This window comes from uncultured Chloroflexus sp. (assembly GCF_937951745.1).
Lineage (GTDB): Bacteria > Chloroflexota > Chloroflexia > Chloroflexales > Chloroflexaceae > Chloroflexus.
Genome location: NZ_CALFBQ010000014.1, coordinates 1 through 55,073 on the forward strand (window position 1 = coordinate 1; position 55,073 = coordinate 55,073).

Consider the following 55,073-nt stretch of genomic DNA (forward strand, 5'->3'; position numbering starts at 1 on the left):
GGAGATGGTGATGCCGGGCGATAACGTGGTGATGACGATTGAGCTGATCGTGCCGGTGGCCATCGAAGAGGGCCTCCGCTTCGCAATCCGCGAGGGTGGTCGCACCGTTGGCGCCGGCGTCGTGACCAAGATCCTTGATTAGCAGAATGTGAACCGGAAACGGGGCGTGGTTCTCCCACGTCCCCGTCGATTGGAGAAAAAAGATGGCTAAGCAAAAGGTTCGTATTCGCCTCAAGGCGTATGATCACAAGATCCTTGACCAATCTGCGCGCCAGATCGTCGAGGCAGCCGAGCGTACCGGCGCACTAGTCGCCGGCCCAGTTCCGCTGCCAACCAAGATCGAGCGTTACAGCGTGATCCGGTCAGGGTTCATCGACAAAGACTCGCAGGAGCAGTTTGAGATTCGCACCCACAAACGATTAATCGATGTGCTCGATCCGAGCCAGCAAACGATTAATGCTCTGATGAAGCTCAATCTGCCGGCTGGTGTCGATATTGAGATTAAGCTGTAGAAGAAAAGCAGGCGTTGCGTACCGCTGACGACGGCTTCGTTCTTGGTCAACGGCGGTGACGCGCGCCGGAAAGGCAGCCGCTGCGCGAATGACGCATGCTGCGGAGGTACACTATGATCCACGGATTGTTAGGTCGCAAAATCGGGATGATGCAGTACTTCACTGAGAAGGGCATGGCTATTCCGGTAACGGTGATCTCGGCCGGCCCCTGCATCGTCACCCAGATCCGCACGCCGGAGCGTGATGGCTATAGTGCGGTGCAGCTTGGCTACGAAGAGGTCGAGCCGCGCAAGCTGACTAAGCCGCAGCAGGGCCATCTCAAGGCAGCAGGTGGTGCAATGCTGCGCTACCTGCGCGAATTTAGTGCTGATGACCCATTAGCCCACAAGCCCGGCGAGGTGGTAACGGTTGAACTGTTTAAGCCCGGCCAGAAGGTCGATATTGCCGGCAACTCGAAGGGACGCGGCTTTGCCGGCGTCGTCAAGCGGCACGGCTTCCGCGGCGGCCCCAAGACTCACGGCCAAAGTGACCGCCACCGCGCTCCCGGTTCAATCGGCGCCGGTACCACACCCGGTCGCGTGTGGAAGGGCCAACGCATGGCTGGTCGCATGGGTGGTAAGCGAGTCACGATCCAGAATCTGGAAGTGGTCGAAGTGCTACCCGAACAGAATCTGCTACTGGTGAAGGGCTCCGTTCCCGGCGCCCGCAATGGCCTGCTTCAGATCCGCAAAGCGGTGAAGGGCTAGAGGGGTAAAACGATGCAGGCAACACTCTACAATCAGGCCGGCGAACAGGTAGGCGCCATTGAGGTGAGCGATTATATCTTCGGCATCGAGCCGAATGTGCCGGTGATGCATCAATATGTGGTGATGCAGAACGCGAACGCCCGCCTCGGTACGCACAATACGCGCGGTCGCGGCGAGGTTAAGGGTTCGACCCGCAAGCTCTATCGTCAGAAGGGCACTGGTCGCGCCCGCCAAGGTTCGATCCGCGCGCCGCATCACAAGGGCGGCGGTATCGCTCACGGCCCCCATCCGCGCTCGTATCGCGTCTCGATGCCGCGCAAGATGCGCCGGCTTGGCGTGCGCTCAGCATTGTCGGCTAAGTTTGCCGCCGGCCAGATCCGGTTTGTGGATGCGCTGAGCTTCGAGCAGCCGCGCACCAAGGATTTCATCGCCTTCCTCAAGGCGCACGGCCTCGCCGATACGAAGACGCTGGTCGTGATCGACAGCAAGAGCCCGGCGAATGAGAATCTGCGGCGCTCGGCCAATAATCTGCCGCAGGTGAAGACGCTGCTGGCCCACTACCTCAATGTGCGCGATCTGTTGGTCTATGACCACATCGTCATGCCCAAAGCGGCGGTTGAGGTGGTCGAGAGTTATCTCGGCGAACGCACGCGCGTGGCGGCGCCGGCGCAGGAGGATTAAACCATGCTGACGCCGTATGATATTCTGATCCGCCCGCTGATCACCGAGAAGAATACCAGCTTGATGGAACTCAACAAGTATACGTTTGAGGTCCATCGCGAGGCGACCAAGCCTCAGATCAAGCGCGCGGTTGAGACCATCTTTAATGTGACGGTCACCAAGGTGCATACGATCAATGTGCGCGGGAAGCGCCGCCGGCGCGGTCAATCGGTTGGTTATACCCGCGATTGGAAGAAGGCGATTGTGACGCTGGCCGAAGGTGATCGGATCGAGATCTTCGGCGCATAACGTCGCTGCTGAACAGAAAGCAGTGACCGGTGCCGGTTCGCACTGATGAGCCGGCGCTGCCAGAGGGAGACAACGTATGGGAGTTCGCATTTACAAGCCAACCTCGGCCGGTCGCCGCAATATGTCGGTTTCGACCTTCGAGGAGATTACCAAGAAGCGGCCAGAGCCGGGCTTGATCGAGCCATTGCGCAAGAAGGCCGGCCGCAATAATCAGGGCCGCATTACCGTGCGCCATCGCGGCGGCGGTCATAAGCGGTTTTATCGCATTATCGACTTTAAGCGGAATAAGTTCGGCATTCCGGCCAAGGTGCAGGCGATTGAGTACGATCCCAACCGCAGCGCCCGGATTGCCCTATTGGCCTACGCTGATGGTGAGAAGCGCTACATTATTGCGCCGCTCGGCCTTAAGGTTGGCGATACGGTGATGAGTGGCCCTGATGCCGAAATTCGCGTTGGTAACGCCCTACCTATCAGCGCTATTCCGCTCGGTACCCAGATCCACAATATCGAGCTGGAGATTGGGCGCGGTGGCGTGTTGGTGCGCTCGGCTGGTACAGCCGCCCAGTTGATGGCCAAAGAGGGTGATTACGCCACTGTCCGTATGCCCTCTGGTGAGATGCGCATGATCCACGTGCGGTGTATGGCCACCATTGGGCAAGTGGGCAATGTCGATCATCAGAACATTCGGATTGGCAAGGCCGGACGCTCGCGCTGGCTCGGCCGCCGGCCACGCGTGCGTGGAGCGGCGATGAACCCCCGCGACCATCCTCACGGCGGTGGCGAGGGTCGCGCTCCGCGTGGCATGAGCACGCCGAAGACAAAGTGGGGCAAGCCGGCTCGTGGCGTCAAGACCCGCCACAATCCGCGCTTCGATCGCTTTATTGTCCGCCGGCGCAAGTAAGGTTGCTCTGCCGGGTGGTAACCGTAGCCGCCCGGCACCCTATGAGGAGGAACTATGTCCCGCTCGTCGAAGAAGGGGCCATACGTCGATATTCGATTGCTCGATAAGATTGAGGCGATGAATAAGGCCAATGAGAAGCGGGTGATCCGCACATGGTCGCGCGACTCGACCATCTTCCCGCAGATGATTGGCCACACTATCGCCGTCCATGATGGCCGCCGCCACGTGCCCGTCTACATTACTGAAAACATGGTCGGGCACAAGCTGGGTGAGTTTGCACCGACTCGCTTTTTCCGCGGCCACGGCGGCAAGAAGGCCGATAAGCGCGGGAAAGTCAAGTAGCTCCCGCTTAAGTCCGATGGCATCAGACCAGAAACGTGGTAGAATAGCACGCTTGTGGAGATGCGTCGGGTAGCGATACGAGAAGAGCAATGGAAGCAAAAGCTGTGACCCGCTATGTGCGAATCTCGCCGCTGAAGGTTCGCCTCGTGATGGATGTTGTGCGCGGCATGCCGGTTGACCGTGCATTGGCCACGTTGCGCTATATGCCGCAAAAGGCGGCTCGCGAGGTGGCCCGCACCCTCAAGTCGGCAATCGCGAACGCCGAGCACAACTTTGAGATGGATCGCGAAGAGCTGTACATTAAGACCATTTACGCCGATCAAGGCCCGGTCTTGAAACGGTTTATGCCGCGGGCGCGCGGTATGGCGAATCGCATCCGCAAACCAACCACCCATATCACGGTGGTGGTGGCCGATAAGTCGGAGTACTAGTAGAGGGAGGCTCGCTTGGGGCGCAAAGTACATCCGATCGGCTTCCGGCTCGGGTATATCAAGGACTGGCAATCGAAGTGGTTCGCCAATGGCGAAGAGTACACTCGCCAGCTTCATGAAGATATCGAGCTGCGCAAGCTGATCAGCAAGGAATTGCAGAGCGCAGGCGTGTCGCGGATCGAGATCGAACGCTCAGCCAATAAGATCGAGATTTCGGTCTATACGGCCAAGCCCGGGATCGTGATCGGCAAACGCGGCACGAATGTCGATACGCTGAAGAGCACGCTAGAGCGCAAAACGGGCAAGAAGATAAAGCTGAATATCAAAGAGATTAATCAGCCCGAACTTGATGCCCAGTTGGTAGCCGAGAGCATCGGCGAGCAGATTACCAAGCGTGTCAGTTACAAACGCGCAATGAAGCAGGCCGTCCAGCGCGCTATGCGGCTGGGGGCGCAAGGTGTCAAGGTGCGCTGCTCGGGCCGTCTGGGCGGCGCCGAAATGTCGCGCGTCCACGAAGAAGCTGAGGGCCGCGTACCACGCCATACGCTTCGCGCTGATATCGATTATGCGCAGGTGCATGCCCACACGACCTACGGCCGCATCGGCGTGAAGGTCTGGATCTATAAGGGAGAGGTCTTCCCGAACCAGACCACGAAGGCGCAGGTCGAACAGCCGGCGGCGCCCGCACCCGAACGGCGTGAACGCCAGCCGAGGAGGAATAGCAATGCTTCTGCCTAAGCGCACGAAGTACCGCAAAATGCAAAAAGGGCGCAGCCCCGGCCTTTCGTACCGCGGCAATAATGTCGTGTTTGGCGAGTATGGCCTGATGGCGCTCGAACCGAGCTGGATCTCCAGTCGTCAGATTGAGGCTGCCCGCCGTGCCATCACCAATTATGTGAAGCGTGGCGGTAAGGTTTGGATCCGGATTTTTCCGGATAAACCCGTTACTCGCAAGCCCGCTGAGACTCGTATGGGTGGCGGTAAGGGTTCGGTTGACCACTGGGTGGCGGTAGTTAAGCCCGGCCGGATTATGTTCGAGTTGGGCGGAGTTCGTGAAGAGGTCGCCCACGAGGCCTTGCGCCGCGCAGCGCAAAAGCTGCCGGTAAAGTGCAAGGTCATCGACCGCGAAGAGCAGGGCACGATGGCTACGGCTGAGGAGGTGAGCAGTGAAAACGAATGAGCTGCGCGCCCTCGATGATGCCCAACTGCGCGCGAAGCTGGCTGAGTATAAGGTTGAGCTGTTTAATCTGCGCTTCCAAAAGGCGACCGGCAGCTTGACTAATACCGCTCGGCCGCGTCAGGTTAAGAAGGAGATTGCGCGCATCCTGACCATCCTGCGCGAGCGCGAGTTAGCGCAGGCTGAGCTCGGCTAACGGATTATGGAGCAGATCATGATGACCGCAGAACAGAAGCGCAAAACGACAAAGCTTGGCCGCGTCGTCAGTGATAAAATGGACAAGACGGTAGTAGTGGCGGTGGATTATCTCAAGCCCCATCCGCTCTACCGCAAGATTATTCGGCGGACGAAGAAGTTTCACGCCCACGATGAGGAGAACAACTGCAAAGTGGGTGATGTCGTGCGGATCGAAGAGACTCGCCCGCTGAGCCGCACGAAGCGCTGGCGGGTAGTCGAAATCGTCAAGCGTGGCGAGGAGGAGTAGCCATGATCCAGCCTCAAACACGGCTAAAGGTCGCCGATAATACCGGGGCCAAAGAGATCATGTGCATCCGGGTCCTCGGTGGTTCGCGGGTGCGCTATGGCCGGGTCGGTGACATCATTGTCGCATCGGTAAAGGTGGCTACGCCCGGCGGTCAGGTCAAAAAGGGTGATGTGGTCAAAGCGGTGATTATCCGCACGGCCAAAGAGTATGGCCGGCCCGACGGTTCACACATCCGCTTTGATGATAACGCGGCGGTGCTGATTGGGAAAGAGAATAACCCGCGTGGCACCCGTATCTTTGGCCCGGTGGCCCGTGAGTTGCGCGAGAAGCAGTTTATGCGGATCGTGTCGCTCGCCCCGGAGGTGCTGTGATGCATGTGAAGACTGGTGATGAAGTATTGGTGATCGCCGGCAAAGATAAGGGGCGCCGCGGCAAGATTAAGCGTGCGCTGCCGGCAGTCAACCGGGTGGTGGTGGAAGGGCTAAATATCGTTAAGCGCCACCAGAAGCCGCGCGGCCCCGGTCGCGCCGGCGGGATTATCGAGATGGAAGCGCCACTGCACGCTTCAAATGTGATGCTGATCTGCCCGAGCTGCGGGCGGGCCTCACGCACCGGCAAGCGATTCCTTGAAGAGACCGATCATAAAGGCCGTCCGCGCAAGGTGCGCTATTGCAAGGCCTGTGACGCCATTATCGATAAGTAGTCTATTTCAGGGCCGGCGCAGCTTAAGACTGACGCCAAGCCCCTGGAGAAAGAGCTATGACCGTTCGATTGCGTGAAAAGTATCAGAACGAGGTCGTCCCGGCATTGATGGAGGAGTTTAAGTTCAAGTCCATCATGCAGGTGCCGCGCCTTGTCAAAATTGTGGTTAATGTTGGCGTCGGCGAGGCGGTGCAGAATGCCAAGGCGATCGAGGCCGCCATGAATGATCTGGCGACGATCACTGGCCAAAAGCCAGTGGTAACGCGGGCCAAGAAGTCGGTGGCGTCGTTTAAGCTGCGCGCCGGGATGCCGATCGGCGCGATGGTAACGCTGCGCGGCGATCGGATGTACGATTTTCTCGACCGGCTCTGCTCGCTGGCGCTGCCGCGCATCCGCGACTTTCGCGGTGTGAGCCGCAGTTCGTTCGATGGCCGCGGCAACTATAGCCTTGGTCTGCGCGAGCAGATCGTCTTCCCAGACATCGACTACGACAAGATCGATAAGATTCGTGGATTAGAGGTGGCGATTGTCACCAGCGCGCCGAATGATGAGCAAGCCTATTCGCTGCTCAAGCGGCTCGGTATGCCATTTCGTGATTAGTTTGAACTAAGAGCGCGCAGTGCGCTGACTGGTTCAACGCTTTGAGGAGGTATTCCGTTGGCTAAGAAGTCGTTGATCGTGAAGGCTCAGCGGCCACCGAAGTTTCGGGTGCGCGCCTATAATCGCTGCAAGATCTGCGGCCGGTCGCGAGCCTACATTCGCAAGTTCGGGATGTGCCGTATCTGCTTCCGCGAGCATGCGTTGAAGGGCCTCATTCCGGGCGTCGTCAAGTCGAGCTGGTGAGTGCTGTGCGGCAATCAGAAACGTTATTGACGCCCGACTTGTGAGGAGGCATACCGTGAGTGTGAATGATCCTATCGGCGATATGCTGACACGCATCCGCAATGCGTGCATGGCCCGCCATACAACGGTGACGATGCCGGCATCGAAGATGAAGATTGCGATTGCCGACATTTTGAAGCGAGAAGGTTTTATTCGGGATTACACGGTGATCGATGATGGCAAGCCGTACAAGACCATCTCGATTACACTGAAGTATATGTCCGACCGCCGGCCAGCGATTACCGGTCTGCGCCGGGTGAGTAAGCCGGGGCTGCGCATCTATACCAAGCGCGATGACATTCCGCGGGTGCGCGGCGGCCTCGGGCTGAGCATTCTCTCAACGCCGAAGGGTGTGCTCGCTGACCACGAGGCTTGGCGCGAGCGCGTCGGTGGCGAAGTGCTCTGCTACGTTTGGTAACGCGCACGGAGGAGTATCATGTCGCGAATTGGCAAACGACCGATTACCGTGCCGAAGGGCGTTCAGGTTACCATCGGCGAGCAGAACCTCGTGACGGTGAAAGGCCCGAAAGGTACCCTGACCCAACAGTTGCACCCCGATATGCTGATTAAGCAAGAGGGGGATGTGATTACCGTCCAACGCCCTTCGGACGGGAAGTTGCACCGGGCGCTGCATGGCCTGACGCGTACCCTGCTCAATAATATGATTATAGGGGTGACGCAGGGCTGGCAGCGGGCGTTAGAAATCAATGGCGTCGGCTACCGTGCCCAGCTTGAGGGCAAGACGCTGGTGCTCAACCTAGGCTTTTCCCATCAGGTGCGCCTCGATCCGCCGCCAAACATTAGCTATATCGTCGGTGAGCGCAAGTCGGCCAACGACCCGCTGGCGCTGACGGTGGTCGGGATCGATAAGCAACAGGTGGGTGAAGAGGCAGCGCGCATTCGCAGCCTGCGCCCGCCGGAGCCGTATAAAGGCAAGGGCATCAAGTACGTCGAAGAGAAGATCCGCCGCAAGGCTGGCAAGGCTGGCAAGGCGAAGTAGTTCGCTGAAAACGCGGCTAGCGGCAGACGCGGTAGCGATAGGATAGACAATATTGATGAGCGATGCTTGCCCCCGTCTGAGGCATCTCGCCCCGCTCTATCCAGTCGGAGAAGGGCGGATGCAGGGGCTACAACGCAACTGTTCTATCGTCATTGAATCAAGCGAGCGACGGGGGATAGAATCTCCGTTGCGGCAGTATTGAGGATAGTATGGGAAAACGAACACCACGTGAACTCCGGCTTCGCCGGCACAATCGCATCCGCAAGCGCGTGTCGGGCACGCCAGAACGGCCGCGGCTGAATGTGTTCCGCAGCCATGCCCACATCTACGCGCAGGTGATTGATGATACCGTCGGCCATACGCTGGTTGCCGCTTCCACCATAGAAAAGGGCTGGAACGGCAATCCGGAAATGACCAAGACGCAGGAAGCGGCGCTGGTCGGCAAGTTGATTGCCGAACGAGCGTTGCAGGCCGGGATTACGAAGGTGGTCTTCGATCGCGGCGGCTATAAGTATCACGGACGGGTGAAAGCGCTGGCCGAAGCGGCCCGCGAAGCTGGTCTGAACTTCTAGTTGCCCAAGGGCAGCGTAGCGGAGGAACTGTGAAACGAGAACGTATCAACCCCGACACGCTGGAGCTCGAGGAGCGAGTCGTCCAGATCAACCGCGTGTCAAAGGTCGTGAAGGGCGGCCGCCGCTTCAGCTTCAGCACGGTCGTTGTGGTCGGTGATGGCAAAGGCCACGTTGGCATTGGCATGGGTAAAGCGGCAGAAGTGCCGGATGCGATTCGCAAGGGGGCCGAAGCAGCCAAGCGTAATCTGATCCGCGTACCGCTGGTGCATTCGACCGTCCCCCATGAGGTCGTGACGAAGTATGCTGCCACTAAGGTGATGCTTCGCCCGGCAGCCCCCGGTACCGGCGTCATCGCCGGTCGCGGCGTGCGCCCGGTAGTTGAGGCGGCTGGTATTAAAGACCTGCTTTCGAAGGTCTATGGCAGCAATAACCCGGTGAATGTTGTGAAGGCAACATTCAAGGCGCTGAGCGAAATGACCTCGCTACCAGAGATGGCACGCCGGCGCGACATGACGACGCAAGAGCTGATGGAACGCCGGACGCGGCGCGAAACGGAGGCGGCGTGATGGGTAAGCTGCGCGTAACGTATGTCAAGAGCGCAATTGGCTATGCGCGCGACCAGAAAGAGACGCTGGCCGCGCTGGGCTTGCGCCGCTTGAATCAGAGTGTGCTCAAACCCGATAATCCATCGGTGCGCGGGATGCTGTTTAAGATTCAGCACCTCGTGAAGGTGGAAGAGGTTGAGGACGAGGTGCAGGCATGAAACTTCACGATTTGCGCCCCGCCGAGGGTTCGCGCCGCAAGAGCAAGCGCATCGGTCGCGGCCACGGCTCGGGCAAAGGTAAGACCGGCGGTAAGGGTATGATGGGCCAGAAGGCTCGTAGTGGGCCCGGTCCTTACCGCACATTTGAGGGCGGCCAGAACCGGCTGGTGAAGCGCATGCCATTCAAGCGCGGCTTCACTAACAAGTTCCGCGTTGAGTATGAAGTGGTGAATATTGGCAGCCTTGCTGATTGGCCGGTTGAGCTGGAAGTGACGCCGGAGTCGCTATTGCATCGCCGGCTGGTGCGCCGCAAGAAGATGCCGATCAAGATTCTCGGTGACGGCGAATTGAGCCAGCCGTTGGTGATCAAGGCGCATAAATTTTCGGCCAGCGCCCGCCAGAAGATCGAGGCTGCCGGCGGAAAGGCGATCGATCTGACGTGGGTCATCGAGCGCCCCTCACGCTCGCGCGGGCCCAATCCGAGCATGCGCAAAGCTCTCCAATCGTAATCGGTCAGCGCGGCGAGAACCTTGTCGTTCTCGCCGCCCACAGGAAGCATCACCATGCTGCAGGCTGTACTTCGCGCTATTCAGTTGCCTGATCTCCGGCGCCGCATCCTCTTTACAATTGGGATGCTGTTTCTGTTTCGCCTGATCGCGCATATTCCGGTGCCCAACATCAACCCGGTAACGCTCGAGCAGTTACGGCAGGCGCTGGCAACCAACCAACTAGCCCAGTTGCTCAATCTGTTTGCCGGCGGCGCGCTAGAAAACTTTTCCGTGGCGGCAATGGGAGTGTACCCGTATATCACCGCCCAAATTATCATGCAGTTGCTGCAACCGCTAATTCCCGCGCTGCAAGAATTGCAGAAAGAGGGCGAACAGGGCCGCCTGCGCCTCAACCGCTACCAGTTGTGGCTGACCATTCCGCTAGCGTACCTGCAAGCCTACGGCCAAACGCTGACCCTTGAGCGCACGATTAACCCGAACAATGATCCGATTCAGTCATTGTTCCGGACCCCGTTTGATTTAGGGGCGAATTTCTTGCCGACGTTCACCGTGCTTACCACGATGGTCGCCGGCACGATGTTGCTGATTTGGCTCGGTGAACAGATCAACGAACGTGGGATCGGCAACGGTATTTCGATTATCATCTTCGGCGGCATTGTTTCGCGATTGCCCGGCTTGATCATTCAGGGCTTCCAGATCAGCCAAGCCGGTGATTTCAGCACTATTCTTGGCCTGATCGGCTTTATTGCCATTGCCCTGCTGACGATCGTCGGTATTGTGTTGATCCAAGAAGGCCAGCGCCGTATTCGGGTGCAATATGCGCGGCGGGTGCGCGGGAACAAAGTCTATGGCGGCCAGAGCAGCTTCATTCCGCTGAAGGTGAATTCGGCCGGCATGATCCCGTTGATCTTCGCGCAAAGCATTATTATCTTCCCCGGCATCGTCGCGTCGTGGTTCTACCGGCCCGGCGCTGAAGGGATCGGGAATGCGATCGCTGGCTTCTTCTACAACACGTTCAATCCAACCGGGCAAGGTGGCGGGATCGTCTACATGACGCTCCTCTTCTTATTGACGGTTGGGTTTACCTATTTCTACACAGTGGTAATCTTCGCCCAGCAAGATCTCGCCGAGAACTTGCAGCGCAATGGTGGGTTCATCCCCGGCATTCGCCCCGGCAAGAAGACGGAGGAGTATCTGATGAAGGTACTTAACCGGATCACCCTCGCCGGCGCGCTCTTCCTTGGCTTGATCGCAGTGTTGCCCTTCCTTACCCAGTCAATTACTGGTGTGCAAATTGGGCTAGGTAGCACTGCGCTGCTGATTGTGGTCGGTGTGGCAGTCGATACCATGCGCCAGCTTGAGGCGCAGTTGATTATGCGCGACTACGAGGGTTTTTTGACCCGGTAGGCGTTGCACACGAACGGCAAAAAGTGTAGTACAATACAAGTCGTTGCTCGCCGGCATGCCGGTTGGGCAGCGTCTTTGTGAGACAGGCAGACGGTCATACCGTGCAGCGTCCTGTACGGTTCTGAAAATGAGCGAGCGCCGAGTCATGACCAACGTTATCTTGTTAGGACCGCCGGGGGCCGGCAAAGGCACACAGGCAAAAACCCTCGCTGATCGGACTGGTTTGACCCATGTCGCCAGCGGCGATCTCTTTCGCGCCGCGTTGCGTGAAGGAACCGAATTGGGCATGCTGGCAAAGTCCTATATGGATCGCGGTGAATTGGTACCAGATGAGGTTGTGATTCGGATGATTCTCGAGCGCATCCGGCAGCCGGATTGCGCCTCCGGTGTCATCTTCGACGGTTTCCCGCGGACCCAAGATCAAGCGCGGGCGCTCGAAGAAGCGCTCGTGGGTGACGGTGCTCGCATCGACGCCGTGCTCTTTTTGGCCGTGCCACAAGACGTGCTGCTGCGCCGAATTGCCGGTCGGCAGACGTGCCGCACTTGCGGCGCCATCTTCAACATCTATTATTTTCCGTCGCACCGACCGGGTATCTGCGACGCCTGCGGCGGCAAACTCTATCAACGGAGCGATGATTCGATCGAGACGGCGCAGCACCGGCTGGATGTCTACTTCGCCCAAACAATGCCGCTGATTGAGTATTATCAGCGACAGGGCATCCTGCATGAGATCGATGGTCAACGTGAGATCGCGCTCGTGACAGAGGCAATGCTGAAAGCGCTGAGCCCGTATCTGGCGCCGGCGCAGCCGTAGGTTAGGAGGGATATGTCGAAGAAGAAGGACGTGATCGAGATGGAGGGCACGATCACCGAGCCATTGCCCAATGCAATGTTCCGGGTGCAGCTCGATAACGGGCATGAAGTGCTCGCTCACATCTCGGGCAAGATGCGGATGAATTACATCCGGATCTTGAAGGGTGACCGGGTGCTGGTCGAGCTGTCGCCGTATGACCTGACCCGGGGACGCATTACGTATCGCTATAAGTAGGGGGCGCGACGCAGCACGGCGGCGTCCGCCGCCGCAAGGAGGCTGAAATGAAAGTGCGAGCGTCGGTAAAGCCGCGCTGCGAGTATTGCAAGGTGATTAAGCGCAAGGGCGTGATCCGGGTGATCTGCTCACGCACACCGAAGCATAAACAGCGGCAAGGATAACGGTAGGCAATATCCGCCCGCTCTGACGGGCCGAGAAGACGCTCCGCCAGCCGCATTCGGTTGGCGGAACCTATCAGTAGCGAAGAGGACAGGCATGGCACGTATCGCCGGGGTTGATATTCCCCGCAACAAAAAGATCGAGATTGCGATCACCTACATCTATGGGATCGGACGCTCGAATGGCATGGACATTCTGCGCAAGGCGAATGTAAATCCCGAGCGCCGAGTACGTGATCTAACCGAGGAAGAGGTTGGCCGGATTCGCGAGATTGTCGATCGCGAGTATCGGGTCGAGGGTGATTTGCGCCGCGAGGTGCAGTTGAATATCAAGCGCCTGATGGATATTGGTTGTTACCGTGGGCTGCGCCACCGCCGCGGTATGCCGGTGCGTGGCCAGCGCACGCGCACCAATGCCCGCACTCGCCGCGGGCGGCGCGGTCAGGCGATCGGTATCAAGAAGAAGACCAAGAAGTAGTTGTAATAAGGAGTGAGGCATGCCCGCCAAGGGAAAAGCGACCACGACGACGGCACGCCAGCGTGGCAAGCGCCGCGAACGCAAGAATGTGCCGCGGGGTCAGGCGCATATTCAGAGCACGTTTAATAATACGATCGTGACGATTACCGATCCACAGGGCGCCGTGATATGTTGGGCAAGCGCCGGCCAGAGCGGTTTCAAAGGCTCGCGCAAGAGCACCCCCTACGCTGCGCAGGTGGCTGCCGAGAACGCCGCCCGTAAGGCGATGGAAAATGGCATGCGGTCGGTTGAGGTGTTTGTGAAGGGTCCCGGCGCTGGCCGCGAGGCCGCGATCCGGTCGTTGCAGGCCGCCGGTTTGCAGATCACGGCGATTACCGATGTGACGCCAATTCCGCACAACGGCTGCCGCCCGCCCAAGCGCCGCCGCGTGTAAGCGCAACCGTTCGGAGACGGGTAGCGAAAGGGTACTAGTTTTGTACTGTGAGACGACCGCAATTGGAACCGGAGGGCATCGTTCCCGGACGCCCACTGCGGTGGTGCGTGCAAGCAGCAGCACCGGCGCCCATCTCACAGGTGTGAAAAGCGGAACGCAGCGTTTCCCTGCGTTCGTGATATTGACAAAGGATAAGGAAGACTATGGCGCGATACACAGGCCCCGTCGGTAAGGTGAGCCGACGGCTGGGGATTGGAATCACCGAAAAAGGACAGCGCATTCTGAACAAGCGGTCGGATCCGCCGGGGCAGCACGGTGCTGCAGCCCGTCGCCGGCAGTTGTCCGACTATGGTATGCAGTTGCGCGAAAAGCAGAAAGCAAAGTTTCTGTATGGCGTCCTCGAGCGCCAGTTCCGCCGTCTATTCGAGCAGGCGTCGCGCCGCAGCGGCGTGACCGGTGAGTACCTGCTGAGCTTGCTCGAGCGCCGGCTCGATAATGTGGTGTACCGGCTTGGGTTTGCCACGACGCGCGCACAGGCTCGCCAATTGGTGAATCACGGGCATATCGTTGTTGATGGTCGCAAGACAAATATCCCGTCGTATACCGTGAAGGTTGGGCAAGTGATCGCGGTACGCCCACAGAGCCGCAGCCGCACTTATTTCAAGAATCTGGTCGATAGCGGCGTGCTGAACAAGCACCGCGCCCCCGAATGGCTCCGGCTGAATGCCGCCGACCTTTCGGGCACAGTGGTTTCGCTGCCACGCCGTGAAGATGCTGAGGCCGGGATCAACGAGCAGTTGATCGTCGAGTTCTATAGCCGGTAGTAGCTCCCGTCTGCGGGATGCAAACGAAGAAATGGGAGGCAGCCGTGCTCGATATCGCTCAACCAAAGATCGAGGTTGTTGAGACAACCGAGACCTTTGGGCGCTTTAAAATCGAGCCGCTCGATCCGGGCTATGGACACACGCTCGGTAACGCGCTGCGGCGCGTCCTGCTTACAGCCATTCCCGGATCGGCGATGACACATGTGCGCATTGCCGGTGTCTATCAGGAGAGCGATACCATCCCCGGTGTGACCGAGGATGTGGTCGAGATCATTTTGAACCTGAAAGGCATCCATCTGCGTGGCCGCCACGAAGGTACGGCAACCGCGACGATTCGGAAGCAGGGGCCGGGAATAGTGACGGCAGCCGATCTGGTCTTGCCAGAGGGGCTGGTGGTCGTCGATCCTGATCACTATATCTGCACCCTCGAACACGCGCAGGCGCAGTTTGAGTTGGTGGCGACGATTGAGCGCGGTCGCGGCTATCTGTCGGCTGATCAGCGCGGGATTCTCCCGCTGGGTGAGATTCCGATCGACGCGATCTTTACGCCGGTGCCACGGGTGAACTATGTGGTGGAAAACACCCGTATCGGCCAAGCTACGGACTTCGACCGCCTGATTCTTGAGGTGTGGACCAACGGCACCGTGCGACCGGTCGATGCGCTCGACTATGCGGCTCGGGTGTTGGTGCATTATAACACGACAATCGCGAATTTCAACCGGCTGGCCGCTGAACCGGAATCCCAGCCCGAAACGAATGGGTTGGAGATTCCAGCGAACGTCTATGACACGTCGATCGAGACGTTGGAACTTTCGACCCGCACGTATAACTGCCTGAAGCGGGCCGAAATCACCAAGATCGGTCAGGTGTTGCAGATGGATGAGAAGGCACTCTTGTCGGTGCGTAATCTCGGCCAGAAATCGATGGAAGAGATTCGCGATAAATTGATTGAACGGGGTTATATTCCGCGATTGCCTGCGAATGGGGCGTCGCGCTAAGAGGATACGACCATGCGACATCGACATGCCGGAAAGTTGCTGGGGCGGTCGTATGAGCACCGCAAGGCGCTTTACCGTAACCTTATGATCGCCCTAATTGAGCACAAGAAGATTAAGACGACGCTGGCCAAGGCGCGCGCGGTCCAGCCTGAAATTGAACACCTGCTCTCGATTGCGCGCGAGGACACGCCGCATGCGCGCCGGATGGCGCTCTCGAAGCTGGCCAGCAAGGACGCGATGCGCAAGCTGTTTACCTTTGCGCCGACCACTTACGGCGGGCGCAATGGTGGCTACACGCGGATCACTAAGCTCGGCCCGCGTCGCGGCGATGGGGCTGAAATGGCTTTGATCGAGTTGGTCTGATGCGGACGATTGCGCTGCTGCTAGCCTATGACGGCGCCGATTTCGCCGGCTCGCAGTGGCAAACCGACATTCGCACGGTGCAAGGCGCGCTCGAATCGGCATGGGAGGCGCTTACGCAGGAGCAACGCCGGATAGTGTTGGCTGGACGCACCGATGCCGGTGTTCACGCCTCTGGGCAGGTGGCGCATGTGCAGACGGCAACCCGCCATTCGCTCGCTACGATCTGGCGTGGCCTGAATGCGCATCTGCCAACCGATCTGACGGTACAGAATGTCGGTGAAGCGACTCGCGATTTTCACGCGCGCTTTAGCGCTCTTCAGCGTGAATATCGCTACCTGATCGAGTGTGCGCCGGCGCCATTGCCGCAACTCCGCCATCAGGCGCTGCATTACGCAGGGACGCTTGATGTATCGGCAATGACCGCAGCGCTCAGGCTACTGGAGGGAACGCATGATTTTGCCGCCTTCACGACGGCAACGCCAACCCAACGCTCGACTGTACGGACGATTCATTGGACCCGGATCGTCGAGCGGGAGTGGTTTGACCGGCGGTTATTAGCCATCGAGCTAGCGGCAAATGCATTCCTGCAACATATGGTGCGGATGATCGTCGGCACGCTCCTGCTCGTTGGGCGTGGGCGGATGAACGTCGATCAGTTTGGTGAGGTATTGGTCAGCCGAGATCGCCGGCTGGCCGGGCCAACCGCCCCAGCGCACGGGTTGACGCTCACGGCGGTACGCTATCCGCCCGGCCTTATTCGCTGGGCTGAACCATTGGAACGGCAAAATGGCACGACGAAGGTCCAACAGCCTTCGTCCTACGTACACGAGGAATAGGTGCGGTGAAGACCTATCATCAGAAACCGTCAGAAGTGCAGCGCGACTGGTACGTCATTGATGCGAGCGGGAAGGTGCTCGGCCGGTTGGCGACGCAGATCAGTACGCTGCTGCGCGGCAAGCACAAACCAACGTATACCCCGTCGATTGACGGCGGTGATTTCGTGATTGTGGTTAACGCCGAGAAGATCGTATTGACTGGGCGCAAACCGGATCAGAAGATCTACTATCGGCACACTGGGTATCCGGGTGGCATTAAGGCCACACCGTACAAGATGATGCTGGCCAAGCATCCGGATCGTATCTTGCGTCTTGCCGTCAAGCGGATGCTGCCGAAGAACCGGATGGGCCGCCGGTTACTGACCAAACTGCGCATCTACGCTGGGCCGAACCACCCACATGCTGCGCAGCAGCCCAAGCCTTACATCCCGCGCTAGCGCAGCGTGGACCGTTGTTATTGCAAACTCGCGCCCTCGCGCGTTGATCACGAGCACGCGCCATACCCGGCGCACAGGTGGTGAGGAGAAGGAATGGAAGCCAAGCGCTACTATCAGGGTACCGGCCGCCGCAAGACGGCGGTGGCGCGGGTACGCCTCTTCCCCGGCAGTGGGGATTTTATCGTCAACGGTAAGAAGCCGGAAGACTACTTCGGCAATCGCGATCTGTTCCAGCACAACTTGCGGCTGCCGCTGGTGTTGACCAATCATCTCAACACGTTTAACGTCTTGGTGAAGGTCAAGGGGGGCGGCGTATCCGGGCAGGTTGGTGCGGTACGTCACGGCATTGCTCGCGCGCTGCTCGATTACGATAGCGAGCTGCGCCCAACGCTGAAGCAGGCTGGCCTGCTGACCCGCGACCCGCGCGCGAAAGAGCGGAAGAAGGTCGGTCTCAAGCGCGCGCGCAAGGCGCCTCAGTACACCAAGCGCTAACGCAGACACAAGCAATGATCGCAGCGATGCAAGCAGGCAGACGGTCCGCAACTCGGCCGTCTGCTATGCATTATCATTCACCGAGCAGTTGGCATGCGCGTAATAACTGGAAAAGCGAAAGGGCATCGCCTGAAAGCGCCGAAAGGGCTTGGCACTCGGCCTATGCTGGATCGAGTCAAAGAGGCGCTTTTTTCCGTGCTGGAAGGGTACGGGTCGATTCGCGGCGCTGTACTTGACCTCTACGCCGGTACCGGATCGCTCGGGATTGAATGCTTGTCACGCGGAGCTGATAGCGCCGATTTTGTCGAGCGCAATGCGCACGTCTGCTCGATCATCGCCGAGAACCTGCGCCATACTCGTTTTGATCAGCAAGCGCGTATCCATCACATGCCAGTTGATCGCTTTTTGCACCGTCAGCGCGGCGTTGGACGCTATGATATAATCATTATGGACCCGCCGTATGCTGATCCAGCGATCGAGGCGACCATGCAGCTTGTCGCGAGCAGTGGCGTTGGCAAAGAGGGCAGTTTGCTAATCGTCGGGCATTCACCCCGTGTCGCGCTCGCCGATGCGTATCCCGGTCTGCACCGGATCAAGTTTCGCCGGCTGGGTGATTCCTGTTTTTCGATCTACGAACTCACGACCACCGCTACGCCGGAACAAGAAGGGTAAGCCATGCGCATCGCCATCTATCCCGGCAGTTTCGATCCGGTCACTTACGCTCACCTTGATATCGCCCGCCGCGCCGCGCGTATCTTCGACCGGGTCATCATGGCCGTTTTCGATCGACCACAAAAGCGGCTGCTGTTTTCAACCGAAGAGCGCTTGCAATTGTTGCGAGCGACGACTGCTGACCTCGCCAATGTCGAAGCGATGAGCTACCACATCCTCACGGTTGAATTCGCGCGTGAGGTTGGCGCATGCGCAATCGTGCGCGGCCTGCGCGCCGGGAGCGATTTTGAAGCTGAGTTCCAGATGGCGCAGGTCAACCAGACGATCGATCCCGAGATCGAAGTGGTGGTGCTAATGGCCGGGCGGCCATTTGCGCATATCAGCTCGACGGCTGTACGCGAAATGGCTAGCCTAGGGCGCGATCCAGTGGAATTTGCACCACCGGTGGTCGTAGCGGCCTTACGGGAAAAATTCGCGCAGAGGGGGTGATCGCCATCGAGCTGGATGATCTGATTGATGAATTGGAAGAGGTGATCGCTGCCGGGGTTCGCTTACCTCTCAGCGGCGGGCGCACGCTGATTGATGAAGGTCGCGTGCTCGAGATCATCGACCAGATGCGCACAGTCATTCCCGAAGAGATCCGGCGCGCCCGCCGGATTATCGCCGAGCAAGAGCAATTGCTCGCTGCTGCACAGGCCCGCGTGCAAGAGGTGCTAAGCGAACGCGGTCTGTTGGCGGCTGTTGAAGCGGAGCGCGCGCGCTTGCTGCAACAGGCCGAACAGGAAGCCGCTGAGGTACGAGCTGGCGCTGACGCCTACGCTCGGCAAGTATTGGAAGAACTCGATGAGCGGCTGAGCAAGTTGCTCACGAGCGTTCGGAACGGCTTGCATGCGCTGGATGAGCGCCAACCGGGCGCTTGACAACCCGCCACTCTCTCGCCTATAATTTGGCGCTTGTGGCGGGGCCAATGGCGCGCCACAGGTGAAAGTTATGACAGCTCTACGGTTTAATCTCGCGCAACTGCTGCGCGAAGAGATGGGAGCGCGACGCGATATCTCGTTTACCGAGCCGGCGCTGCGGCTCGATGATAATCTAACGTTGCGCAATATTAGCGGTCGCCTCCGTTTGACCCGCACGGCGGCTGGTGTGTACGCACAGGTGACTGCTCACGGCGTTATCACTCTCACATGCGTGCGCTCGCTTGAACAGTTCGATTATGAACTTGATCTCGACTTCAGCGACCAGTTTTACGCTGTAGTCGATGTGGTGAATGGGCACCGATTGCCCAAACCGGTGGAAGATGATCCGTTTATGCTCGATGAGCTGCACCACATCGATGTGGGTGAAGCGATTCGCAGCTATGCGCTGATCAGCTTGCCGATGAACCCGGTCGCGCCGGCTTACCGCGACCAACCGGTCAACTATACGGTTGAGTCGGAAGGCATTGAGGAAGACGACGCTCCAGTCGATGAACGCTTCGCTGCGCTGCGTGAATGGGCGGAGCGACAACGGAACCAAAACTGAGGAGTAACAAATCATGGGTGCAGTACCGAAGCGAAAAGTATCGCGCCACCGGCGCGGTAACCGGCGGAAACATCTGGCGTTGACACCGCCGGTAATGGTAACCTGCCCGCGCTGTGGCGAATTAATGCGGGCGCATCGCGCATGCCTGTCGTGCGGTTACTACAAGGGCCGGCAGGTCCTGAAAGTGAACGCTGAGTAATCAGTGAAGCTCGGATCGCGACACGTGTAGGGTCCACAGGCATGAAGGGGCTGCCTGCCGATCAGATCGGTTTGGCAGCCCTTTACTGTAGATAGAAAGGTTGTGAGGGTGAGCAGGGAACGTTACGCGGCAGTGATCGGCTGGGGTATGGCCGTCCCCTCTCGCGTGATCACGAATGATGAGCTGGCACAACGGATTGACACCTCTGATGAGTGGATCCGTACCCGTACCGGCATCCGTGAACGCCGGGTCGCTGGCCTCGGTGAGAGCACCTCAACCTTCGCAACCGCCGCCGGACGCGAGGCGCTGGCAATGGCGGGAGTCGATGCGACGACCATTGATACGGTGATTGTCGCTACCTGCACCCCTGATCGACCGTTCCCCGCGACCGCTTGCACGGTGCAGGCAAATTTGCGAATTCCGCGTGCAATTGCGTTTGATCTAGTAGCAGCCTGTAGTGGTTTCGTCTACGGACTGACCGTCGCCACAAGCCTGATTAAAAGTGGGGTCAGCCGCCGCCTCTTGCTGATCGGGGCCGATATCTTTACCCACTATATCAACTGGGATGACCGAAATACCTGCGTTTTGTTTGGCGATGGCGCTGGCGCAGTTGTGCTAGAAGCGACCGATCAGCCGTTTGGACTGATCGCTTCCAACCTGAGCGCCGATGGTAACCTCGAAGACCTCATGGCGGTCGATGCCGGCGGCACACGTATGCCGCTCACTGCTGAGCTGCTGGCTGAAGGCCGGCAATATGTCTATATGAATGGGCGTGAGATCTTTAAGCACGCCGTGCGTGAGATGAGCGATTCAGCGATGCAGGTGGTGCAAGCGGCTGGGTTAACGATCGACGATATCGCGCTAGTGATCCCGCACCAAGCCAATGTGCGGATCATTGATGCGGTCGCGCGCCGGCTCGAAATTCCACCTGAGCGGGTGATGATCAATCTCGACCGGTATGGCAACACGTCGGCGGCTTCCATTCCGATTGCCTTGTACGAAGCCGCCCAACAGGGCCGGATCGCATCTGGCGACTATGTCTTAGTTACCGCATTTGGCGGTGGTTTAACTTGGGGATCGGGAGTGGTACGCTGGGGCCGTCCGGCGCAGTAAGAGGTTCGCTGGGCCGCTCGTTACGGCCCATGAAGATATAGCGACCTAACACGGACGATGAGCGGTCACGCTGGCGCAATAGTCTAGGGGGGAGAGTAAAGCGCCGGCAGGGAAGGAGAAGGCGGTCAAACCATGAGCATTGCATGGGTCTTTCCGGGTCAGGGATCGCAGGTAGTTGGCATGGGGCGCGATTTGATCACTGCATCCGCAGCAGCGCGCCAAATTTTTGCCACTGCGGACGAGACGCTTGATTTCGGGTTGAGTGAATTGTGCTTTAGCGGGCCAGAAACCGACCTCACTGCCACAGAGAATGCGCAACCGGCGCTCCTCACCACCAGCATGGCCCTCTTAGCCGCGATGCGCGAACTATTGGGCGACCGGCTCGAACCACCGATTGCGGTCGCTGGTCACAGCCTTGGTGAATACTCAGCCTTGGTTGCAGGCGGTTCATTGGATTTCATCACGGCGTTGCGCCTCGTGCGTCGCCGGGGCGAATTGATGGCCGCCGCTCACGATGGCAGCATGGCAGCCGTCATCGGGCTTGATACCGGCATCCTTGAACAGATCTGTCAAGAAGTGAGCACAGCACTTCAACACCACAATCAATTGCACGGCACCGTTGTCATCGCTAATTACAATGCCCCTGATCAACTCGTGATCAGCGGCAGTGTAGTGGCAGTGGAACATGCCAGCCTACTCGCCAAAAGTCGCGGCGCTAAACGTGTGATTCCGCTCAAAGTCAGCGCAGCCTTCCATTCCCCCTTGATGGTCGAAGCCGCCGAAGGTATGGCGCAGGCGATTGCCAGCGCGACCGTACACGATCTAGAAATTCCGCTGATTGCCAATGTCACTGCTAAACCGCTCCGCGATGCCGATGATGTGCGGCGCGAAATGGTCGCGCAAGTGGTAGCGCCGGTGCGTTGGATTGCGTCAGTACAGCACATGGTAGCGATGGGGGTCGAAACCTTCGTCGAGATCGGACCGGGAAGAGTATTGACCGGGTTGATTCGCCGGATTGCGCCAGCAGCGCGCTTGATCAACATTGCCACCTTCGAGGATGTACGGGCATTGACGGCAATGCAACCGGTATAGAGAATGCTATGGAATTGCAGGGGCAGGTCGCCATTATTACCGGTGGCGCGCGTGGAATCGGGCGCGCCACGACCATTGAGCTGGCTGCTGCCGGGGCGCGTGTATTGATCAACTATCAACGCAGCGCCTCGGCGGCTGAAGCCTTGGCGGCTGAAATGATCGCAAAGGGCAGTGATGCGTTTGCTTTTCAGGCGAACGTTACCGATGAGCAGGCAGTCGAGCGAATGGTACACGCGGCGCTGGAACGCTGGGGCCGGATCGATGTGCTAGTGAATAATGCCGGCATCACTGCCGATGCACCACTGGCTCGCCTACGGCCAGAGCAATGGCAACAGGTAATTGAAACCGACCTGACCTCAGTGTTTCTCTGTTGCCGCGCTGTCGTACCAATCATGCGCGCCGCTGGCTATGGCCGAATCGTATCAGTCAGTTCGCTGGCGGCACTGGCTGGCAATGTCGGCCAGACGAATTATGCCGCCGCCAAAGCCGGTATTATCGGTTTGAGCCGCTCGCTCGCTCGTGAAGTCGCTCGTGATGGCATTACCGTCAATGTCGTCGCTCCCGGTTATATCGAAACCGATATGGTGGAAACCGTGCCGGAAGCATTACGGGCATGGGCGCTGCAAGCGATCGCGTTGGGACGGTTTGGCCGACCTGAAGAGGTCGCCGCCGCTATCCGGTTTCTCGTCTCTCCACGCGCTTCGTACATTACCGGCCATGTCTTGACCATTGACGGAGGTTGGGTGATGCCGTAGGGTTGTTGTTGCGCGGCAATGACAGTACCACGGAACGGGATAGAAGCAACAATGATCGACTTCACCGGACAAGTAGCAATCGTTACCGGCGGGTCAGGAGGGATCGGGCAAGCGATTGTGCGCGGCCTCGCCCGGTATGGCGCTCGGGTGTTGGTAGGGTACCATCACGACGAGGCTGCTGCTGCCAGCATTGTCGCCGTGGCCCAATCGTTTGGCAGCGAAGCCGCAGCACTAGCAATCGATGTCCGCGAAGTTGACAGTGGGCCTGCGTTGGTGAATGCAGCCCTCGAGCGGTGGGGCCAACTTGACATCTTGATCAATAGCGCGGGAATTGCCGATTATGGCCCGCTGAGCGAGATGAGCAGCGAGCGCTGGCGACAAACGATCCAAACCAACCTGAGTGGGGTCTATCACACCTGCCGCGCAGTCCTACGCCCGATGATGCAACAGCGCTACGGACGGATCATCAATCTGGCTGCACTGTACGGATCCTCTGGCTTTCCCGGTCAAGCCGACTTTGCCGCAGCAGCCGGCGGGATTATCGGGCTAACACGCGCCTTAGCCCGCGAAGCGGCGCCGTGGCAGATTACAGTTAATGCGGTCGCACCGGGAATGATCGAGACAGACCTCGTGCAAGCCATTCCGGCAGAAATCCAAGCGTGGAGCGCTAATATCATCGCGTTACGCCGATTGGGGAAGCCCGAAGAGGTTGCCGCCGCCGTGCTCTTCCTCGCGTCACCGGCAGCATCGTATATCACCGGACAGACGCTGGCCGTCGATGGCGGCTGGACGATGGCGTAGGAAGATAGTGTTCCTTTCCCGCTATGCCAGCATAAAAACGCAGATGCGGTAGTTGCCTACCGCATCGCGACTAAATGGATCAACTTAGATACCCGCCTACTTTTTACTTACACCCTCTCGGAACCCAACCACCTCGAGAGTTCATCAGAGCGGCAAGGATGTTCCAAACCACCGTACCCTCACAGGTCCTTTAGCTGCTCCGCCTTCAGCAGATTATGCGCCGGGCTAGCTTTTGCTATCGGATTATCTCACCATCTAGCGTGGGACAGCAGCTCTTTCTTACCCAACGCGGTGAGTTTGTTTGGGAGGCAACCGTACGGCTCGCAGAGCATCCGATTACTCAGCAGTAATCCGGCGCTTGTCTGTTCGTCTCCCCGACCCCATCATCATTACTTTTTTCGATGGTGGTCGTTTCCCCGAACTTACGCTGCACCTCTCTCACCTTACCCACACATAACTCTTTACATTAGAGGTGAAGCGCTTGCCTTCCGGTTGCACGTAAGTGGTTAGTTCCTCCTTCCGATTTCTGATGTTCTCTCGAGGCTACGGCCTGATCATAGCACCCTGAAGGTCAAAAATCAAGTACTTAATCGTAACTTAACGATGATAAAACACAATTCTTTGTGCTATCAGCCATCGTAGGGTTAAAAAGCTGTTAAAAACCCCGAAGGCATATCGATAGGAGTGTAAAGCATTTTTATTCACACAGGCATGTCAGCCGCGATCCGGGCAGCCACTGCTTGCCCCGAAAGCAAAACTAGTGGGATACCACCACCGGGATGGGTGCCGCCACCAACAAAGTATAGGCCGCGCACCCGGCGCGCGCGCAGGGGAGGGCGGGCAAAGGCGGCAAAGGGTGAATTGGAGCTAATGCCATAGATTGAGCCAAAAGTGGCGTTGTAACACTGCGCCAGATCGCGCGGCGTCCAATGATAGGTGTAGCGAATAGCGTGACGCAAACCGTGCAGACCCATCGTCTCAAGTTTGGTGATGATGTGATCGCGGTAGGCCGGCAGCACAGCTTCCCAATCGATCCGGCCATCGTCAACTGGCGCATTCACCAACACAAACAGATTCATGTGACCGGGCGGCGCATGGGCAGGGTCGGAACGACATGTCGCGGCGATATACACCGTCGGATCGAGCGCGGGACGGCGATCGCGCACGATGGCCTGAAACTCCGCCGGGTAATCGCCGCCAAAGAAGATGTTGTGGTGGACTAATTGCGGAAAATCGCCCTCAACGCCGAGAAAGAGCACCACCCCACTGTATGACGGTTCAATCCGGGCGAGACGCGCTGCCTCGCGCTGGCCGCCGGGGATCAGCCGCTCGTAAGCGTATTGCGGATCGGCGTTCACCACCGCTGCCGCAGCCGGCAAGACAGTACCCTCGACCAGCCGCACCCCGCACACCCTGCCATTCTCAACCATGATCTCGGCCACCGGCGCGCGCGTGCGCAGCTCAACCCCTAGCTCCTCAGCCAAGCGGACCAGCGCCACGGCCAATTGGTACATCCCGCCGCGCACATACCAACCACCTTCCGCCAGCTCAATGTAGGCGATCACATTGAAGGTAGCTGGTGACAGGTAGGGCGAAGAGCCGTTGTAGGTCGCATAGCGATTAAAGAGCTGGCGTAGATGCGGGCTACGGAAGAACGAGCGCACCGCTGCATCAACACTGCGCAGCGCATCAATGCGCAGGGCATGGCGTGCCATCGTTGGCGTGATCAACTCGCGCAGACCATCGAACGGGCGCAGCAGGAAGGGGCCAGCCACCGCATCATAAATTCGGGATGTGTGAGCCATAAAACGAAAGAAATGGGGCACATCCGCCGGGCTGATGCGCTCGATCTCTTGGATCAACTGGGGTAATCGCTGCCACGCATCAAAGCGGGCGCCATCGGGCCAGAAATAGCGGCAGGTCGGCTCCACTTGCTCAAGGCAGAGGTAGTCGTCCATGCAGCGATTAGCGGCGGCGAACAGATCGCGGATCACCCATGGCATTGTCAACAACGAGGGGCCGGTATCGAAGGTATACCCTTCAGCCTGATGGAGGTTCAGCTTGCCGCCTAACCGTTCGTTCTTTTCACAGAGGATGACACGGCGGCCTTGGGCAGCCAACCGGATTGCCGCCGCTAAACCACCCAAACCACCGCCGATAATGATTATCGGAAGTTGCGTTGTATGCGCCATAGCGTCACACAAGATAAAAACGCAAAGACACTAAGACGCAAGCGATAAGCGGGCGCTGATCACAAGCTACCCGGCCAACGCGCTGCGTCTGCGCGTCTTTGCGTTCCATTCACCGACTAAAACCGGCCCCGCTGGCCCGGAATCTGCGCCCCGAAGATGCTCGGCGGCAGCTTGAAGCCATGAGCTTCGAGGCGTGGGGTGAACTTGGGCCGCACGCCAGTCGGGCGCAGTTCAGATATGATCTTTCCCTCACCAGTTTTACCGAGGATTTCGAGCTTAAAGATATCTTGTAGCACGACGGTATCGCCTTCCATACCCTGCACTTCGGTAATGTAGGCCACTTTACGCGAACCGTCTTCGAGGCGGGTTTGCTGCACGATCAGATCGATAGCGGATGCAATCTGCTCGCGAATCACTTTCAGCGGCATATCCATACCAGCCATCAAGGCCATCGTCTCCATACGAGCGATCGCCTCGCGCGGCGCATTGGCGTGGAGCGTAGTCAACGAGCCATCGTGACCGGTATTCATCGCCTGCAACATATCGAGCGTCTCACCGCCGCGGCACTCGCCAATCACGATCCGCTCAGGGCGCATACGCAGCGAGTTAATCACCAGATCGCGGATCGACACCCGGCCAGTACCATCAATCTCCGGTGGTTTCGCCTCGAGGCGGACGACGTGATCTTGGGCCAATTGCAATTCGGCACTATCTTCAATCGTTACAATCCGTTCATCTTCAGGGATGAAGTTCGAGAGCACGTTGAGCAAGGTCGTCTTACCGGAGCCGGTGCCACCAGCGACCACAATATTCAAACGCGAAACGACGCAGGCCCGCAAGAATTCAGCCATTTCGGGCGTCATTGAACCGAAGCGAATCAGATCATCGACCTTAAGCTTATTCTTGGTAAACTTACGGATGGTAATCGTCGAGCCATCGATCGCGCAGGGCGGAATGATCGCATTGACACGCGAGCCATCAGGCAAACGAGCGTCAACCATTGGCCACTTGCGGTCGATGCGGCGACCCAGTGGGCGAATAATGCGGTCGATAATCTTCATCACGTGCTCATCGGAAGCGAAGCGCACGTCGGTGAGCTTGAGCTTCCCTTTTTGCTCGATGTAGACTTTATATGGCCCGTTGACCATAATTTCCGAGATACTATCATCATCGAGCAACGGCTGGATCGGGCCGAAGCCAAATAGCTCATCGCACACCATCGCGAAGAGCTTTTTGACATCTTGATCGGACAAATTGATGTTGGCTTGCTGATAGATGCGGGCAAACCGCTCTTGCAACAGCCGTTCAGTCTCAGGAGAGCGTTTAAGTTCGGTCTGATTGCCTAACGAAGCCTGAATCCGGTCTACAATCCAGAGCGACAGATCGAGCATGCGCTTCTGGTCATTCGCCGGTGTTGCATCTTGCACCGCTGGGCGAGCCGCTGCGGCAGGAACGGCTGCCGGAGCCGGCGGGGGAGGTGCCGGAGCGACAGTGGCTGCCGGAGCCGGCGGAGGAGGAGTGGCAACAGCCGGCGTAGGCTCGGGCTGAGCAGGATTACCGGTGAGACGTTTGAGCAGCGACATAGTGATCCAACCTCCTTAGCCGAGCTTGACGAAATACGCTTCGCAGGCGCGATCGATCAACTCACGAGACATCGCCGGCGGAATACCACGGTACTTCGATTCATCCAATATCTGATCGCACAAATCACGGGGATGGCAGGAGCGCAGCTCGCGCCCGACTTTCATATAGTGTTCTTGGATAAGGTAGCGCAAACCATCATCGCTATAGGGAATGCGTTTTTGTTTGCACACGAGCTGGAAGATCGCCCGAAACTCGGTTGGCGAGGGGTTAGGCACCTCGATCTTATGGCGAATGCGACGCAAGAACGCATCGTCAACTAGATCTTTGGGGTTGAGATTGGTGGAAAAGACGATCAACACATCAAACGGCACTTGAATCTTCTTGCCAGTTTGTAGCGCAAGAAAGTCAACCTTTTTTTCGAGCGGCACGATCCAGCGGTTGAGCAGGTCTTGCGGGCGGCACTTCTGGCGGCCAAAATCATCGATCAAGAAGAGGCCGCCATTGGCTTTCATCTGGAACGGCGCCTCGTAGACCTTTGAAATCGGGTCGAAGATCAGCTCAAGCTGCTCGAGTTCAAGCTCGCCACCGACCATCACCCGCGGTCGTTTACAGACCACCCACCGCGCATCGGGATACGTCGTTGCTGGCGCTGCCACCGGGCCGCCAAACGGTGATGGTAGCGGCAGCTCGGCATGGCCGACTTCGTTGATCTGCACGACCTGATGGTTGAGCGGGTCGAAGACCTTGATAATCTGGCCATCAACTTCAACGGCGTAGGGAATAATCACCAACCCGCCGAGCAAATTTGCAATCCCTTCGGCAATCGTCGTTTTCCCATTACCGGGAGGGCCGTACAAGAAGAGCGAGCGGGCGGAATTGGCCGCCGGGCCAATCTTATCGAGCATCTTCTCGCTGACGACCAGATGGCTAAACGCCTTGCGAATCGTCGCCTGATCGATCACTAGTTCGCCGATACTTTGGCGGAGGGTAATATCAACATACTGCTGCAACGGCACCGGAGCGGGGCCGGCGTACTGGTTCCGATCGATCACTTCGTGAACCTTGTTGCGGCCCTTGCCAGTAATGACGTATTGAAACGAGCGCTCGCTAAAACCGCCTTCAGCTCCGATAATATCAACGTATTCTTCCAGCTTGAGAAACTCAAGCACCTTATCGATCACGCCGAGAAAGGGCAGTTTAATCGTCTCTTCCAGCTTCTGGCCGGTGATCGCGCCGGAAAAATAGATTACCTTCAGCACGTGATCGGTCAGAAAGCCCATTGACAGACCCGTCTCAGCGATGGTGGCCGGCTGTGGCGGTATTTCAGGCATCCGTTGCGAAGGTGCGCTTGCCGGATTGGCCGCCGGATTCACTTCGTGCAGACGGAAGCTCATAACCTACCCTTTCTGCCATAGCGCCGGAAAAGCGGGGGGGACGGCAATCTATCAGACCATACGTGAGATGCGCGCCTGCTAAAAGTAGTATAGCGATCCACGCGGCGGAGCGCAAGGGGAAGCCGGCGTCAGGCGACAATGCCACGCTAACGCCGGCGCAGAGGTCACTCTTCTAGATGATCATCATCGTCAGCGATATCTTGATCGATCTCATCGAGACCAATCTCTTCGTCTTCATCGCCGCCGATAAAGTCCTCCTCAAGGGTTTCGGTCTCTTCAACCAACTCTTCTTCGTCGATCACATCCTCATACTCATCGAAGCGAAGCGAGGAGAGGACGGTAGCGCCTTCACCAAGCTTACCGGGGAAGGAGACGCGCCCGCGCTGGCTCGGGTCTTGATAAATTTCGCGGATCAGAATCCGCACATTACGCGAATCCGACTGCACCACCGCAGCGAGATAGCGATTGCCGCCATTTATTAACTCGACGAGGCGATGGCTAAGTTTCGGTTCGATCCGGCCAATCAGATTGCCATCTAGATCGACGACATACACCATCTTGCCCTCAACGCGCAATTCCACCTTTTCGCCAGTAATGAGAGCATCGACGGCGGGACCGCGCTGGACATCCACCAGTGAGGTCAGGGCGGTGCGGCCGGTTTCGGTAATAAACATGCGCATATCGATCTGCTGGCGGGTCGAGCGGGTCACTGGCGCTTCAGTGATACCACGCGACAGCAGCGACTCGAGGCGAGCGACATTCTTGCGCGCGATCGGATTGGAGGCATTCAGGCGCAGGGCATTCTGATAGGCGCGGTGGCTCTCGGTATACTTGCCCAGCTCAAACAACGCCTTTCCCAACCGATTGTACGTCTCGGCATCTTCGCTCACGCGCAACAACTGCTGGTTCAACTCGACCGCCTCTTGCCAGCGATTCAAGGCAGCCAATTCAATCGCCTTTTCTTGCAGGCGGCGGCGAATCCGCATCTTTTCATCTTGCTTTGACAAGGTTGTTCTCCTTGAGTTGGGCACTGAACCTATTGATCGAGTTGCGGTACACCCTGCAACGACCATGGGCTGGTTACAGTAATAGTCACCGGCACCAATTGGCCAGTTAGATCGGCAGGATGGCTAAAGAAGACCAGCCGATTGCCGGGAGTGCGGCCGCGCCACTTACCTTTGCTCTCGCCTTCGACCAAGACCTCAACCGTCTGGCCGAGGAAGCGGGCCATCCGTTCGGTCGCAATCTGTTCTTGCAACTGCTCGAGCCGGCGGCGGCGTTCTTCCTTCACCTCTGGCGGCACGGCGAGCGCCGGATCCTGTTCTTGTTCAGCAGCGCGGGTGCCGGGACGCGCCGAGAAGGCGGCAATATGCACCTTATCAAACCCAATCTCGGCGCAGAGTTCCATCGTTTGGCGAAAATCCTCTTCGGTCTCGCCGGGATGGCCAACGATAATATCGGTCGTCAACGAGATATTGGGAATAGCGGCGCGGATCTTGGCAATCAACGTCTTATAGCGCGCTACCGTATAGCCGCGCCGCATCAGCTTGAGCACGCGGTCGGAGCCGGCCTGTACCGGCAGATTGATCTCAGGCTGACAGCGCGGCAAGCGGGCGACGGTTTCGATCAAGCGATCAGTCATCCACGCCGGATGCGAGGTGAGGAAACGGAGCCGGAGCAAACCGGGGATGGCATCGACTGCCGCCAGCAGATCGGCCAGCTCAGGCCGGCCGGGGAGATCGTGCCCCCACGAATCGACAATTTGCCCAAGGAGGGTAATTTCCTTGGCGCCGCGCGCGACGATCCGGCGCACTTCCTCGACAATCTCGGCCAAGGGGCGCGAACGCTCACGGCCCCGGCGCAGTGGAATGACGCAATACGAACAGGTCATATTGCAGCCATACTGGATCGGGACATGCACCGAGACCGGTGGATGGCGCCAATCACGCACCGGCAAAGCCGGCTCATCAAGGGTGTAGACCGGGTTGGGGGCAAGGGCGACCACCTCATCGACCGCGGAAGGCGAGACGAAATGATCGACCATCGGCAACTGCTCGGCGAAGATCGAGCGGTTATTGGGGCCGACCATGCAGCCCCAGAGCACCACTTTAGTATCGGGATGGACACGTTTGACCCGCACCAACTCGCCGAGCTTGCCCAGAATCCGCTCTTCAGCAGACGCGCGCACACTGCACGAATTGAGCACAATAAAGCTCGCCTCTTCAGGGCGCGCAGCCGGGCTATAGCCCACACCTTGCAACGCCGCTTCCAACCGTTCAGAATCTGAGATATTCATCTGGCACCCAACCGTCCAGACGTAATAGCGCCGCTCGCGCGGCGTCTGATCACGATCGGGACGGGGGCGCTGATCGAAAAAGATCACATCCTGCATGGAACCTTTACCAGACGATAACCGGCAAACCGCACTCCACGCTCTGGCGCGCCGCTTCGCGGAGCGACTCAAGGCAACGGAAGGCATCGGAGCGCGGCGAGACGCCGGCTCTGATCAATTGTGGCGCTAACTCAGACAACTCGCGCAGCAACTGCACCGACGAGCCAAAGAAGGCTTGATCTTCTTCGCCATCCTCGCCCTCAAACGGCAAGTAGATCGGATCAGGGAAATCAACCGGCAGGTAATAGCTATTAATCCCCTGCAAGTTGATCAGATGGCGGTACCGGCTAGGCACCAACTCGTCCCAGACATCGGTCACGGCGCGGTCGAGATCCTCTTCAAGGACGGGGCCATCGGCGATAATCGGGGCCAAATCGTTGCCCCGCTCGAGATGGGCCGCCAGACGGGCCAACTGGTAGAGGGCACCCATCGTCTCGATCGAGCCTTCCCACACCTCGACACCGGGTTGGCTGAGCAAATCGATATCAATACCATATTCGCGCAGTTGATCCTGCACGGCAGCAACACTCTCGTACTGTTCTTCGTACTCGGCGCGATCCTCATCGGGCCGCACCATAATTAACGACGCAACCGCCAGATCAAGTTCGGCGGGAGCATGAGCAGACATAGGGTTTCTCCTCACTGAGCGCAAAACGCACTATATAGTATACCATATTGTTTGAAATAACTTAACCAACCGGTTTCTGGGCGCAAGGTACACTCCTACACCCTCGTGCGTGGAACTCAATATGTTTACCCGTTGCTCACAGGGGAGGCACGCTCCCTTCGCACTATGACTAAGCAGCCTACTTCTCGACCCAATCACAACCAGCGTTGGATCCAACGCTGGTTCGAGCGAACCCTGTTTGGACTAATAGGAACCATCTTTACAACGCACATTGGCCTCGCTATGTACCTTTGGTTGAAACAGCCAGCCGAACCATTCCTCATCGGCGAATGGCTCATCAACTATCAAGGTGGATTTGTGCGCCGTGGCTTGCTCGGCGAGATAATCATACAACTCTCACGCCGGATTATGATCGACCCGGTTAAGACAGTCATTGTCGTTCAAATTGGTATCGGTGCGCTCTTTTTGTTACTGACCTACATCCTCCTCCGCCAAACTAATGTCTCGATCATCACCGCAACACTCTTCTTTTCACCCGCTTTTTTGCGCTTTCTCTTAGTCGCATGGCTTATCGTTGGTGTGCGCAAAGAAATGCTTTTTAGTATTATCTTTCTTATTCATCTACTTAGCTTGCGAACGAATTACTCTTTTTCTCCAATACTACCGCTATTTATCGGAACTAGTACGATCGTTGTTATATTATCACATGAAATGCTCGTGATATTACTGCCATATCTCCTCATAGCTTCGCTTTGTTACGAACGACAATGGGGCAGGATATCCTATGCGACTGCAATAGCGATCATTCCCGCAAGTATAGTGGCTAGCATCATCATACAAGCGCCACACACAACCATCACTACCATTGACCACTTATGTGCTGCGTTGGAATCCAATCCTCCGCGCGATTGCATCGATCGCGGTCATCTAGGGGCAATCACGTTCCTTACGAAAACCGTCCTGCAAAGCATACAATTTACCCAATCACTCATAACTTCGGAAGCAGTGCAGGTTTACCTAATAACCGGCCTCCTCAGCATCGTTCCACTCATCATCACGATTGTTAGCTACCGACTATGGCAGTTCTTGCCAAAACAAACACTGATGTGGGTAGGTGGATTGTGGGGATTATCACTCGCCACAACAATACCATTATTTTTCGTGGCCGTTGATTATGGACGCTTCATCCACATTCACATTACATGCAGCACGTTCTTACTTGCGTGGTTTCTACAGCTAACCTCAGCCCCTCTCTCAGCAAAGGTACAACACTCAATGCACGGCTGGAGGGCAAGTGTTCTTCTCGTCTTCTTTATCGGGTTTATTGGGAGCTGGCGTCTACCGGTATGGTTAGGAGACGCAACCTATACGAACGCCTTTCGGTGGATATGGCAATAGGGGGAACAAAAAGCGGCGGTTGCGAAAGGGCAACCGCCGCCGCTTCAAGACACAAGGCATTTCTACTCAATACCGCTCAAACACCGACTCAACCACATCGATCGCGCGATCAAACTCCTCATCGGTCTCGGATGCAGGCGCACCAACAGCCTGCTCTAACCCCACATCACGCACAATCTCAATCGTCACCCGCGGCATCTCGTCGGCAATCGCCTTGACGGCGGCCAATACTGGGCGAGTGGTAACGCCAGCCAGCATGGCGGGAACCCCGATCTCGATTAGGTCCTCACCGTCTTCATTTCGAATGATCAACCGCTGCACGCCCGGCTCAGCAATCAGCTCGCGGATGCGAGCGAGCAAGCGCCAGCCATGAACGAGCTCAATCGCGATGTCCATGGTCCCCTCCTGCGCCGTGCTGGCGCTCTGTCTGAAATATACTCCGCTACAGTACAGTGTAATTGCAGGCCAGCGCTTTGCATGAAATGAACCCTTCACCGACAGTACAGATATTTTAATCATCAAATATCGATACTTTTAGTATTACTTTTACGAATGCTATCAGATCGTTAGCACATATATCGTTTTAGGCCAAACAATAGCTACAAGAACGGATGACCTGCTGCTCATAGCCACAGGCTAGCATCAAAACATGCAGCCATCCTTATTCTGACGCACCTCATCAGGTAAAACGTTTGACACTTAGGGTTGCGGTAACTTATAATGAGGGTGGATTCGTCGCCTTGTAAGCAGAGGAGCCGGCAAGCAGCATGAAACCCTCTGTTCGAACCCAAAACGTTACTGTTGCATTCGTGTCAACCCTGCTCATTATGCTCCTTGCCCTTCAGCAGTTTTCAGTTGTAGCTGCGCCGGTAGCACAAATCAATTTTACGTGGAATCCCATCTCAGCTACTACTTCAAGCCAGCCCGGCCAAACCATATTGGTCAATGCCAACCTCCAAAATCAGGGAGCGACTGACACGTTCAATATTACATCCACAGCACCAACCGGATGGACGGTAACAATAGCTCCGAGCACATCGGTGAGCATTAACGCTAACGGTAACCAGTCGTTTACCTTCATCATTATTATTCCGGCTACGGCAACTCTGGGCACCTACCAAGTTAATATTTCTGCTGCACGCGCGAGTGCTCCTACGACTACAGCTCTTTTTCCCATCTTAGTAACAGTCAATCCCGCGCCACCAACGCCAACTCCCGTTCCAACTATTACACCGACTGCAAGTCCTGTCTGTCTCGACGGTTTCGAGCCGGATAATTTCCCGGCAGAGGCACGACGGATCGATATTCTGATTCCGCAAGAACATGTACTCTGCCCGACTGGCGATGAGGATTGGCTCTTCTTTGGTGGCGTTGCGGGTAAGGTGTACACCATCGATGTGCCGGTGATGCGACCGGGGATTGACGTATCACTTGAACTTTTCGACAGCAACTTTAACCGATTGGCGTTCAACGACGATTTCTTTAATCGCGATCCGGCTAATCCCAATCCCGGTGATATTCGACCACGGATTACCGTGCGCATTCCGGCTGACGGCACCTATTACATCAGAGTGCGCGATGTGGCCGGGCGAGGCGGGGTCAGTTATGCGTACACGATCGTCTTGCTTGACGAAAGCAATGGCCCCACACCAGCGCCAGTCGAATCAGTGTGCCTTGACATTTTTGAACCGGATGGCCTACCCGAACAGGCACGGTTGATAACTTCGAACGAGATACAAGAAAATCGGCGGCTATGCCCAACCGGTGATGCCGACTGGGTAACATTTTTTGCCAAGGCTGGCAAACGCTACGTCATTTATACTGATACCCGACGCTACCGCGGCCCCAATACGGTCAATGACAGTACAGTAGCCGGTGCTGATACGGTGCTGGTGCTGACTGATCGTGACGGCGTAAGCATTCTTGATATCAACGATGACATGCCGGGCGGAAATACGCTCGATTCGCAGATCGAGTTCACACCGAAAGTTGATGGATTCTATTTCGCGCAGGTCAAGAATGTCGGTGATATTGGCAACCAATTTATTCGCTATGATCTTGTGTTGTTGCTCTGTCTACCGGGCCAAACCGATTGCCGCCGACCAGATGCGCCACTTCCCGGTTTGCCAGCCAACCCGGCTACCCCGCCGGCAACAGCGGTGCCTATTAATGCGCCCACGCCAACGCCAACAACAAAACCTTAGAGCCATGGCTAAAAAATGCGCACATGAAGGCAAAACAGCATGGGAATAAGTAGCAAGGTTGGTCTGTGCATCATGCCTCTAGCATGCAGCGAACAGTACGGATACAGGCGTAGCGTCCATTCATAACATTGTTCAGACCCTCTTGAGACGAGTAGAGGAGCGATGCCGGTTCGTACATCAGATAGTGCCGGGGTCTTAGCCGACCTCATCGCACAGCTTGGCCCTCGACAGGCAACATCAACCGCCGAAGCAATTGCGGCAGCTCAGATCAACGCCCGCCTGCGACAGGCGGGCTTCAGTGTCGCAACCCATTCCGTGCCTGCCACCGCGCATCCGGGCACCCGGCTCGCACCGGTAGCGATTGGGTTGATGGCGGCGATTGGGTTGGCAGCTTGGCAGCCAGTATTAGGCATAGCGTTGGGCTTCTGGCTGATGGCGCTGCTGCTGATTGATGGGATTTATGCGCCATTACCACCGCTACGCCAACGGGGGATCAGCCAGAATATCATTGCGGTGCGCCCGATCGAGGCATCTGACACCCAAACCCCGCCCCAGCCACGCTGGCGGTTGCTGTTGCTGGCGCCACTTGACACGCCGCCGGTTTGGCGCGGCATTGCGCGCTTGATTGCGCCGACCTATGAGGGGTTGCTGGCCCGGCTGGCACTTGGCAGTCTACCATTGGCAATCGCCGTCACCGCCACTGCATCGGCGCTGCGCTGGACATTAGCAATCGGCGCCTTCGCCGGGGCCTTGTTGTTATTCTGGGCCTCTCGCCGCCAGCCACCGCTCATTCAGCCCGATGGCGGGATCGCAGCGTTAGCGACATTGATCACGGTTGCGCAACACCTCCCTCGACTACAACGGGTAGAGGTTTGGGCAGCAGCAGTGGGGGCGGCCTACTGTGACCACCATAGCGTGCGAACCTTGCTTGCACACTATCCATTCGCGACAACAAATACGTTTATCATTGGTTTAGGACCGCTTGCCTGCGGGCAATTAGCGATTATCAGCCGTAATGGCATCTTTCGGCACAAAGTGGCTGACCCACTGCTATATCGACTAGCAATGGATGCCGATCAAACCGATCCGGTGATTGACCTCGAACCACGCACGCAGGCTGCCAATGATGAACTGCTCTCACCGTTGCAGCAGCGCGGCTTTCGCACCCTCAGCATTCGCGCTATCGCGGACGGCAATCACGTACTCGATCCATCACTGACCGAACGAGCTGCTCGGCTGATCATAGCCATTATTCACGCACTTGACACCGATAAGACGCATGACAATCTATCTGTTTTACGGACCAAATGAACTGGCGCGCAGCGAAGCGGTCGCTGAATTGCGGGCCAGCTTGCCGGCAGAGGTAGCCGACCTGAATATTAGTGTGCTTGATGGACGCAAAGTGACCATCGAACAATTAGTCGCCGCCTGTGAAGCGCACCCATTTCTGGCCGATCGGCGGCTGGTGATCGTTTACGATGCGCTTAAGCATAGCAAAGCCGGCAAAGCACGCGAAGAGCTGCGTGATTATTGCGAACGGGTGCCAACAACATGCGATCTGGTATTTGTGGAACAAGACGAAGTTGACCGGCGGCACCTGCTCTTTACTTACCTGAGCAAACGCGGCACGGTGCGCGAATTTCCGCTGCTCAGCGGCCAAGAGCTGTTGCGCTGGATCGAACGGCGGGCGAAATCGCTTGCAGCAACGATCGAGCCTACCGCTGCGCAGCGGTTGGTTGATTTAGCCGGAAATGACAGCCGCGCGCTCGCGAATGAGCTGGCCAAACTAGCCACGTATGTGGGCAGGGGCGGCACGATCGATCAAGCAGCAGTTGACCGGCTCGTCACCGATCAACAAGAGCAGAACCTGTTTACCTTCATTGATGACTTAGGCACACGCCGGCTAGGTGCGGCGTTGCGTGGCGCGCGGGCATTGATCGAAGACGGCCAAGCGCCGCCGTATGTGTTGTTTATGCTGGCGCGACAAATCCGGATCCTCTTGCACGTGAGGCAACTGGTTGCGCAGCGCCGTAGGCCTGACGACATTGCGAGTGAACTGGGATTGAAGCCATTTGTCGCTCGTAAAGCCGCTGAACAGGCACGCAATTTTACGGCAGCCGAATTGGTCACAGCCCACGACCGGCTACTTGAACTCGACCATGCGATTAAGACGGGGAAAATGCAGGCGGAAACGGCACTCGAGTTGTTTGTGGTGGAGATGTGCCAAGCGCAGCGAGGGTAGCGTTATCTAGGGAAGATACGGGCGGGTTTGAAACCCGCCCGTGCCATTTGCCCGCTCTACGGCGTCTGTTTATGCAGCTGAACCAGTCTGCGCGGCCAGCGCCACCTTCTTGGCCTTCTGAGCGAGGCGCGACTTCCGGCGAGCAGCGTTGTTCTTGTGAATAATTCCTTTTACTGCCGCCTTATCGAGCGTGCTATAAGCAAGGCGCAGCGCCATCTCATCGACGACACCGCTGGCCAATGCCTGTTCAGCTTTCTTGATCATCGTCTTCACCCGCGAGCGGTACGACTGGTTGCGCAGGTGCTTGCGCGCATCGCTCCGAATGCGCTTCTTTGCCGACTTTGTGTTCGCCAAGGTCAAACTCCTCGGATATAATTGGCGCGTTATTGCGACACGTGAAACGGCGAGCGCTTGCTCGCCGCGCTAGCTCTGAAGTATAGCATAGGAACGCCAACCGTGCAACTGAGCGCCGTCTTACGTCGTCTGAGCACCCAGCGTAACAGTCTGATCGTCATGGGCGGCTTCATCTTAAGCCGGCTGACCGGTCTGATCCGTGATATTGTCGCTTCATACTATTTCGGCACGTCGGCTGAGATGGCAGCGTATGGGGCTGCGATCAGCACCGTTGATCTGCTCTACCTCGTGATCATCGGCGGGGCGCTGGGCAGCAGTTTTATTCCAGTCTTTATCGAATTGTGGGAGCGAGAACGGCCAGCGCGGGCGTGGGAACTGGCCAGCGCAGTGGTGACGTGGGCGCTGATTGTGTTGACAATCGCGAGCGCCGGGTTGTTTGTGGTGGCACCATGGTTAGTACCGCTCTTGTATGGCGGGCAGGGATTTACGGCGGCAACGCTTGAGCTGATTGTGGCTTTGACTCGACTATTCCTGCTCTCGCCGTTGCTACTGGGACTGGGGGGATTGGCGATGGCGGCGCTTAACGCGCGTGATCGGTTTACGATGCCTGCCTTAGCCCCCAGCATCTACAACCTCGGCATCACCGGCGGCGCACTGCTGGCGCCATGGCTGGGCATTTGGGGCATGGCATGGGGAGTTGTCATCGGCGCGTTGGGGTACCTTCTGATCCAATTGCCGGTGCTCTTCACGATCGGAATGCGGTTACGTCCACATCTGGGCCACCATCTGCCCGAACTAGGCAAGGTAGCGCAAGCAATGGGGCCGCGCGTGATCGGGCAAGCGGCGGCTCACCTCAGCATTGTAGCAACGCTAGCCCTAGCCGCCCGCCTGCCTGACGGCGACGCCAAGCTGGCCGGATTGCGCTGGGCTTATCAGTTGATGCTGTTACCATACGGCGTCTTTGCGCTGAGTTTGAGCACAGTCGCCTTTCCACGGCTGGCCCGGCTGGTAGCCGAGGGACGGCTGGCCGAGCTGAGTGACGACGTGCGGACAACACTGGGGCGCATCCTCTGGCTGACCTTGCCGGCGACCGCTGGACTGCTCACCTTAGGGCCGGCGCTGGCGCGCATCTTATTTGAGCGAGGCGCGTTTGACAGCCTCTCGCTGAGCTACACTGCCGGCGCCCTAACCGGCTATGCGTTCGCCTTGCCGGCCTTTGCCGCGTCAGAAATCATGATCCGCGCCTTCTACGCGATGCAGCGCACATGGCCACCGGTGCTGATTGGGATCGGGCAAGTGACGATCAATATTGGGTTAGGCGCGACGCTACTGGTGGGGGGGGGCGATGTGAGTGGGCTAGCGATTGCGTTCAGCATTGCCAACTCGCTCGAAGCGCTGGCCTTGGCGATTGTATTAGGGCACACGCTGCCGGGCCTTTGGCGAGCGCCGGCGCTGTGGCGACGCTTGCTGATGGCATTGGGCGCCAGTGTAGCGGTTGGGGTGCTATGGTGGTACGCGCGTGAGCTAATCCCCGGCGGCACACCAGCGGCAGGTTATCGTTGGCCAGACGATCTGGCCGGACTATTGCTTGGCTTGGTCGGAGCGGGCGGCGTTGGGGTGATAATCTATGCTGCGTTAACAATACTACCGGGTCGCCGTCGCCCAATACAACTATGAAAGACCATTTGCCCGCCCCGTCGGGGGCGAGCAACTGTTTGTTTAGGGAGCGTGCGCTACGCCTCTTGAGCCACCAAATTGGCCACAATCGCGCCGGAAGCGATCACGCCGGGCAAGCCAGCGCCGGGATGGGTACCGGCGCCGACGAGATACAGATTGTCGATATCCTCCGAGCGGTTATGGGGGCGGAACCAAGCCGACTGGGTGAGGATCGGCTGGATAGAAAAGCCTGCGCCGAGATAGCTATTGAGCGCATCGCGATAGTAGCGCGGATCGACCATATGCTCAACCACGATATGACGGCGCAGATCAGGCATATAGTGCTCTTCGAGGAACGAAAGGATCGCCTCGCGCAACCTTGGCCCAGCCGTCGCCCAATCGATCGGCGCTGCCAGATTAGGCACCGGCGTTAGGACATACAGCGCCTCGTGACCGGGAGGGGCCAGCGTCGGATCGTTATGGGAGGGCCGATGCAGATAGAGCGAGAAATCGTCAGCCAGCCGCTTACGGTTGAAGATATCGTCGAGCAAGCCCTTATAGCGTTCGCTGAAGATAATATTGTGCTGCACCAAGCGGCGATCGTCGTAGCGCCGGTTAATGCCGAGATAGATCACCGCCAGCGACATACTGTAGCGCATGCGTCGCAGCCGGCGATCGGTCTGCACCTTGCGATAGCGCGGCGGGATCAGACGCATATAGGTCTGGGGCACATCAGCATTCGAGACCACAATATCGGCGGGGAAGAGCCGGCCATCTTGGGTGCGCACAGCACGGGCGCGACGGCCATCGATCACAACCTCAACTGCCTTGGCATTAAGCTCAAGCTTGCCGCCGAGTTCGGTAAAGAGCTGCACCATCGCCTTGACGATAGTGCCGGTGCCGCCGCGGGCGTGGTAGACACCCCATTTCCGTTCGAGGTAATGCACCATCGCGTAGATCGAGGTGGAATCAAACGGATTACCGCCGATGAAGAGCGGATGGAACGAGAAACAGCGGCGGAGGAAATCATCTTGGAAGAACTGAGAAACAAACCGGTAGACGCTCTGATGTGATTTAAGGCGAATGAGGTCAGGAGCCACCCGCAGCATATCGCCGAAATGGAGAAACGGCTTATCGATCAGGCTAAATCCCTTCTCAAAGATCGGGCGGGTACTGGCGATAAAGCGCTTATACCCTTCGACATCAGCCGGGTTCCACTGGCGGATCTGATCGAGCAACGCCTGCTCATCATCACCATACTCAAGGTAACGGCCCTCGTGATTAAAGAGGCGGTAATAGGGCCGGCATGGTTCAAGGGTAAAATAATCTTCGCGCCGTTTACCAGCTAACTGCCACAGCTCATCAAACATAAACGGCGCCGTAATCACGGTCGGCCCGCTATCAAAGGTATAGCCTTTCGTCTGATACACATACGCGCGGCCACCGGGCCGATCGCGCTGTTCGAGGATTGTCACTGCGTGACCTTGGGCTGCCAAGCGGATCGCGGCGCTCAGGCCGCCAAAACCGCTACCAATAACCACAATCTGCTTTGATGCCATACAACTATCACCTTTTGCGACACAACACGGCGCGCCGGAACGCCGCTCAGGAACCGGCCATGCCGATTGTAGCGGGGAACCGCCACCCATGCAGAGAGAGTTTGTCGGCGTAGCGTGAAGAGACGATAACCGGGAGCGACGCCGGTCTTACCAACAATTCCGTGCAGCAAGTTCAACCCAGCGCTAAGGAATTATTTGTATATCGTGTACGTATTCACTGTGAATAGAATGATGAAAAGTTGCAAGACCGCAACCATTTGTTATAACCGCTTTACTCCACTACAACCGATCGCTAGGTATACTCGGCTTGCAAGCGATTGTAGCTAGACGGATCGCACCATGCGTTTGTGGATAGCCGAGAGTTCTGGGCAAACTCAGCAATGGCACCGCGCCATCACTAAGCACCGTGGTGTGCAGTTATGGGCAGCGCTAGGCATCATCGTCGTCGCTGGCCTGCTGGCAACCTTCTTATGGTTTGTGATTGCGCGTCCGGTGAAGGTATTGCCACGCGGCGAACAGTTTCCGCCCTTTGCATTGACGGATCAACGGGGCAGCCGGCTACTCGACAGCGACCTACGCGGGCGAATGGTGTTTGTCAGCCTGATGCATAGCCGATGCGGCGACGAATGTGCCGAGCAGACCAAGCACCTGCTCGAACTGAGGCAAGAGCTGCAACGCAGCGGACGGCTCGGCAGTGACGTTCTGTTTCTCACCATTACCCTTGATCCAGCGCATGACACACCAGCCGATTTGTCAGCATTGGCCGGCCAACTCGGCGTTGACCCGCAAAGCTGGCGGTTTGTCACCGGCGATCCACGCGAAGTCAAGATGGTCGTGGGCGGCGGGTTAGGCGTGTACTACACCGAACCTGATGCCAACGGCAAGCTGTACGCCGAACGGCGCACGTTTCTGATCGACTCGAGCGGGATGATCCGCACCTCGTACCCAGCCGAAGGCCCACCGCTAGCCATTGCGCTACGTGACATTGACCTGCTCACCCGTGAAATGGGCAGCCAAGGGGCTATGCGATTAGTGTACGAAGCGTCTCATCTTTTTGTCTGTTATCCGGAATAGCCTTGAGGAGGAAAGGATGTCAAGCTACCGCCGACCATCGGACGACGAGCACGATGACGATCATGAGCCACCGCGCGGCGCGCTGATGATCACGTTAGGCTTCTTGCTGGCGATGAGCATTCTGTGGATGCAGGTCTATCTGACCCTGTTGAACAACGGAGGGATACCGGCGTCATGAAAGACAAGAAGTTTATCAGCTATTTGTTTGAAGTGGCGTGGATCCTGCCCAGCGTCGCGATCCCGGTCTCGATGCTGGTTGCGATCCTGATCACCGCCTTTGCGGTTGGTGTACGAGTTCCGACGACAGCAGGGCGGGTCAGTGTGAGCGCCGTAGCTGCCGGGGCCGATGCCACCTTCAGTCAGACCGGCCTGCGCGAAATTGCGCCCGGTCGCTATGAAGCGATCATAACCGCGCAGACCTTTATGTTCACACCGAATAAGATTGAAGTACCAGCCGGATCAAAAGTCACCTTCATTCTCACCAGCAAAGATGTGATCCATGGATTCAAGATTGAAGGCGCGCCGATCAACGTGATGGTCATCCCCGGTCAAGTCTCGCGCGTGACTGCCACGTTCGACAAACCGGGCGAATATCTCGTTGTCTGCCATGAATATTGCGGGGCCGGCCATCATGTAATGTACGGCACGGTTGTCGTCTATTAAACAAGGCACTACTTGGCTGGAAATCTAAAGGAGAGAGTTGCATGGCTAGTATTGCAGCACGCGCCCGCCCGGTGGCGATCAGCACTGATCTCAGTGTTGAGCGCAAGCTTGCCGGGATCAATATCTTCATTGCATTCGCCGCACTCGCTGTCGGCGGCTTGATGGGTGTGCTCCAGATCCTGCGCTACAACGGGTTGGATCTCTACACTCCATCGAAACCGCTTCTCCCCGGCGGTTATTATCAGGGATTGACCATTCACGGTGTGTTGAATGTATTGGTCTTTACAACGTTCTATATTATTGGCTTTTTGACTTACATCTTCACCAAGAGCCTGAATCGCCCGCTGGCGAGCAGCCGGCTGGCATGGGCTACACTCTGGGTGATGGTCACGGGTCTCGTGTTGGCGGCGATCCCGTTGTTGACCAACAACGCCACCGTCATGTTCACCTTCTACCCGCCGCTGAAGGCAGATGCGCTCTTTTACATCGGTCTGACGCTGGTAGTGGCCGGGACGTGGCTGTTGTTGGTGAATATGATCATGACACGCAATGCTTGGCTCGCCGACAATCCCGGCCAGCGCACGCCACTGCCGGCCTTCATGGCGATTGTGACCATGCTGATGTGGACGATCTCGACCATTGGTGTGGCGAGCGAGATGCTCTTTCTGGTCATTCCGTGGTCGTTAGGGTTGGTCGGCGGCACTGATCCGGTGCTGGCGCGCACCCTGTTCTGGTTTACCGGCCACCCGATTGTCTACTTCTGGCTGTTGCCGGCATACATCTCGTGGTACACGCTGGTGCCGGAACAGGCTGGCGGCAAGCTGTTCAGCGATCCAATGGCGCGGGTTTCGTTTATTCTCTTCCTGATCCTGTCGCTACCGATTGGGATGCACCATCAAGTGACCGATCCGGGCATTTCCGAGATGTGGAAGCTGGTGCATGCGATCTTCACCTTTGGCGTGTTCTTCCCCAGCCTGCTCACCTTCTTCAACGTCGTCGCGTCACTAGAGTATGCCGGACGACGGAACGGCGGCGAAGGCTGGTTAGCGTGGATCTTTAACCTGCCGTGGGGCAAGCCCGAAATCTCGACTCAAATTGTGGCCATGATGCTCTTTGCTTTCGGCGGCATCAGCGGGTTGGTGAACGCTTCGTACAACGTCAACCTCGTGGTGCATAATACATCGTGGATTTCGGGTCACTTCCACTTGACGGTCGGCACGGCAGTGGCGCTGAGCTTCATGGGCATCACCTACTGGCTGGTTCCGCACCTCACCGGGCGGAAGCTATGGAGCCGCGGATTGGCGGTGGCGCAGCCATGGCTCTGGTTTGTCGGCATGGGTCTCTTCTCGCACTTCATGCACGAGCTTGGCCTCCGCGGTATGCCTCGCCGCACCGACATCGGCGGCGCACCCTATGTGCAGGATGAGTGGCGGTTCTTCCTCTTCTTTGCCATGATCGGCGGTCTGATCATGTTTGTGAGCGCCATTTTCTACTACCTCAACATGATCATGACGCTGACCCGCGGTGAGAAGCTGGCCGAAGCGCCCGATTTCACCTTCGCCAAGGCGATCTCTGGCCCTGAAGATGCACCCAAGATCCTTGACCGGCTGCTGGTGTGGGTGGCAATCGCAGCGATCATTCTGATCATCAATTACGTGCCGACCATCCTTGATATTTTGCGCACGGCTACATTTGACGTACCGGGCCGCAGAGTCTGGTAACAAGGGCGTGTTCGCATAACATTGGCCGCCATCGCTGTAAGACCTCTATAGCGCCGCACAGCCGTGCGGCGCTATAGATTCCTTGACACTGACCGGTTTTCTGTGGTACTATCCCCCTATCCGCACCATCAAAGGTAAACATAACAACGGAATGGCCATGCCCACACACCACTAGGGCAACGAGACAAAGGATCTGTATGGCCCCATTGCTCGAAGTTCGCGATCTACGCACCTATTTCCATACGCAGGACGGCATCGTCAAAGCGGTCGACGGTGTTTCTTTTTATGTCAATCGAGGCGAAACGCTCGGCATCGTCGGCGAGTCGGGTTGCGGCAAATCGGTCACGTCACTCTCGATCATGCGACTAATCCCAACCCCGCCGGGCAAGATTGCCGGCGGCCAAATTCTGTTCGACGGCGAGGATCTGTTACAAGCCAGCGAAGAGGAGATGCGGACTATTCGCGGCAACCGGATCGCCATGATCTTTCAAGATCCGATGACGTCGCTCAACCCGGTGTTGACGATTGGCCGGCAGATCACCGAGTCGCTCGAGTTGCACCTCAAATTGACCAAAAAAGAGGCGCGTGATCGTGCGGTCGAACTACTCGACATGGTGGGCATTCCCTCGGCCAGCAAGCGGCTCGATAATTACCCACACCAGTTTTCGGGCGGGATGCGCCAGCGGGTGATGATTGCGATGGCACTCTCGTGCAACCCCGAACTGCTGATCGCCGACGAGCCGACCACCGCGCTCGATGTGACAATTCAGGCCCAGATTCTCGAATTGATCAACCGGTTGCGCGAAGAGTTGGGGACGGCGGTGATTTTGATTACGCACGACCTTGGCGTTGTCGCTGGCATGACTGACCGGGTGACAGTGATGTACGCCGGCAAGGTGGTAGAAGAAGGCCCCACTAGTGAAATCTTTACCAACCCGCGTATGCCGTATACGATCGGCTTGTTGCGCTCGATTCCGCGGCTCGATGAAGAGCGGGGCCGGCGCTTGACGCCAATCCGTGGCTTGCCGCCGAATTTGATCGATCTGCCGCCGATCTGCCCCTTCAGCCCGCGCTGTGATTACGCGCGGGAGGAATGCCTCGCCAGCGCGCCAGCATTGCGCAGTGTGGGCCAACACCATCGGGCGGCATGCCATTTCGACATCACGATTGAGACTCCGATTCCCCAGCACGTAACGAGCGACATTGCGGCTTGACGAGGCGAGGCATTTCATGGCTACGTTGGCACAATCCTCCGGCGAACAGTTGATCGAAGTGAAAGACCTGCGCATGCATTTCCCGGTCACACGGGGGATTATTTTTCAGCGGCGCGTAGGCACAGTGAAAGCGGTTGATGGCGTCAGTTTTACGATCAAGCGCGGCGAGACGCTTGGGTTGGTAGGCGAGTCGGGCTGCGGTAAGAGCACCACTGGGCGGGCGATTTTGCAACTGTACCGTCCCACCAGCGGGCAGGTACTGTTTCAGGGTGTCGATTTGACCACATTGCGCGGCAATGACCTGCGCCACATGCGCCGCCGGGTGCAGATGATTTTCCAAGACCCGTATGCCTCGCTCAACCCGCGCATGACGGTCGGCGACATTATTGCTGAGCCGATCCGGGTGCATAAGCTGCGCGAAGGGCGAGCAGTGCGCGAGCGGGTCGAGGAGCTGTTACATCTGGTTGGTCTTAACCCAGCGTTTGCCAATCGCTACCCGCACGAGTTTTCCGGCGGCCAACGGCAACGGATCGGGATTGCACGTGCGTTGGCGGTTGAGCCGGATTTTGTCGTTTGTGATGAGCCGGTCTCGGCGCTTGATGTATCGATTCAGGCGCAAGTGGTCAATTTGCTGGAAGAGTTGCAAGACAAACTCGGTTTGACTTATCTGTTCATTGCACACGACCTCAGCGTCGTTAACCACATTTCTGATCGAGTGGCCGTGATGTACCTCGGCAAAGTGGTTGAGTTAGCCGAGGGGCCAAAACTGTATTCGATGCCGCTGCACCCGTACACGCAAGCGCTGCTCTCGGCGGTTCCGATTCCTGATCCGAAAGTGGAACGGCAACGCCGGCGAATTATTTTAGAGGGCGATGTCCCTAGCCCACTCAACCCGCCGTCAGGCTGCCATTTCCACACCCGCTGCCCAATTGCCATCCAGAAGTGCCGTGAGGAAGAGCCACCGTTTGTTGATTACGGCAACGGCCACTTTGCCGCTTGTTGGCGCGCGCGCGAAAGTGCGACGCTGATGCCAGAAGTGGCGCGAAAACAGGCCGAAGCTATTACCGCGCGGATTGCGGCTGATATTGGGCGGGTTAAGAGTATTACCCACGAGCAGGATAGTTAAGCCATATCTTTGCTCAATGCGCGCACTTGCATGGCAAGGGCAAGCGCAATCGCGGCTGCCGGCGGGCGTCGGGCGGGATCGGGCACACAGCAGGCGGCCATCAGATCAACGATGTGTGGATCAGCGGGGGTATCGCCAAAGAGATCGCCTATGATCTGGCCAAACGCAAAGATATCAGCGGCAGGCGAGGGTTCGGCACCGACGCGCCGTTCCGGCGCGATATAACGATTCGGGGTAATGCCGCCAAGCGCTAACGCTTCGCTGCTCAGCCGCCCTAATGCTAAACCGCTGATGGCCAGCCGCAACCCGGCGCGATACCGCACATCAGGGGTTAAGAGCAAAGCGGCGGGACGGAGATCGCCATGCACCACATGAAACCGGTGGGCATACGCTAAGGCCAGCGCTGCCTGTCTGAGCAAATCAAAGAGGACGGCAGGCGGCGCAGACACTCGTCGCAACCATGTCGGCAGCGATCCAGTCGCCATATACTCGCTGATGATAAAGCCATACCCATGCCATTCACCGCTCTCGCTGATGCGCAGAATGTGCGGATGGCGGAGCGCAGCCGCAATCCGCGCTTCATAATGGAAGAGCGCGCGTAATTCAGTGGCATGATCGAATGAGGCGCGCCACAAGCGCACGGCGCATGGTTTGCCGCTGAGCAGATCGGTGGCCCGGTAGACATCACTGTACACCGACGAAGCGATCAGTGCTTCGATATGGGCATGCCCGATGATATCCCCGATCTGTGGTCGCACCATAGCCCCCCCTCGCTGGCAACCACACCACGAAGCATTCGCAAACACAAAGTTTATGTATACCGCATACGCACTCACCGCAACCACACACCAAGAAGGCCGAAGACGATTGCCAAGCTATTCCCGATCATTTACGTTACATACAGCGTCGCTTCTCGTTCGGCCAAGACCGCCCGCGCCTCGGCGATTGCAGCCAGCAAGCGTTGGCGGCCACCGGCTTCGGCAAGCGCTTGCGCTTCGGCCAGCACAGCGCGCGCCTCGGCTACGGGCAACAGCGGCGCGATCCAAACCCGGATTTGCGCGGCCAGATGACGAGCGCCAAGGGTATCGGCTTGGGCCAGCGCCGTTGAAAGACAGTGAACAGCGCACGTCGTTTCACCACGGCGAACGGCCACCAAGCCGAGATTAGCCGTTAGACTAGCCACCCGTTCAGGAATACCAAGTTGGTTCGCCAAACCCAAGCCTTGTTGGAAGTAGGCTTGCGCGGTGGCGAGATCGCCGTGAGCCAGCGCCACTTCGCCGGCGGTCGAAAGCAGGTACGGTTGCAACGCCAACAACCCGCGTTCTTCGGCTAACGCCAGTGCGGCGGTAATGATCTCGCCAGCGGCAGCCACCTCACCGCGCAACAACCGGTGGTAAGCTTGGTTATTGCGAGCCAGCACGCGCCACGTACTGGCCTCATCCCCCGTCTGGTCAGCAATGCGCTGCGCCGCTTCGTAACGCGCAATAGCGGTATCAAGATCACCCTGCTGCGCAGCAATATTGCCTAGCTCGAAATGAACCTGCGCCAACGCGGCCTGATCGGCAACCGGACACGACAGGAGCACCTGTTCGGCAGCGGTCAAGCGTTCGGCAGCGCGATAGAGATCAGCCCCCTCCAGCGAAAGCGCCGTCCCCCACAAAAAGAGCGCTGTAGCCTGTTCTTTCGGATGCGCCGCCGGATCGGGCTGGCTCACCAGCGCAATCACATCAGCATAGCGCCCTTGCGGAATAAGCGCAAGGGCCAACGCCAACCGGGCCACGAGCGCGTCATACGCGGTCGGCGCAGTTGCAATTGCGTCGCGGAAGGCTTCAGCGGCTAGCGCCGCCGCGCCCGATTGCAAGCGTGCCTCACCCACTTTCAGCAAGATGAATGAACGCTGCGTTGCTGGCGCACCGGCTAAGGCCTGCGCATAGAACTCGGCAGCTTCAGGCCAAGCCGCCAAGGCCGCGGCTCGTTCGGCGGCGCGCAAAGCATAGGTCGCGGCTCGTTCCAGCCAGCCACCGGCAGCAAAATGGAACGCGATCTGGCCAGCCAGATCGTCAAGCCGGTCGCGGTAGACGGTCTCAAGCGCTTCGCCGACCCGCCGGTGCAACATCCGGTAGCGCAATTCGCCCACATCACGGTAGGCAACTTCCATCGTCAAGCTATGGTCAAAACAAAACCGGCCATCGGCGCACGGCAACACCAACCGCGCCGCCAACAGCTCATCGAGCGCATCGAGCACCGCCTCTTCCGACAGGGCCGCCGCTTTGGCCGCGACCGCGAAATCGAAATCGCGACCGACAGCCACTGCTGCATCGAGAAATCGCCGGGCTGGATCGGAAAGCCGGCTGAGACGCGCTTCGATCAGATGGTACACCGTCTGCGGCACGACCGGCTGCGCCGAGAGCGTACTTAGATCAACCATCCCATCGGCGGTCAGCCAGCCGGCAGTGCGTGCGTAGCGCACCAGCTCGGCGATGATATAGGGATTACCTTCGGCGCTCTGTTCAAGCCAATTGGCGAGCGGATGGGCAAAGGTTGGACTGAGACGGCGCGCTATGGCGAGCGTCGCCTCCGGCGGCAACCGATCGATCGCCAAACGGATCAGCCGCTCTTCACGCACTAATGCACGGATCAAGCCAGCGAGCGGACTGCGCGGTTCGGGCAGACACGCGGTAGCAACCACCACCAGATCAGCTTCAGTGCTCAGCCGCAGCACATAACCAAGCCAACCCAGCGTACTCACATCGGCCCACTGTAGATCATCGATCAAGAGACTCAGCGGGGTTTGGCGAGCGATTTCGACCAACAGACGGGTAATAGCTTCCCACAACCGTGCCTCATCGGGCGGTTCGGCAGGCGGCGGGGTCAGATCGGGCAACAGGCGGCCCAATTCGCTCCACCAGATCGGAGCGAGGCGCACCTGCGCGCGCAAGACAGGCCACTCTGGACGCGCCACCAGCATAGCCAGTGCCGCGCTGATCGGATGGTAGGGCAAATTCTGTTCAAGCTCACGAGCGCCTCCGCTGAGAGCCAATCCGCCGCGCCAAGCAAGGAACTCTTCAGCCAGACGGGTTTTGCCAATGCCGGGCACGCCTTCAATCAGCAATAAGCGACCGGGGCGTGCTTCGGCGCGCAAGCGAGCCAATTCAGCCTCGCGACCGGTAAACGGCAACAAGCCATTAGCGACCGGCGGGCGGAAGCGCGGCGCGGGGGACACCGCGAGCGTATCGGTAATAATTGCGTCGTACAGCGCCTGCGTTTCGCGCATCGGCGACACACCCAACTCTTGATCAAGTAGCTCGCGCAACCGCTCAAAGCGCCGGATCGCGCTGACCCGATCGCCGCTCAGGTAGGCCAATCGCATCGCATCACGCTGAACGTCCTCTTGGAGTGGATCGATAGCGAGAGCGGCATCGAGCGCCCGCAGCGCATGAACCAGATCGCCGCCTTGTTCATAGAGACGGGCCAAGCGCAGCCATCCTCTTCCCACGAGCGAACGGGCTTGGATACGGGCACCCTCCAACCAAAACTGAAACGGCTCGCAATCGAGCAGCTCAAAGCCAGCCAACAATTCGGCAGAATCGGCAGGTAACACTGACACCAAGGCTGCGGCACTCGCCTGCGGATCGGCCATCACGGCGTACAACGCGCGCAGATCAACGGCAGCCGCCAGCGCAAGCTGCTCATCATCGGCGATCAAGGCATCGCCAACCGCGCGGCGAATCGTGTAGAGCGCGGAACGAAGAAGCTGTTGGGCCGCGCCACGCTCGTGATCGGGCCAGAAAAGGGCCAACACCTGTTCACGCCGCACCGGTCGCGCATGCGCAGCCAGATAAAACAGCAATGCCCGGTTCCGCCGGCGCGACAACGGCACCGGCTGATCATTACGCAACACACGCGGTGAGCCGAAGAGTTGGACGACGATCATGCACCCTCTTCATGCGGCACAGCGCTGGCCGGCAAACTAGCCTGCAACAACTGCCGCACCTCATCATCACTCGTCTGGCGAAAGTCATCATACCAGTAACTGAGCGCGTAGAACGGTTCGACTGCCAACACCGCAACCACATCATCGGCCACGGTGCGCAGATGACGCACGCTCTCGGTACTGGCAACCGGGACTGCCACCGTAATCCAGCGCGGCTGCTGCAAACGCACGCAGTTCACTGCGGCATGCATCGTCGCGCCGGTGGCCAAGCCATCATCAACAATAATCACCGTCTTGTCGTGCAGCTCTGGCGGCGGGCGCTGGCCACGATAAGCGCGGGCGCGGCGCTCAATTTCGAGCTGTTCCTGCGCCGTAATTTCTTCGATCACATAGGACGGAATAGCCAAGTCGGCAATGATATCGTGATTGAGCACCCGCGCCCCCTGTTCGGCAATAGCACCCATTGCCAACTCGGGCTGGCCGGGCACCCCCAACTTGCGCACCAGCAACACATCGAGCGGCGCAGCGAGCGCTTGCGCCACTTCGTAGGCGACCGGCACACCACCGCGGGGCAGGGCCAGAACCTGCAGGCGAGTCCGGTCAGCATAATGGCTCAAGGCCCATGCCAAAGCGCGCCCGGCAGCACGCCGATCAGGAAAGCGATGTGGAATAACCGGTGCTGGCATAGCGAACCCCCTTTCGAGCATCAAGGGCGAACCGCTGATCACGATCATAACACAGGCAACGTTGCCCAACAATAGGAAAACGATTGACGGCAGGGCCGCCTCTTCGTATAATCTCGGCAGCAAGAGGTGGCAGCATGCGAAAGGGCGGATATGAAATTGATTGTCTTCGTGGTCGAAGATGCGAATGCCGATGCCGGCGTTGACGCGCTGGTCGCCGCCGGGTTTCGAGTGACACGACTGGCGACGACTGGCGGCTTTTTGCGCCGAGGAAATACAACCCTGCTGGTGGGCGTGGAAGATGCGCAAGTCGATCGCGCGCACGAGATTATGCAACGAGCAGCGCCGGGGACGCTGGCAATCACGATGGATCTTGAGCGGTACGAGCGGCTGTAGGCAACTGTGCGTATCTTATATCTTGCTTCCGGCATTCCGGTGCCGGGTACATTGGGCGGCAGCATTCACACGCTGGAAGTCGCGCGCGGTCTGGCTCAACGCGGCCATGACGTGCATGTGGTGGCAGCCAGTCGTGAGCTGCCGCTCAGCCATCTGCGCTTCCGGCCAATGATCCGGCTCGCCGGGCAGCCGTACAACGGGTTCACATTGTACCAGCAAGACCTGCCCAAACTGCTGAGCCTGCTCGGCGTGGCAGCAGTTATGCGGTTGGCGCGCTCGTTACGGCCCGATCTGGTCATCGAGCGCTACTACAACTTCGCCGGAGCCGGCATGATCGCGGCACGGCAGTTAGGAATTCCAGCAATTCTCGAAGTGAATGCATTGATGGTCGATCCGCCTGAAATACCAAAGCGCCGAATCGACGATGCGTTGGGCAGGCCATTCCGGCGCTGGGCCGAGCGGCAATGCCACTGGGCTGATCGGATTGTGACACCGTTGCACACAACGGTACCAGACAGCATTCCACGAACGAAGATCATTGAATTACCGTGGGGCGCGAACGTTGAGATGTTCATGCCGCCGGCTGCCCCACCCCCCGGCCCACCCAACATCGTATTTATGGGTTCGTTTCGCGCGTGGCACGGCGTGCAAGACTTCGTGCGCGCGGCGCGGCTATTGATTGAACGCGGGCACACCTACCGCTTCACGCTGATTGGCGACGGGCCGGAACGAGCCGCCGCCGAGACATTGGCCGCACCATACCAGCACCATTTCACCTTCACCGGCGCGGTGCCGCACGAACGGCTGCCAGAACTACTGGCGCACGCTCACCTTGGCGTTGCGCCCTTCAACACTGCCCCCCATCCGGCCTTACGCACAGCCGGCTTCTTCTGGTCGCCGCTGAAGATTTACGAATACATGGCCGCCGGCTTGCCGGTTGTAACTACAGCGATCCCGCCGCTGAACACCATCATCCGGGAAGGGACGGAAGGGGCGCTCTTTTGTGAAGGCGATATTGACGATTTGGCCGCCGCCATCGAGCGCGTGCTTGCCGACCCGGCAGCGGCGTTTGCGATGGGGCAACGGGCCCGCGCCCGCGTTGTCGCCGACTTTTCGTGGCAACGGCACTGCGCCGAGATCGAACAGATTGGCACTATGCTGTTGCAACAACACCAACAGCGGGTAGCAGCAACCTAGACAATCTGATCCGGCGCGTTACTTGTTGGCTTCCTAACGAAACTATAGGAACGCGCACGATCAACCATCGAATCGCATCGCCGACCCACGCCGCACATTGTTTTCATCGTATTTTCATCGTTTCCCAATTCACTACTGTTAGCACAACCAAACTGGTTGCGCAACCGTTCACGTGACACATCTCACAACACAGCTTCAGAAGGGAGAAAGCGTATGGTACCACACTCACGCATCGAATGCCGGCTGTATGGTGCCTTTGCGATTCGTTACGCGCTCGAATGTTTTGGCAACTCGGCGCTTTTTGCGATTGCCAACATCGCATTTGAAGCGCTCTACGAGTCGCCACGGGTTTATGTATGACCCCTATATTTTGATTATCAGCAGCATCATCCAGAGCTATCATCTAACCAATTTGCCACCCGTCACGCCATAGCGCCGGCTAGCAGGCAATTTGGTTGGGCCATCAATCTATAGCCTTACCGAAATTGTAATTGAAGGCATGCATTTTTGGGACAACCCCAACCATATTGACTATTGGATCTTTGTATTTATCATTGGGGCTGAGCACCTTTTTCACCGACATCAGCCATTAATTTGTCGGTATAGTAATGCTCTTTTTCGGGTTTACCATCAGCTTAGCCAACGCCACCGGCCACTACTATCTCCAATTACTCCGTACCACACCTGAACAACTAAAGGTATTCTCGGAATGGCTGCTCGGCAAAGAGTTATTAAACACCTCTCTCAGCAATCCCGAACAACTCCATCAACAGCGCCAACAGCGCGTCATTCTCTTCATGGATATTCGCGGATTTACGCAATGGAGCGAGCAGCATTTACCAGAAGAGACGGTGACACTCCTTGGCCGCTACTATCAAACCATCGAGCAGGTCTTCCATCAGCACCAAATCATCAAATGGAAGCTATCAGCCGATGAAGTTATGGCCATTTTCGCCCAACCACACGAAGCACTGAGCGCCGCGCTGCAACGCCAACGCAACGTGAGCGACCTGCTGGCTCGCGAACAACTCGGCGCCGGCATTGGGATACACTATGGTCTTGCGGTTGAAGGGATCCTTGGCAGCAATGGCATCAAGTTTTACAACGTAATTGGTGATACAGTCAACACCGCCAAGCGGATTGAGAGCGCCGCGCGCAATGGCGAGATTTTGGTATCTGAAGAGATGTACCGGGTATGCGCTTCACGTATACTCAAGTTTACCACCCGCACGATCCAAGCCAAAGGCAAATCCCACCCCATCATCATCTATGCGCTCAGCGCCAATCCTGCTCACGCTAAAGACGAGCAATGGCAAGCGCAACAACCGCTTGTCAAAACAAGCTAAGGGCAAAATTCATTGGTCGCAGCCATATTCTGAGATGGACCCACCCGGAAGGAGGGATAGACGAGCAATCATGCGCCGCAGCAAGATTCACCTCAACCAAGGAGCTTGTGCAGCGCGCCAACGCCGTACTTGCGCGACAACCAGCTCTGATCCATAATCAAACAGACCACACAATTGGCACCAACCCAACCGTCCATCACTATTGTATAGCGCAAGCGCCGTTTGTGAGACGGCAATAGGGATGTAGTATCCATCATTCACTGCCATGATGCTCGCTCACCTCAGCGAATTGGCCTGCTACCTCCCCGGCCTGATCCGGCGCCGGTTGCAAAACATTAGCGCGGATGGGCGGCTTGAACCAGCCAAGGAGCGCTTTCCGGCAGCCATCCTGTTTGCCGATCTATCGGGATTTACGGCGCTCACCGAACATCTGACCCACACCAATCCGGCTGGCACTGAAGAGCTGACGCAAATTCTCGAACTCTATTTTGGG

The 55,073-nt window shown here is 57.9% G+C and carries 70 protein-coding genes and 1 pseudogene (1 of these 71 running past the window's edge); 59 read left to right on the plus strand and 12 right to left on the minus strand.

Translation table 11 applies throughout. From position 1 onward, the window contains the following. From tuf to Q1A59_RS04525, 43 genes and pseudogenes are all read left to right on the plus strand, one after another. Positions 1–142 (plus strand): annotated as a pseudogene (gene tuf / locus Q1A59_RS04315) (elongation factor Tu); the annotation flags it as partial. A gap of 61 nt (positions 143–203) precedes the next feature. Beyond that, a complete protein-coding gene (gene rpsJ / locus Q1A59_RS04320; protein WP_012258230.1) occupies positions 204–512 on the plus strand; it encodes a 30S ribosomal protein S10 in 309 nt (102 codons plus the stop codon). Positions 513–625: 113 nt separating this feature from the next. Continuing rightward, the gene (gene rplC / locus Q1A59_RS04325; RefSeq protein ID WP_298405810.1) at positions 626–1,258 is read left to right on the plus strand and encodes a 50S ribosomal protein L3; all 633 of its coding nucleotides are present in this window, start codon (positions 626–628) and stop codon (positions 1,256–1,258) included. 12 nt (positions 1,259–1,270) lie between these two features. Next, positions 1,271–1,939, plus strand: a complete 669-nt coding sequence (gene rplD / locus Q1A59_RS04330) for a 50S ribosomal protein L4 (RefSeq protein ID WP_298405812.1) — start codon at positions 1,271–1,273, stop codon at positions 1,937–1,939. A gap of 3 nt (positions 1,940–1,942) precedes the next feature. Then, positions 1,943–2,227 (plus strand): 50S ribosomal protein L23, encoded by a 285-nt coding sequence (gene rplW / locus Q1A59_RS04335; protein WP_298405814.1) that lies wholly within the window; start codon positions 1,943–1,945, stop codon positions 2,225–2,227. 76 nt (positions 2,228–2,303) lie between these two features. Further along, entirely contained in the window at positions 2,304–3,128 is an 825-nt protein-coding gene (gene rplB / locus Q1A59_RS04340) for a 50S ribosomal protein L2 (RefSeq protein ID WP_066789233.1), read from the plus strand. Between the two features lie 54 nt (positions 3,129–3,182). Beyond that, on the plus strand, positions 3,183–3,470 hold the full coding sequence (rpsS, locus tag Q1A59_RS04345; RefSeq protein WP_298405817.1) for a 30S ribosomal protein S19: 288 nt from the start codon (positions 3,183–3,185) through the stop codon (positions 3,468–3,470). A gap of 89 nt (positions 3,471–3,559) precedes the next feature. Continuing rightward, entirely contained in the window at positions 3,560–3,901 is a 342-nt protein-coding gene (gene rplV / locus Q1A59_RS04350; RefSeq protein WP_066789237.1) for a 50S ribosomal protein L22, read from the plus strand. Positions 3,902–3,916: 15 nt separating this feature from the next. Then, on the plus strand, positions 3,917–4,639 hold the full coding sequence (gene rpsC, locus Q1A59_RS04355) for a 30S ribosomal protein S3 (protein ID WP_298405820.1): 723 nt from the start codon (positions 3,917–3,919) through the stop codon (positions 4,637–4,639). After that, on the plus strand, positions 4,626–5,081 hold the full coding sequence (rplP, locus tag Q1A59_RS04360) for a 50S ribosomal protein L16 (RefSeq protein WP_298405821.1): 456 nt from the start codon (positions 4,626–4,628) through the stop codon (positions 5,079–5,081). The genes rpsC and rplP overlap by 14 nt, the downstream gene beginning before the upstream one ends. Beyond that, positions 5,068–5,274, plus strand: a complete 207-nt coding sequence (gene rpmC / locus Q1A59_RS04365; protein ID WP_298405823.1) for a 50S ribosomal protein L29 — start codon at positions 5,068–5,070, stop codon at positions 5,272–5,274. Before rplP ends, rpmC begins: the two co-directional genes overlap by 14 nt. 18 nt (positions 5,275–5,292) lie before the next feature. Beyond that, positions 5,293–5,562, plus strand: a complete 270-nt coding sequence (gene rpsQ, locus Q1A59_RS04370) for a 30S ribosomal protein S17 (protein ID WP_366144835.1) — start codon at positions 5,293–5,295, stop codon at positions 5,560–5,562. A 2-nt stretch (positions 5,563–5,564) separates the two neighbouring features. Next, entirely contained in the window at positions 5,565–5,933 is a 369-nt protein-coding gene (gene rplN / locus Q1A59_RS04375) for a 50S ribosomal protein L14 (protein WP_012258241.1), read from the plus strand. Beyond that, positions 5,933–6,265, plus strand: coding sequence for a 50S ribosomal protein L24 (gene rplX / locus Q1A59_RS04380; RefSeq protein WP_066789248.1), 333 nt, complete (start codon positions 5,933–5,935; stop codon positions 6,263–6,265). The genes rplN and rplX overlap by 1 nt, the downstream gene beginning before the upstream one ends. Before the next feature lie 56 nt (positions 6,266–6,321). After that, complete coding sequence (gene rplE / locus Q1A59_RS04385; protein WP_299644043.1) at positions 6,322–6,864, plus strand: 50S ribosomal protein L5; 543 nt, start codon at positions 6,322–6,324, stop codon at positions 6,862–6,864. Positions 6,865–6,921: 57 nt separating this feature from the next. Beyond that, complete coding sequence (locus tag Q1A59_RS04390) at positions 6,922–7,107, plus strand: type Z 30S ribosomal protein S14 (RefSeq protein ID WP_298405829.1); 186 nt, start codon at positions 6,922–6,924, stop codon at positions 7,105–7,107. Between the two features lie 55 nt (positions 7,108–7,162). Next, entirely contained in the window at positions 7,163–7,564 is a 402-nt protein-coding gene (gene rpsH, locus Q1A59_RS04395; RefSeq protein WP_298405831.1) for a 30S ribosomal protein S8, read from the plus strand. An 18-nt stretch (positions 7,565–7,582) separates the two neighbouring features. Next, positions 7,583–8,146 (plus strand): 50S ribosomal protein L6, encoded by a 564-nt coding sequence (rplF, locus tag Q1A59_RS04400; RefSeq protein ID WP_298405833.1) that lies wholly within the window; start codon positions 7,583–7,585, stop codon positions 8,144–8,146. 209 nt (positions 8,147–8,355) lie between these two features. Next, positions 8,356–8,718, plus strand: coding sequence for a 50S ribosomal protein L18 (gene rplR, locus Q1A59_RS04405; RefSeq protein WP_298405834.1), 363 nt, complete (start codon positions 8,356–8,358; stop codon positions 8,716–8,718). Between the two features lie 29 nt (positions 8,719–8,747). Then, entirely contained in the window at positions 8,748–9,284 is a 537-nt protein-coding gene (gene rpsE, locus Q1A59_RS04410; protein WP_298405836.1) for a 30S ribosomal protein S5, read from the plus strand. Then, complete coding sequence (gene rpmD, locus Q1A59_RS04415) at positions 9,284–9,481, plus strand: 50S ribosomal protein L30 (protein ID WP_015941720.1); 198 nt, start codon at positions 9,284–9,286, stop codon at positions 9,479–9,481. Before rpsE ends, rpmD begins: the two co-directional genes overlap by 1 nt. Beyond that, on the plus strand, positions 9,478–9,990 hold the full coding sequence (gene rplO, locus Q1A59_RS04420) for a 50S ribosomal protein L15 (protein ID WP_298405839.1): 513 nt from the start codon (positions 9,478–9,480) through the stop codon (positions 9,988–9,990). Before rpmD ends, rplO begins: the two co-directional genes overlap by 4 nt. 54 nt (positions 9,991–10,044) lie before the next feature. Then, the gene (gene secY, locus Q1A59_RS04425) at positions 10,045–11,397 is read left to right on the plus strand and encodes a preprotein translocase subunit SecY (protein WP_298405840.1); all 1,353 of its coding nucleotides are present in this window, start codon (positions 10,045–10,047) and stop codon (positions 11,395–11,397) included. 145 nt (positions 11,398–11,542) lie between these two features. Then, positions 11,543–12,211: an adenylate kinase gene (locus tag Q1A59_RS04430; protein WP_298405842.1), complete on the plus strand. Its 669-nt coding sequence runs from the start codon at positions 11,543–11,545 to the stop codon at positions 12,209–12,211. A gap of 12 nt (positions 12,212–12,223) precedes the next feature. Further along, positions 12,224–12,445: a translation initiation factor IF-1 gene (gene infA, locus Q1A59_RS04435; protein WP_012258253.1), complete on the plus strand. Its 222-nt coding sequence runs from the start codon at positions 12,224–12,226 to the stop codon at positions 12,443–12,445. A 47-nt stretch (positions 12,446–12,492) separates the two neighbouring features. Next, positions 12,493–12,609: a 50S ribosomal protein L36 gene (rpmJ, locus tag Q1A59_RS04440; RefSeq protein ID WP_012258254.1), complete on the plus strand. Its 117-nt coding sequence runs from the start codon at positions 12,493–12,495 to the stop codon at positions 12,607–12,609. A 94-nt stretch (positions 12,610–12,703) separates the two neighbouring features. Further along, on the plus strand, positions 12,704–13,084 hold the full coding sequence (gene rpsM / locus Q1A59_RS04445; RefSeq protein ID WP_066789275.1) for a 30S ribosomal protein S13: 381 nt from the start codon (positions 12,704–12,706) through the stop codon (positions 13,082–13,084). A 19-nt stretch (positions 13,085–13,103) separates the two neighbouring features. Continuing rightward, the gene (rpsK, locus tag Q1A59_RS04450; RefSeq protein ID WP_298405850.1) at positions 13,104–13,517 is read left to right on the plus strand and encodes a 30S ribosomal protein S11; all 414 of its coding nucleotides are present in this window, start codon (positions 13,104–13,106) and stop codon (positions 13,515–13,517) included. A 203-nt stretch (positions 13,518–13,720) separates the two neighbouring features. After that, positions 13,721–14,341: a 30S ribosomal protein S4 gene (gene rpsD, locus Q1A59_RS04455; protein ID WP_298405852.1), complete on the plus strand. Its 621-nt coding sequence runs from the start codon at positions 13,721–13,723 to the stop codon at positions 14,339–14,341. 44 nt (positions 14,342–14,385) lie between these two features. Beyond that, positions 14,386–15,339, plus strand: a complete 954-nt coding sequence (locus Q1A59_RS04460; protein ID WP_298405854.1) for a DNA-directed RNA polymerase subunit alpha — start codon at positions 14,386–14,388, stop codon at positions 15,337–15,339. Positions 15,340–15,351: 12 nt separating this feature from the next. Continuing rightward, entirely contained in the window at positions 15,352–15,702 is a 351-nt protein-coding gene (gene rplQ / locus Q1A59_RS04465; RefSeq protein ID WP_298405856.1) for a 50S ribosomal protein L17, read from the plus strand. Continuing rightward, entirely contained in the window at positions 15,702–16,538 is an 837-nt protein-coding gene (gene truA, locus Q1A59_RS04470) for a tRNA pseudouridine(38-40) synthase TruA (protein WP_298405858.1), read from the plus strand. Before rplQ ends, truA begins: the two co-directional genes overlap by 1 nt. A 5-nt stretch (positions 16,539–16,543) precedes the next feature. After that, a complete protein-coding gene (gene rplM, locus Q1A59_RS04475; protein ID WP_298405860.1) occupies positions 16,544–16,975 on the plus strand; it encodes a 50S ribosomal protein L13 in 432 nt (143 codons plus the stop codon). A gap of 93 nt (positions 16,976–17,068) precedes the next feature. Continuing rightward, entirely contained in the window at positions 17,069–17,467 is a 399-nt protein-coding gene (rpsI, locus tag Q1A59_RS04480) for a 30S ribosomal protein S9 (protein ID WP_298405862.1), read from the plus strand. A 75-nt stretch (positions 17,468–17,542) separates the two neighbouring features. Next, positions 17,543–18,139 (plus strand): 16S rRNA (guanine(966)-N(2))-methyltransferase RsmD, encoded by a 597-nt coding sequence (gene rsmD, locus Q1A59_RS04485; protein ID WP_298405958.1) that lies wholly within the window; start codon positions 17,543–17,545, stop codon positions 18,137–18,139. Between the two features lie 3 nt (positions 18,140–18,142). Then, on the plus strand, positions 18,143–18,628 hold the full coding sequence (coaD, locus tag Q1A59_RS04490) for a pantetheine-phosphate adenylyltransferase (RefSeq protein WP_298405864.1): 486 nt from the start codon (positions 18,143–18,145) through the stop codon (positions 18,626–18,628). Further along, positions 18,625–19,059: a hypothetical protein gene (locus Q1A59_RS04495; protein WP_066789300.1), complete on the plus strand. Its 435-nt coding sequence runs from the start codon at positions 18,625–18,627 to the stop codon at positions 19,057–19,059. Before coaD ends, Q1A59_RS04495 begins: the two co-directional genes overlap by 4 nt. A 70-nt stretch (positions 19,060–19,129) precedes the next feature. After that, positions 19,130–19,663: a DUF177 domain-containing protein gene (locus Q1A59_RS04500; RefSeq protein WP_298405865.1), complete on the plus strand. Its 534-nt coding sequence runs from the start codon at positions 19,130–19,132 to the stop codon at positions 19,661–19,663. A 13-nt stretch (positions 19,664–19,676) separates the two neighbouring features. Continuing rightward, the gene (gene rpmF / locus Q1A59_RS04505; RefSeq protein ID WP_298405867.1) at positions 19,677–19,862 is read left to right on the plus strand and encodes a 50S ribosomal protein L32; all 186 of its coding nucleotides are present in this window, start codon (positions 19,677–19,679) and stop codon (positions 19,860–19,862) included. 108 nt (positions 19,863–19,970) lie between these two features. Continuing rightward, positions 19,971–20,975 carry a beta-ketoacyl-ACP synthase III gene (locus Q1A59_RS04510; protein WP_298405868.1) on the plus strand — a complete coding sequence of 335 codons (1,005 nt, stop codon included), beginning with the start codon at positions 19,971–19,973 and terminating at the stop codon, positions 20,973–20,975. A 132-nt stretch (positions 20,976–21,107) separates the two neighbouring features. Beyond that, positions 21,108–22,067: an ACP S-malonyltransferase gene (gene fabD, locus Q1A59_RS04515; protein WP_298405870.1), complete on the plus strand. Its 960-nt coding sequence runs from the start codon at positions 21,108–21,110 to the stop codon at positions 22,065–22,067. A gap of 8 nt (positions 22,068–22,075) precedes the next feature. After that, the gene (locus Q1A59_RS04520; RefSeq protein WP_298405872.1) at positions 22,076–22,822 is read left to right on the plus strand and encodes a 3-oxoacyl-ACP reductase family protein; all 747 of its coding nucleotides are present in this window, start codon (positions 22,076–22,078) and stop codon (positions 22,820–22,822) included. 51 nt (positions 22,823–22,873) lie between these two features. After that, a complete protein-coding gene (locus Q1A59_RS04525) occupies positions 22,874–23,623 on the plus strand; it encodes a 3-oxoacyl-ACP reductase family protein (protein WP_298405874.1) in 750 nt (249 codons plus the stop codon). 701 nt (positions 23,624–24,324) lie between these two features. Here the strand turns inward: Q1A59_RS04525 and Q1A59_RS04530 are convergent. The 6 genes from Q1A59_RS04530 to Q1A59_RS04555 all read right to left on the minus strand — a co-directional run bounded on the left by Q1A59_RS04530 (position 24,325) and on the right by Q1A59_RS04555 (position 31,813). Next, positions 24,325–25,815: an NAD(P)/FAD-dependent oxidoreductase gene (locus Q1A59_RS04530; protein ID WP_298405876.1), complete on the minus strand. Its 1,491-nt coding sequence runs from the start codon at positions 25,813–25,815 to the stop codon at positions 24,325–24,327. A gap of 116 nt (positions 25,816–25,931) precedes the next feature. Then, positions 25,932–27,398, minus strand: coding sequence for a CpaF family protein (locus Q1A59_RS04535; protein WP_298405878.1), 1,467 nt, complete (start codon positions 27,396–27,398; stop codon positions 25,932–25,934). 15 nt (positions 27,399–27,413) lie between these two features. Further along, positions 27,414–28,793 (minus strand): AAA family ATPase, encoded by a 1,380-nt coding sequence (locus tag Q1A59_RS04540; protein WP_298405880.1) that lies wholly within the window; start codon positions 28,791–28,793, stop codon positions 27,414–27,416. Positions 28,794–28,957: 164 nt separating this feature from the next. Beyond that, on the minus strand, positions 28,958–29,779 hold the full coding sequence (locus Q1A59_RS04545; protein ID WP_298405960.1) for a tetratricopeptide repeat protein: 822 nt from the start codon (positions 29,777–29,779) through the stop codon (positions 28,958–28,960). A 50-nt stretch (positions 29,780–29,829) separates the two neighbouring features. Beyond that, complete coding sequence (miaB, locus tag Q1A59_RS04550) at positions 29,830–31,185, minus strand: tRNA (N6-isopentenyl adenosine(37)-C2)-methylthiotransferase MiaB (RefSeq protein ID WP_298405882.1); 1,356 nt, start codon at positions 31,183–31,185, stop codon at positions 29,830–29,832. Positions 31,186–31,192: 7 nt separating this feature from the next. Further along, positions 31,193–31,813 (minus strand): hypothetical protein, encoded by a 621-nt coding sequence (locus tag Q1A59_RS04555; protein WP_298405884.1) that lies wholly within the window; start codon positions 31,811–31,813, stop codon positions 31,193–31,195. Between the two features lie 294 nt (positions 31,814–32,107). Here Q1A59_RS04555 and Q1A59_RS04560 point away from each other — a divergent pair, with 294 nt between their 5' ends. After that, complete coding sequence (locus Q1A59_RS04560; protein ID WP_299644063.1) at positions 32,108–33,211, plus strand: hypothetical protein; 1,104 nt, start codon at positions 32,108–32,110, stop codon at positions 33,209–33,211. A 66-nt stretch (positions 33,212–33,277) separates the two neighbouring features. On the opposite strand, the gene Q1A59_RS04565 is transcribed toward Q1A59_RS04560, so the two are convergent. Then, the gene (locus tag Q1A59_RS04565; RefSeq protein WP_298405887.1) at positions 33,278–33,607 is read right to left on the minus strand and encodes a DUF4342 domain-containing protein; all 330 of its coding nucleotides are present in this window, start codon (positions 33,605–33,607) and stop codon (positions 33,278–33,280) included. A gap of 413 nt (positions 33,608–34,020) precedes the next feature. Here Q1A59_RS04565 and Q1A59_RS04570 point away from each other — a divergent pair, with 413 nt between their 5' ends. From Q1A59_RS04570 to holA, 3 genes are all read left to right on the plus strand, one after another. Next, positions 34,021–35,415 (plus strand): NEW3 domain-containing protein, encoded by a 1,395-nt coding sequence (locus tag Q1A59_RS04570; RefSeq protein WP_299644066.1) that lies wholly within the window; start codon positions 34,021–34,023, stop codon positions 35,413–35,415. Between the two features lie 162 nt (positions 35,416–35,577). Further along, positions 35,578–36,726: a hypothetical protein gene (locus Q1A59_RS04575; RefSeq protein ID WP_298405889.1), complete on the plus strand. Its 1,149-nt coding sequence runs from the start codon at positions 35,578–35,580 to the stop codon at positions 36,724–36,726. Further along, positions 36,695–37,657 (plus strand): DNA polymerase III subunit delta, encoded by a 963-nt coding sequence (gene holA / locus Q1A59_RS04580; RefSeq protein ID WP_298405891.1) that lies wholly within the window; start codon positions 36,695–36,697, stop codon positions 37,655–37,657. The genes Q1A59_RS04575 and holA overlap by 32 nt, the downstream gene beginning before the upstream one ends. Positions 37,658–37,726: 69 nt before the next feature. Here holA and rpsT read toward each other — a convergent pair whose 3' ends face one another. Next, positions 37,727–38,011: a 30S ribosomal protein S20 gene (gene rpsT / locus Q1A59_RS04585; protein WP_298405893.1), complete on the minus strand. Its 285-nt coding sequence runs from the start codon at positions 38,009–38,011 to the stop codon at positions 37,727–37,729. A gap of 102 nt (positions 38,012–38,113) precedes the next feature. Between rpsT and murJ the strand changes: the two genes are divergently transcribed. Further along, the gene (gene murJ / locus Q1A59_RS04590; RefSeq protein ID WP_298405895.1) at positions 38,114–39,688 is read left to right on the plus strand and encodes a murein biosynthesis integral membrane protein MurJ; all 1,575 of its coding nucleotides are present in this window, start codon (positions 38,114–38,116) and stop codon (positions 39,686–39,688) included. Positions 39,689–39,744: 56 nt separating this feature from the next. Here the strand turns inward: murJ and Q1A59_RS04595 are convergent, their stop codons facing one another. Then, positions 39,745–41,226 (minus strand): phytoene desaturase, encoded by a 1,482-nt coding sequence (locus Q1A59_RS04595; RefSeq protein ID WP_298405897.1) that lies wholly within the window; start codon positions 41,224–41,226, stop codon positions 39,745–39,747. Between the two features lie 339 nt (positions 41,227–41,565). On the opposite strand from Q1A59_RS04595, the gene Q1A59_RS04600 reads away from it, so the two are divergent. The 6 genes from Q1A59_RS04600 to Q1A59_RS04625 all read left to right on the plus strand — a co-directional run bounded on the left by Q1A59_RS04600 (position 41,566) and on the right by Q1A59_RS04625 (position 47,024). Continuing rightward, a complete protein-coding gene (locus Q1A59_RS04600) occupies positions 41,566–42,300 on the plus strand; it encodes an SCO family protein (RefSeq protein WP_298405898.1) in 735 nt (244 codons plus the stop codon). A 16-nt stretch (positions 42,301–42,316) separates the two neighbouring features. Then, the gene (locus tag Q1A59_RS04605) at positions 42,317–42,478 is read left to right on the plus strand and encodes a hypothetical protein (protein WP_298405899.1); all 162 of its coding nucleotides are present in this window, start codon (positions 42,317–42,319) and stop codon (positions 42,476–42,478) included. Beyond that, the gene (locus Q1A59_RS04610) at positions 42,475–42,963 is read left to right on the plus strand and encodes a cytochrome c oxidase subunit II (RefSeq protein ID WP_298405900.1); all 489 of its coding nucleotides are present in this window, start codon (positions 42,475–42,477) and stop codon (positions 42,961–42,963) included. The genes Q1A59_RS04605 and Q1A59_RS04610 overlap by 4 nt, the downstream gene beginning before the upstream one ends. A gap of 41 nt (positions 42,964–43,004) precedes the next feature. Then, the gene (locus Q1A59_RS04615; RefSeq protein ID WP_298405901.1) at positions 43,005–44,684 is read left to right on the plus strand and encodes a b(o/a)3-type cytochrome-c oxidase subunit 1; all 1,680 of its coding nucleotides are present in this window, start codon (positions 43,005–43,007) and stop codon (positions 44,682–44,684) included. A 197-nt stretch (positions 44,685–44,881) separates the two neighbouring features. Then, a complete protein-coding gene (locus Q1A59_RS04620) occupies positions 44,882–45,898 on the plus strand; it encodes an ABC transporter ATP-binding protein (RefSeq protein WP_298490103.1) in 1,017 nt (338 codons plus the stop codon). A 16-nt stretch (positions 45,899–45,914) separates the two neighbouring features. Further along, on the plus strand, positions 45,915–47,024 hold the full coding sequence (locus Q1A59_RS04625) for an ABC transporter ATP-binding protein (RefSeq protein WP_298405903.1): 1,110 nt from the start codon (positions 45,915–45,917) through the stop codon (positions 47,022–47,024). Here the strand turns inward: Q1A59_RS04625 and Q1A59_RS04630 are convergent. The 3 genes from Q1A59_RS04630 to Q1A59_RS04640 form a co-directional block, all read right to left on the minus strand. Beyond that, positions 47,021–47,785, minus strand: coding sequence for a protein kinase domain-containing protein (locus tag Q1A59_RS04630; protein WP_298405904.1), 765 nt, complete (start codon positions 47,783–47,785; stop codon positions 47,021–47,023). The genes Q1A59_RS04625 and Q1A59_RS04630 overlap by 4 nt on opposite strands. 128 nt (positions 47,786–47,913) lie before the next feature. Next, positions 47,914–50,958: an AAA family ATPase gene (locus Q1A59_RS04635; RefSeq protein WP_298405906.1), complete on the minus strand. Its 3,045-nt coding sequence runs from the start codon at positions 50,956–50,958 to the stop codon at positions 47,914–47,916. Beyond that, positions 50,955–51,644, minus strand: coding sequence for a phosphoribosyltransferase (locus Q1A59_RS04640; protein ID WP_298405908.1), 690 nt, complete (start codon positions 51,642–51,644; stop codon positions 50,955–50,957). The genes Q1A59_RS04635 and Q1A59_RS04640 overlap by 4 nt, the downstream gene beginning before the upstream one ends. Before the next feature lie 150 nt (positions 51,645–51,794). Between Q1A59_RS04640 and Q1A59_RS04645 the strand changes: the two genes are divergently transcribed. The 5 genes from Q1A59_RS04645 to Q1A59_RS04665 form a co-directional block, all read left to right on the plus strand. Continuing rightward, positions 51,795–52,037 carry a cyclic-di-AMP receptor gene (locus tag Q1A59_RS04645; RefSeq protein WP_298405910.1) on the plus strand — a complete coding sequence of 81 codons (243 nt, stop codon included), beginning with the start codon at positions 51,795–51,797 and terminating at the stop codon, positions 52,035–52,037. A gap of 6 nt (positions 52,038–52,043) precedes the next feature. Beyond that, entirely contained in the window at positions 52,044–53,234 is a 1,191-nt protein-coding gene (locus Q1A59_RS04650; RefSeq protein WP_298405912.1) for a glycosyltransferase family 4 protein, read from the plus strand. 213 nt (positions 53,235–53,447) lie between these two features. After that, on the plus strand, positions 53,448–53,594 hold the full coding sequence (locus Q1A59_RS04655) for a hypothetical protein (RefSeq protein ID WP_298405914.1): 147 nt from the start codon (positions 53,448–53,450) through the stop codon (positions 53,592–53,594). A 248-nt stretch (positions 53,595–53,842) separates the two neighbouring features. Next, positions 53,843–54,580 carry an adenylate/guanylate cyclase domain-containing protein gene (locus Q1A59_RS04660; protein WP_298405915.1) on the plus strand — a complete coding sequence of 246 codons (738 nt, stop codon included), beginning with the start codon at positions 53,843–53,845 and terminating at the stop codon, positions 54,578–54,580. A 265-nt stretch (positions 54,581–54,845) separates the two neighbouring features. Then, positions 54,846–55,073: the start of an AAA family ATPase gene (locus tag Q1A59_RS04665; RefSeq protein ID WP_298405916.1), read on the plus strand. It continues 3,540 nt past the right edge of the window; only the first 228 of its 3,768 coding nucleotides appear in the window; the start codon lies at positions 54,846–54,848; its stop codon lies beyond the right edge, outside the window.

Bases quoted from the DNA above. Each gene is read 5' to 3' on its own strand.
- rplX (WP_066789248.1), top strand. From the start codon at position 5,933: ATGCATGTGAAGACTGGTGATGAAGTATTGGTGATCGCCGGCAAAGAT.
- Q1A59_RS04595 (WP_298405897.1), bottom strand. From the start codon at position 41,226: ATGGCATCAAAGCAGATTGTGGTTATTGGTAGCGGTTTTGGCGGCCTG.
- rpsM (WP_066789275.1), top strand. From the start codon at position 12,704: ATGGCACGTATCGCCGGGGTTGATATTCCCCGCAACAAAAAGATCGAG.
- Q1A59_RS04660 (WP_298405915.1), top strand. From the start codon at position 53,843: ATGCTCTTTTTCGGGTTTACCATCAGCTTAGCCAACGCCACCGGCCAC.
- Q1A59_RS04520 (WP_298405872.1), top strand. From the start codon at position 22,076: ATGGAATTGCAGGGGCAGGTCGCCATTATTACCGGTGGCGCGCGTGGA.
- rplC (WP_298405810.1), top strand. From the start codon at position 626: ATGATCCACGGATTGTTAGGTCGCAAAATCGGGATGATGCAGTACTTC.
- Q1A59_RS04535 (WP_298405878.1), bottom strand. From the start codon at position 27,398: ATGTCGCTGCTCAAACGTCTCACCGGTAATCCTGCTCAGCCCGAGCCT.
- rpsD (WP_298405852.1), top strand. From the start codon at position 13,721: ATGGCGCGATACACAGGCCCCGTCGGTAAGGTGAGCCGACGGCTGGGG.
- rpsI (WP_298405862.1), top strand. From the start codon at position 17,069: ATGGAAGCCAAGCGCTACTATCAGGGTACCGGCCGCCGCAAGACGGCG.
- Q1A59_RS04610 (WP_298405900.1), top strand. From the start codon at position 42,475: ATGAAAGACAAGAAGTTTATCAGCTATTTGTTTGAAGTGGCGTGGATC.
- rpsQ (WP_366144835.1), top strand. From the start codon at position 5,293: ATGATGACCGCAGAACAGAAGCGCAAAACGACAAAGCTTGGCCGCGTC.
- Q1A59_RS04620 (WP_298490103.1), top strand. From the start codon at position 44,882: ATGGCCCCATTGCTCGAAGTTCGCGATCTACGCACCTATTTCCATACG.
- rpsJ (WP_012258230.1), top strand. From the start codon at position 204: ATGGCTAAGCAAAAGGTTCGTATTCGCCTCAAGGCGTATGATCACAAG.
- rpmF (WP_298405867.1), top strand. From the start codon at position 19,677: ATGGGTGCAGTACCGAAGCGAAAAGTATCGCGCCACCGGCGCGGTAAC.
- Q1A59_RS04555 (WP_298405884.1), bottom strand. From the start codon at position 31,813: ATGTCTGCTCATGCTCCCGCCGAACTTGATCTGGCGGTTGCGTCGTTA.
- coaD (WP_298405864.1), top strand. From the start codon at position 18,143: ATGCGCATCGCCATCTATCCCGGCAGTTTCGATCCGGTCACTTACGCT.
- rpsK (WP_298405850.1), top strand. From the start codon at position 13,104: ATGCCCGCCAAGGGAAAAGCGACCACGACGACGGCACGCCAGCGTGGC.
- Q1A59_RS04600 (WP_298405898.1), top strand. From the start codon at position 41,566: ATGCGTTTGTGGATAGCCGAGAGTTCTGGGCAAACTCAGCAATGGCAC.
- Q1A59_RS04605 (WP_298405899.1), top strand. From the start codon at position 42,317: ATGTCAAGCTACCGCCGACCATCGGACGACGAGCACGATGACGATCAT.
- miaB (WP_298405882.1), bottom strand. From the start codon at position 31,185: ATGCAGGATGTGATCTTTTTCGATCAGCGCCCCCGTCCCGATCGTGAT.
- Q1A59_RS04525 (WP_298405874.1), top strand. From the start codon at position 22,874: ATGATCGACTTCACCGGACAAGTAGCAATCGTTACCGGCGGGTCAGGA.
- rplF (WP_298405833.1), top strand. From the start codon at position 7,583: ATGTCGCGAATTGGCAAACGACCGATTACCGTGCCGAAGGGCGTTCAG.
- infA (WP_012258253.1), top strand. From the start codon at position 12,224: ATGTCGAAGAAGAAGGACGTGATCGAGATGGAGGGCACGATCACCGAG.
- Q1A59_RS04545 (WP_298405960.1), bottom strand. From the start codon at position 29,779: ATGCGGATTCGCCGCCGCCTGCAAGAAAAGGCGATTGAATTGGCTGCC.
- rplO (WP_298405839.1), top strand. From the start codon at position 9,478: ATGAAACTTCACGATTTGCGCCCCGCCGAGGGTTCGCGCCGCAAGAGC.
- rplB (WP_066789233.1), top strand. From the start codon at position 2,304: ATGGGAGTTCGCATTTACAAGCCAACCTCGGCCGGTCGCCGCAATATG.
- Q1A59_RS04645 (WP_298405910.1), top strand. From the start codon at position 51,795: ATGAAATTGATTGTCTTCGTGGTCGAAGATGCGAATGCCGATGCCGGC.
- Q1A59_RS04530 (WP_298405876.1), bottom strand. From the start codon at position 25,815: ATGGCGCATACAACGCAACTTCCGATAATCATTATCGGCGGTGGTTTG.
- fabD (WP_298405870.1), top strand. From the start codon at position 21,108: ATGAGCATTGCATGGGTCTTTCCGGGTCAGGGATCGCAGGTAGTTGGC.
- Q1A59_RS04655 (WP_298405914.1), top strand. From the start codon at position 53,448: ATGGTACCACACTCACGCATCGAATGCCGGCTGTATGGTGCCTTTGCG.
- rplD (WP_298405812.1), top strand. From the start codon at position 1,271: ATGCAGGCAACACTCTACAATCAGGCCGGCGAACAGGTAGGCGCCATT.
- Q1A59_RS04500 (WP_298405865.1), top strand. From the start codon at position 19,130: ATGACAGCTCTACGGTTTAATCTCGCGCAACTGCTGCGCGAAGAGATG.
- rpmJ (WP_012258254.1), top strand. From the start codon at position 12,493: ATGAAAGTGCGAGCGTCGGTAAAGCCGCGCTGCGAGTATTGCAAGGTG.
- rplP (WP_298405821.1), top strand. From the start codon at position 4,626: ATGCTTCTGCCTAAGCGCACGAAGTACCGCAAAATGCAAAAAGGGCGC.
- Q1A59_RS04635 (WP_298405906.1), bottom strand. From the start codon at position 50,958: ATGATCGTCGTCCAACTCTTCGGCTCACCGCGTGTGTTGCGTAATGAT.
- rplN (WP_012258241.1), top strand. From the start codon at position 5,565: ATGATCCAGCCTCAAACACGGCTAAAGGTCGCCGATAATACCGGGGCC.
- Q1A59_RS04575 (WP_298405889.1), top strand. From the start codon at position 35,578: ATGCCGGTTCGTACATCAGATAGTGCCGGGGTCTTAGCCGACCTCATC.
- Q1A59_RS04625 (WP_298405903.1), top strand. From the start codon at position 45,915: ATGGCTACGTTGGCACAATCCTCCGGCGAACAGTTGATCGAAGTGAAA.
- rpmD (WP_015941720.1), top strand. From the start codon at position 9,284: ATGGGTAAGCTGCGCGTAACGTATGTCAAGAGCGCAATTGGCTATGCG.
- rplR (WP_298405834.1), top strand. From the start codon at position 8,356: ATGGGAAAACGAACACCACGTGAACTCCGGCTTCGCCGGCACAATCGC.
- secY (WP_298405840.1), top strand. From the start codon at position 10,045: ATGCTGCAGGCTGTACTTCGCGCTATTCAGTTGCCTGATCTCCGGCGC.
- rpsS (WP_298405817.1), top strand. From the start codon at position 3,183: ATGTCCCGCTCGTCGAAGAAGGGGCCATACGTCGATATTCGATTGCTC.
- rplW (WP_298405814.1), top strand. From the start codon at position 1,943: ATGCTGACGCCGTATGATATTCTGATCCGCCCGCTGATCACCGAGAAG.
- Q1A59_RS04565 (WP_298405887.1), bottom strand. From the start codon at position 33,607: ATGGACATCGCGATTGAGCTCGTTCATGGCTGGCGCTTGCTCGCTCGC.
- rplE (WP_299644043.1), top strand. From the start codon at position 6,322: ATGACCGTTCGATTGCGTGAAAAGTATCAGAACGAGGTCGTCCCGGCA.
- Q1A59_RS04615 (WP_298405901.1), top strand. From the start codon at position 43,005: ATGGCTAGTATTGCAGCACGCGCCCGCCCGGTGGCGATCAGCACTGAT.
- holA (WP_298405891.1), top strand. From the start codon at position 36,695: ATGACAATCTATCTGTTTTACGGACCAAATGAACTGGCGCGCAGCGAA.
- Q1A59_RS04540 (WP_298405880.1), bottom strand. From the start codon at position 28,793: ATGAGCTTCCGTCTGCACGAAGTGAATCCGGCGGCCAATCCGGCAAGC.
- rplV (WP_066789237.1), top strand. From the start codon at position 3,560: ATGGAAGCAAAAGCTGTGACCCGCTATGTGCGAATCTCGCCGCTGAAG.
- Q1A59_RS04430 (WP_298405842.1), top strand. From the start codon at position 11,543: ATGACCAACGTTATCTTGTTAGGACCGCCGGGGGCCGGCAAAGGCACA.
- truA (WP_298405858.1), top strand. From the start codon at position 15,702: ATGCGGACGATTGCGCTGCTGCTAGCCTATGACGGCGCCGATTTCGCC.
- rplQ (WP_298405856.1), top strand. From the start codon at position 15,352: ATGCGACATCGACATGCCGGAAAGTTGCTGGGGCGGTCGTATGAGCAC.
- Q1A59_RS04630 (WP_298405904.1), bottom strand. From the start codon at position 47,785: ATGGTGCGACCACAGATCGGGGATATCATCGGGCATGCCCATATCGAA.
- Q1A59_RS04640 (WP_298405908.1), bottom strand. From the start codon at position 51,644: ATGCCAGCACCGGTTATTCCACATCGCTTTCCTGATCGGCGTGCTGCC.